Annotated in this window: 51 protein-coding genes and 1 tRNA gene (2 of these 52 only partly in view); 24 read left to right on the top strand and 28 right to left on the bottom strand. The window is 68.2% G+C overall.

Annotated elements, in window-relative coordinates:
- From ubiB to JI739_RS11520, 7 genes are all read right to left on the bottom strand, one after another.
- Nucleotides 1–1,387: the 5' portion of a ubiquinone biosynthesis regulatory protein kinase UbiB gene (ubiB, locus tag JI739_RS11550; protein WP_201684044.1), read on the bottom strand. Its footprint begins 179 nt before the window's first position; the window shows 1,387 of its 1,566 coding nt (coding positions 1–1,387); the start codon lies at nt 1,385–1,387; its stop codon lies beyond the left edge, outside the window.
- Complete coding sequence (locus JI739_RS11545; RefSeq protein ID WP_201684043.1) at nt 1,384–1,938, bottom strand: ubiquinone biosynthesis accessory factor UbiJ; 555 nt, start codon at nt 1,936–1,938, stop codon at nt 1,384–1,386. The genes ubiB and JI739_RS11545 overlap by 4 nt, the downstream gene beginning before the upstream one ends.
- Nucleotides 1,939–1,993: 55 nt before the next feature.
- The gene (locus JI739_RS11540; protein ID WP_201684042.1) at nt 1,994–2,992 is read right to left on the bottom strand and encodes a Tim44 domain-containing protein; all 999 of its coding nucleotides are present in this window, start codon (nt 2,990–2,992) and stop codon (nt 1,994–1,996) included.
- Between the two features lie 174 nt (nt 2,993–3,166).
- The gene (ubiE, locus tag JI739_RS11535) at nt 3,167–3,898 is read right to left on the bottom strand and encodes a bifunctional demethylmenaquinone methyltransferase/2-methoxy-6-polyprenyl-1,4-benzoquinol methylase UbiE (protein ID WP_201684041.1); all 732 of its coding nucleotides are present in this window, start codon (nt 3,896–3,898) and stop codon (nt 3,167–3,169) included.
- A 103-nt stretch (nt 3,899–4,001) separates the two neighbouring features.
- Complete coding sequence (locus JI739_RS11530; protein WP_201684040.1) at nt 4,002–4,412, bottom strand: gamma-butyrobetaine hydroxylase family protein; 411 nt, start codon at nt 4,410–4,412, stop codon at nt 4,002–4,004.
- 22 nt (nt 4,413–4,434) lie between these two features.
- Nucleotides 4,435–4,863 carry an HIT family protein gene (locus tag JI739_RS11525; protein WP_201684039.1) on the bottom strand — a complete coding sequence of 143 codons (429 nt, stop codon included), beginning with the start codon at nt 4,861–4,863 and terminating at the stop codon, nt 4,435–4,437.
- A 97-nt stretch (nt 4,864–4,960) separates the two neighbouring features.
- Nucleotides 4,961–8,857 carry a DUF3683 domain-containing protein gene (locus tag JI739_RS11520; RefSeq protein WP_201684038.1) on the bottom strand — a complete coding sequence of 1,299 codons (3,897 nt, stop codon included), beginning with the start codon at nt 8,855–8,857 and terminating at the stop codon, nt 4,961–4,963.
- Nucleotides 8,858–9,051: 194 nt separating this feature from the next.
- Between JI739_RS11520 and ugpB the strand changes: the two genes are divergently transcribed.
- From ugpB to JI739_RS11475, 9 genes are all read left to right on the top strand, one after another.
- Entirely contained in the window at nt 9,052–10,362 is a 1,311-nt protein-coding gene (gene ugpB, locus JI739_RS11515; protein ID WP_201684037.1) for a sn-glycerol-3-phosphate ABC transporter substrate-binding protein UgpB, read from the top strand.
- A 7-nt stretch (nt 10,363–10,369) separates the two neighbouring features.
- On the top strand, nt 10,370–11,257 hold the full coding sequence (gene ugpA / locus JI739_RS11510; protein WP_201684036.1) for a sn-glycerol-3-phosphate ABC transporter permease UgpA: 888 nt from the start codon (nt 10,370–10,372) through the stop codon (nt 11,255–11,257).
- Nucleotides 11,258–11,371: 114 nt separating this feature from the next.
- Entirely contained in the window at nt 11,372–12,223 is an 852-nt protein-coding gene (ugpE, locus tag JI739_RS11505) for a sn-glycerol-3-phosphate ABC transporter permease UgpE (protein WP_201684035.1), read from the top strand.
- 13 nt (nt 12,224–12,236) lie between these two features.
- Nucleotides 12,237–13,271, top strand: a complete 1,035-nt coding sequence (ugpC, locus tag JI739_RS11500) for a sn-glycerol-3-phosphate ABC transporter ATP-binding protein UgpC (RefSeq protein ID WP_201684034.1) — start codon at nt 12,237–12,239, stop codon at nt 13,269–13,271.
- Between the two features lies 1 nt (nt 13,272).
- A complete protein-coding gene (gene ugpQ, locus JI739_RS11495; protein ID WP_201684033.1) occupies nt 13,273–14,007 on the top strand; it encodes a glycerophosphodiester phosphodiesterase in 735 nt (244 codons plus the stop codon).
- 89 nt (nt 14,008–14,096) lie between these two features.
- The gene (locus tag JI739_RS11490; RefSeq protein ID WP_201684032.1) at nt 14,097–14,729 is read left to right on the top strand and encodes a VOC family protein; all 633 of its coding nucleotides are present in this window, start codon (nt 14,097–14,099) and stop codon (nt 14,727–14,729) included.
- A 23-nt stretch (nt 14,730–14,752) separates the two neighbouring features.
- The gene (locus tag JI739_RS11485) at nt 14,753–16,468 is read left to right on the top strand and encodes an FAD-dependent oxidoreductase (protein ID WP_201684031.1); all 1,716 of its coding nucleotides are present in this window, start codon (nt 14,753–14,755) and stop codon (nt 16,466–16,468) included.
- On the top strand, nt 16,465–16,653 hold the full coding sequence (locus JI739_RS11480; protein ID WP_201684030.1) for a DUF2783 domain-containing protein: 189 nt from the start codon (nt 16,465–16,467) through the stop codon (nt 16,651–16,653). Before JI739_RS11485 ends, JI739_RS11480 begins: the two co-directional genes overlap by 4 nt.
- A gap of 58 nt (nt 16,654–16,711) precedes the next feature.
- Nucleotides 16,712–19,534, top strand: coding sequence for a valine--tRNA ligase (locus JI739_RS11475; RefSeq protein ID WP_201684029.1), 2,823 nt, complete (start codon nt 16,712–16,714; stop codon nt 19,532–19,534).
- Between the two features lie 2 nt (nt 19,535–19,536).
- On the opposite strand, the gene JI739_RS11470 is transcribed toward JI739_RS11475, so the two are convergent.
- The gene (locus tag JI739_RS11470) at nt 19,537–20,505 is read right to left on the bottom strand and encodes an NAD(P)-dependent oxidoreductase (protein ID WP_201684028.1); all 969 of its coding nucleotides are present in this window, start codon (nt 20,503–20,505) and stop codon (nt 19,537–19,539) included.
- Between the two features lie 107 nt (nt 20,506–20,612).
- Here JI739_RS11470 and galU point away from each other — a divergent pair, with 107 nt between their 5' ends.
- Entirely contained in the window at nt 20,613–21,500 is an 888-nt protein-coding gene (gene galU / locus JI739_RS11465) for a UTP--glucose-1-phosphate uridylyltransferase GalU (RefSeq protein WP_201684027.1), read from the top strand.
- A 43-nt stretch (nt 21,501–21,543) separates the two neighbouring features.
- Here galU and JI739_RS11460 read toward each other — a convergent pair whose 3' ends face one another.
- Both JI739_RS11460 and cysM read right to left on the bottom strand, forming a co-directional pair.
- Entirely contained in the window at nt 21,544–21,771 is a 228-nt protein-coding gene (locus tag JI739_RS11460) for a sulfurtransferase TusA family protein (RefSeq protein ID WP_201684026.1), read from the bottom strand.
- A 93-nt stretch (nt 21,772–21,864) separates the two neighbouring features.
- Nucleotides 21,865–22,767, bottom strand: coding sequence for a cysteine synthase CysM (cysM, locus tag JI739_RS11455; RefSeq protein ID WP_201684025.1), 903 nt, complete (start codon nt 22,765–22,767; stop codon nt 21,865–21,867).
- A 40-nt stretch (nt 22,768–22,807) separates the two neighbouring features.
- Here cysM and JI739_RS11450 point away from each other — a divergent pair.
- Nucleotides 22,808–22,892, top strand: a tRNA-Leu gene (locus JI739_RS11450).
- Between the two features lie 145 nt (nt 22,893–23,037).
- Here JI739_RS11450 and JI739_RS11445 read toward each other — a convergent pair.
- The 5 genes from JI739_RS11445 to JI739_RS11425 form a co-directional block, all read right to left on the bottom strand.
- On the bottom strand, nt 23,038–24,618 hold the full coding sequence (locus JI739_RS11445; protein WP_201684024.1) for a sensor histidine kinase: 1,581 nt from the start codon (nt 24,616–24,618) through the stop codon (nt 23,038–23,040).
- An 11-nt stretch (nt 24,619–24,629) separates the two neighbouring features.
- Nucleotides 24,630–25,166, bottom strand: a complete 537-nt coding sequence (locus tag JI739_RS11440) for a methanogen output domain 1-containing protein (protein ID WP_201684023.1) — start codon at nt 25,164–25,166, stop codon at nt 24,630–24,632.
- 140 nt (nt 25,167–25,306) lie between these two features.
- A complete protein-coding gene (locus JI739_RS11435) occupies nt 25,307–26,332 on the bottom strand; it encodes a substrate-binding domain-containing protein (protein WP_201684022.1) in 1,026 nt (341 codons plus the stop codon).
- Between the two features lie 31 nt (nt 26,333–26,363).
- A complete protein-coding gene (locus JI739_RS11430) occupies nt 26,364–27,641 on the bottom strand; it encodes a M20/M25/M40 family metallo-hydrolase (protein WP_201684021.1) in 1,278 nt (425 codons plus the stop codon).
- Between the two features lie 31 nt (nt 27,642–27,672).
- Entirely contained in the window at nt 27,673–28,653 is a 981-nt protein-coding gene (locus JI739_RS11425; RefSeq protein ID WP_201684020.1) for a Bug family tripartite tricarboxylate transporter substrate binding protein, read from the bottom strand.
- Nucleotides 28,654–28,801: 148 nt separating this feature from the next.
- Between JI739_RS11425 and JI739_RS11420 the strand changes: the two genes are divergently transcribed.
- The 3 genes from JI739_RS11420 to JI739_RS11410 all read left to right on the top strand — a co-directional run bounded on the left by JI739_RS11420 (nt 28,802) and on the right by JI739_RS11410 (nt 34,169).
- Nucleotides 28,802–30,565 carry a thiamine pyrophosphate-binding protein gene (locus JI739_RS11420; RefSeq protein WP_201684019.1) on the top strand — a complete coding sequence of 588 codons (1,764 nt, stop codon included), beginning with the start codon at nt 28,802–28,804 and terminating at the stop codon, nt 30,563–30,565.
- Nucleotides 30,566–30,726: 161 nt separating this feature from the next.
- Nucleotides 30,727–31,188, top strand: a complete 462-nt coding sequence (locus tag JI739_RS11415) for a RidA family protein (protein WP_201684018.1) — start codon at nt 30,727–30,729, stop codon at nt 31,186–31,188.
- Nucleotides 31,189–31,280: 92 nt separating this feature from the next.
- Nucleotides 31,281–34,169: a xanthine dehydrogenase family protein molybdopterin-binding subunit gene (locus JI739_RS11410; RefSeq protein ID WP_201684017.1), complete on the top strand. Its 2,889-nt coding sequence runs from the start codon at nt 31,281–31,283 to the stop codon at nt 34,167–34,169.
- Nucleotides 34,170–34,173: 4 nt separating this feature from the next.
- Here JI739_RS11410 and JI739_RS11405 read toward each other — a convergent pair whose 3' ends face one another.
- Nucleotides 34,174–35,100 carry a LysR family transcriptional regulator gene (locus JI739_RS11405; RefSeq protein ID WP_201684016.1) on the bottom strand — a complete coding sequence of 309 codons (927 nt, stop codon included), beginning with the start codon at nt 35,098–35,100 and terminating at the stop codon, nt 34,174–34,176.
- Nucleotides 35,101–35,375: 275 nt separating this feature from the next.
- Between JI739_RS11405 and JI739_RS11400 the strand changes: the two genes are divergently transcribed.
- Nucleotides 35,376–35,933, top strand: coding sequence for a hypothetical protein (locus tag JI739_RS11400; RefSeq protein WP_201684015.1), 558 nt, complete (start codon nt 35,376–35,378; stop codon nt 35,931–35,933).
- 158 nt (nt 35,934–36,091) lie between these two features.
- Nucleotides 36,092–36,532 (top strand): ATP-binding protein, encoded by a 441-nt coding sequence (locus tag JI739_RS11395; RefSeq protein WP_354003714.1) that lies wholly within the window; start codon nt 36,092–36,094, stop codon nt 36,530–36,532.
- Here the strand turns inward: JI739_RS11395 and JI739_RS11390 are convergent.
- A complete protein-coding gene (locus tag JI739_RS11390; RefSeq protein WP_201684014.1) occupies nt 36,522–36,971 on the bottom strand; it encodes a type III secretion system chaperone in 450 nt (149 codons plus the stop codon). The two genes, JI739_RS11395 and JI739_RS11390, sit on opposite strands and share 11 nt — an antisense overlap.
- Nucleotides 36,972–37,159: 188 nt before the next feature.
- Here JI739_RS11390 and JI739_RS11385 point away from each other — a divergent pair, with 188 nt between their 5' ends.
- Together JI739_RS11385 and JI739_RS11380 are read left to right on the top strand one after the other, a co-directional pair.
- Nucleotides 37,160–37,318, top strand: a complete 159-nt coding sequence (locus tag JI739_RS11385) for a hypothetical protein (RefSeq protein WP_201684013.1) — start codon at nt 37,160–37,162, stop codon at nt 37,316–37,318.
- The gene (locus JI739_RS11380; protein WP_201684012.1) at nt 37,315–38,982 is read left to right on the top strand and encodes a hypothetical protein; all 1,668 of its coding nucleotides are present in this window, start codon (nt 37,315–37,317) and stop codon (nt 38,980–38,982) included. Before JI739_RS11385 ends, JI739_RS11380 begins: the two co-directional genes overlap by 4 nt.
- 1 nt (nt 38,983) lies before the next feature.
- Here JI739_RS11380 and JI739_RS11375 read toward each other — a convergent pair whose 3' ends face one another.
- Entirely contained in the window at nt 38,984–39,910 is a 927-nt protein-coding gene (locus tag JI739_RS11375; RefSeq protein WP_201684011.1) for an NAD-dependent epimerase/dehydratase family protein, read from the bottom strand.
- A 44-nt stretch (nt 39,911–39,954) separates the two neighbouring features.
- On the opposite strand from JI739_RS11375, the gene JI739_RS11370 reads away from it, so the two are divergent.
- The gene (locus tag JI739_RS11370) at nt 39,955–41,037 is read left to right on the top strand and encodes a CDP-6-deoxy-delta-3,4-glucoseen reductase (protein WP_201684010.1); all 1,083 of its coding nucleotides are present in this window, start codon (nt 39,955–39,957) and stop codon (nt 41,035–41,037) included.
- Here the strand turns inward: JI739_RS11370 and JI739_RS11365 are convergent.
- Together JI739_RS11365 and JI739_RS11360 are read right to left on the bottom strand one after the other, a co-directional pair.
- A complete protein-coding gene (locus tag JI739_RS11365; protein ID WP_201684009.1) occupies nt 41,006–42,604 on the bottom strand; it encodes a tetratricopeptide repeat protein in 1,599 nt (532 codons plus the stop codon). The genes JI739_RS11370 and JI739_RS11365 overlap by 32 nt on opposite strands.
- Nucleotides 42,601–44,181, bottom strand: a complete 1,581-nt coding sequence (locus JI739_RS11360) for a tetratricopeptide repeat protein (protein ID WP_354003713.1) — start codon at nt 44,179–44,181, stop codon at nt 42,601–42,603. Before JI739_RS11360 ends, JI739_RS11365 begins: the two co-directional genes overlap by 4 nt.
- A gap of 94 nt (nt 44,182–44,275) precedes the next feature.
- Here JI739_RS11360 and JI739_RS11355 point away from each other — a divergent pair, with 94 nt between their 5' ends.
- Together JI739_RS11355 and JI739_RS11350 are read left to right on the top strand one after the other, a co-directional pair.
- The gene (locus JI739_RS11355) at nt 44,276–45,247 is read left to right on the top strand and encodes a Bug family tripartite tricarboxylate transporter substrate binding protein (protein ID WP_201684007.1); all 972 of its coding nucleotides are present in this window, start codon (nt 44,276–44,278) and stop codon (nt 45,245–45,247) included.
- A gap of 109 nt (nt 45,248–45,356) precedes the next feature.
- Nucleotides 45,357–45,932 carry an outer membrane beta-barrel protein gene (locus tag JI739_RS11350; RefSeq protein WP_201684006.1) on the top strand — a complete coding sequence of 192 codons (576 nt, stop codon included), beginning with the start codon at nt 45,357–45,359 and terminating at the stop codon, nt 45,930–45,932.
- Between the two features lie 84 nt (nt 45,933–46,016).
- Here JI739_RS11350 and JI739_RS11345 read toward each other — a convergent pair whose 3' ends face one another.
- The 8 genes from JI739_RS11345 to JI739_RS11310 all read right to left on the bottom strand — a co-directional run bounded on the left by JI739_RS11345 (nt 46,017) and on the right by JI739_RS11310 (nt 54,810).
- Nucleotides 46,017–46,733 (bottom strand): ABC transporter ATP-binding protein, encoded by a 717-nt coding sequence (locus JI739_RS11345; RefSeq protein ID WP_201684005.1) that lies wholly within the window; start codon nt 46,731–46,733, stop codon nt 46,017–46,019.
- 1 nt (nt 46,734) lies between these two features.
- Nucleotides 46,735–47,529, bottom strand: coding sequence for an ABC transporter ATP-binding protein (locus tag JI739_RS11340; protein WP_201684004.1), 795 nt, complete (start codon nt 47,527–47,529; stop codon nt 46,735–46,737).
- Entirely contained in the window at nt 47,526–48,617 is a 1,092-nt protein-coding gene (locus tag JI739_RS11335) for a branched-chain amino acid ABC transporter permease (protein WP_201684003.1), read from the bottom strand. The genes JI739_RS11340 and JI739_RS11335 overlap by 4 nt, the downstream gene beginning before the upstream one ends.
- A gap of 13 nt (nt 48,618–48,630) precedes the next feature.
- A complete protein-coding gene (locus JI739_RS11330) occupies nt 48,631–49,560 on the bottom strand; it encodes a branched-chain amino acid ABC transporter permease (protein WP_201684002.1) in 930 nt (309 codons plus the stop codon).
- A 144-nt stretch (nt 49,561–49,704) separates the two neighbouring features.
- Complete coding sequence (locus tag JI739_RS11325) at nt 49,705–51,024, bottom strand: replication-associated recombination protein A (protein WP_201684001.1); 1,320 nt, start codon at nt 51,022–51,024, stop codon at nt 49,705–49,707.
- A gap of 16 nt (nt 51,025–51,040) precedes the next feature.
- Nucleotides 51,041–51,694 carry an outer membrane lipoprotein periplasmic chaperone LolA gene (gene lolA, locus JI739_RS11320; protein WP_201684000.1) on the bottom strand — a complete coding sequence of 218 codons (654 nt, stop codon included), beginning with the start codon at nt 51,692–51,694 and terminating at the stop codon, nt 51,041–51,043.
- Between the two features lie 56 nt (nt 51,695–51,750).
- Complete coding sequence (locus tag JI739_RS11315) at nt 51,751–54,093, bottom strand: DNA translocase FtsK (RefSeq protein WP_201683999.1); 2,343 nt, start codon at nt 54,091–54,093, stop codon at nt 51,751–51,753.
- Nucleotides 54,094–54,135: 42 nt separating this feature from the next.
- Nucleotides 54,136–54,810, bottom strand: a complete 675-nt coding sequence (locus JI739_RS11310) for a Crp/Fnr family transcriptional regulator (protein WP_201683998.1) — start codon at nt 54,808–54,810, stop codon at nt 54,136–54,138.
- A 171-nt stretch (nt 54,811–54,981) separates the two neighbouring features.
- Between JI739_RS11310 and trxB the strand changes: the two genes are divergently transcribed.
- From trxB to rpmG, 3 genes are all read left to right on the top strand, one after another.
- The gene (gene trxB, locus JI739_RS11305; protein WP_201683997.1) at nt 54,982–55,932 is read left to right on the top strand and encodes a thioredoxin-disulfide reductase; all 951 of its coding nucleotides are present in this window, start codon (nt 54,982–54,984) and stop codon (nt 55,930–55,932) included.
- Nucleotides 55,933–56,077: 145 nt separating this feature from the next.
- Complete coding sequence (gene rpmB, locus JI739_RS11300) at nt 56,078–56,311, top strand: 50S ribosomal protein L28 (RefSeq protein WP_201683996.1); 234 nt, start codon at nt 56,078–56,080, stop codon at nt 56,309–56,311.
- An 18-nt stretch (nt 56,312–56,329) separates the two neighbouring features.
- Nucleotides 56,330–56,383: the 5' portion of a 50S ribosomal protein L33 gene (gene rpmG / locus JI739_RS11295; RefSeq protein ID WP_201683995.1), read on the top strand. Its footprint extends 117 nt past the window's final position; only the first 54 of its 171 coding nucleotides appear in the window; it begins with the start codon at nt 56,330–56,332; its stop codon lies beyond the right edge, outside the window.

Below are 56,383 nucleotides of genomic sequence, written 5' to 3'. Positions count from 1 at the left end.
GCAGCTCGGGCAACATCTTGGCGTAGCGCGGCGCCTGGTCCTTGAGCTCGGCCCACAGCTTCTGCGGGCCGATCTGCTCCAGCATCCAGCGCTCCAGGAAAGGGCGGGCGGTACTCCAGAGGTCGAGGTCGGGATCGAGCTCGCGGCCCAGCGCCTCGATGTTCAACAGCGTTTTTTGCAGCAGCACCAGCTGCGGCTGGATCTCGACGTGGAAGCGGCGCGACGTCTGGAACAGCCGCATCAGCACGATGCCGAGCGAGATCTCGCGCAGGGGCCGGTCGAAGTAGGGCTCGCAGACCGAGCGCACCGCGGCTTCCAGCTCGTCGACGCGGGTGCCGGGCGGCACCCAGCCGGACTCGATGTGCAGCTCGGCCACGCGTTTGTAGTCGCGCCGGAAGAAGGCGGTGAAGTTCTGCGCCAGGTATTCCTTGTCGTACTCGGTCAGGGTTCCGACGATGCCGAAGTCCAGCGAGATGTAGCGACCGAAGGTGCGCGGCTCCAGGCTGATCATGATGTTGCCCGGGTGCATGTCGGCATGGAAGAAGCCGTCGCGGAACACCTGCGTGAAAAAGATGGTGACCCCGTCGCGAGCGAGCTGCCGGCGATCGACCCCGGCGTCCACCAGCCGCTGCACCTGGCTGATGGGCACGCCCTTCATGCGCTCCATGACGATGACCCTGGAGTGGCACAGATCCCAGTACATCTCCGGGATCAGCACCAGGCCCAGGCTGGCCATGTTGCGGCGCAGCTGCGCCGCGTTGGCCGCTTCGCGCAGCAGGTCGAGTTCGTCGTGCAGGTACTTGTCGAATTCGGCGACCACCTCGCGCGGCTTGAGCCGGCGGGCATCGGCCGATACACGCTCGGCCCAGCCGGCCATCATGCGCATCAGGGACAGGTCCTGCTCGATCACCTCGAGCATGCCGGGCCGCAGCACCTTCACGGCCACCTCGCGCAGGCTGCCGTCGCGTGCCAGCAGCGTCGCGAAATGCACCTGCGCGATGGACGCGCTGGCCACCGGCTCACGCTCGAAGCTGGCGAACAGCGTGTCGATGGGGCGGCCGAAGGCACGCTCGATCGTGGCCATCGCCAGCCGCGGGTCGAAGGGCGGGACGCGGTCCTGCAGCAGGGCCAGCTCGTCGGCCACATCGGGCGGCAACAGGTCGCGCCGGGTGGACAGCAGCTGCCCGAACTTCACGAAGATCGGGCCCAGCCGCTCCAGCGCCTCGCGCAGGCGCCGGCCACGCGGGGCCCGCAGGTCACGCCCGACGCTCACGACGGCGGCCAGCAGCCGCAGCGTGGGGTGCCGGAAGCTGCGCAGGAACAGATCGTCCAGGCCGTACCGAAGCACGATCCAGGCGATGAACGCAGCCCGGAGATACCGCCTCATCGGGGGCTGCCGGGAGGCTGGGCCGGCGGCTTGCCGCCGCTCCCCACGAACCGCCGCAGGGCGTCGACCATGCCCCGGCCGGCCTGCGCCAGCGTGTACGCCGGGCCGTCGCCGAGCACGCGGGCCAGGTCTTCCTCCAGGTCCCAGCGGACGTGGTCGACCAGCCAGTTGATCTCGGCGGCGAACTGCACGTCGCCCGCGATGCGCACCGGCGGCTTTTCGCCCCGAAGCGCGGCCTGGGCCAGGCCGAGCGGGGATGGTTCGGTGACGGTCAGGGTGAGATCGGGCGCGATGCCGGGTTCGGCCAGGTCGAGCAGGCCGGCCGGCGTGGCCACCAGGCGCATGTGGAAGTGGCGCCAGTGCGCCTCGAGCACCCGCCCCTTGTGCCGCTCGAGCCGGGCCTGGGCCTCGGGCTCCTGCATCAGCACATGGTTGAGGAGCAGCACCACCCGGCGCTGCGCTTCATGAACGGCCCAGCCGGGCGGCTGGATCAGACCGCCGAGCTGCTCGGCCATGCGGTCCAGGAAGTTGTGGGGGGCGTCAGTGGCCATAGCCTCCCATTATTCCCGCGAAGTCATGCGGCCCGGCAGTGGCGGGCCGGCGCCGCTATTGCAGGGGCTGCAGGCCGGCGACCAGCCAGCCGGAGGGGCCGCGCTTGGACTTGATCATGTTCCAGACCTCCCGGAACGGCGTGGGGCCGGCCGAGGGGGCCTCGCGGATGAGTCCCGAGAACTCGACGCTGGCGAGATAGTCGTCGCCCAGGTCCTCGATACCGAGGAACTGGGCATCGAGCATGACGACCTCGGTCTTGCCCGGCGTGCCGCCCTGCTGCTCGCGCTCGCGCAGCTGGTTGCGGATCTCGCCCAGCATCTCGTCGGTCATCATGGAGCGCAGCGTGGTGAGGTCGGCGCCGTCCCAGCAGTCCTGCAGCAGGACGAAATTGCGCTTGGCGGCCTCGACGAACCCGGCCACGTCGAAGCCAGCCGGAACGCCCCAGTCGCGGTCGCCTGCCAATGTCGAACCGATCTGCACGCCACCGCCGTGGCGCGCGGCGTCATACGCCATGCTGCTGCGCTCGAAGGGCCGCGCCGAGGCGTCGTTGCCGACGTTGTGGGGGCTGTACTGCCGCGGAGCCGCAGCCTGCTCGGCCGGGGCACCCGCGCCCTGGAAGGCATAGGGGCGGCCGCCGGCCGCCGGGGCGCCGCCGCGGCGGGCCCGCATGACCATGCCGACCACGACCATGATCACCAGCGCCAGCAAGGCGAACAGCAGGAACTGCGCGAACTGCGGCCCGAAGCCCAGCGCACTGGCCAGCCAGGCCAGGCCCAGCCCGGCGGCGAGCCCACCGAGCAGGCCGCGCATGGGAGAACGTGCCGGCGTGGCCGGGGTCGCGCCGGGCGCCGCCTGCCGCTGCGCTGGCGCCGCGGCCGTGCCCTGCTGCGGGGCCGTGGCCGGCGTGCCGGCCGGCGGCTGCGGGGTCGCCTGGCGCTGGGTGACGTTGCCGGACTGCTTGCCGATCGAGCGGCCGCCACCCATGCGGCGCGCATCCGCATCCACGGAGGCCAGCAACAGCGTGCAGGCCAGAAGGGTCGACCAGATCTTCATGTCATGTCTCCTGTCAGTTCAAAGCCCCACCCCGAAGCGCCTGCGGCGGGCCCCCTCGGGCTGCGCCCTGTCCCCCTCGAGGGGCGCCACCAGCGGCCGGCAAAGCCGGTTCCGCGGCGGCCCGCGGTGGCGTGGTCTGCTTGCAGATATTGCGGGCGCCGCAAAGCGGCCACCTCAACATTTGATGCCCACGTGCAGCGCGACGACGCCGCCCGTGAGGTTGTGATAGTCCACGTGACCGAAGCCGCCGGCCTTCATCAGGGCCTTGAGGCTTTCCTGGTCAGGGTGCATGCGGATCGATTCGGCCAGGTAGCGGTAGCTCTCGGCGTCGCCGGCGACCCACCGGCCCAGGCGCGGCAGCACCTGGAAGGAATAGAAGTCGTAGGCCTTGCGCAGCGGCTGGGCCACTTTCGAAAACTCCAGCACCAGCAGGCGGCCGCGCGGCCGCAGCACGCGGGCCATCTCGCCGATGGCCGCCTGCTTGTGGGTCATGTTGCGCAGGCCGAAGCCGACGCTGACCAGGTCGAAGGCGTTGTCGGGGAAGGGCAGGCGTTCGGCGTCGCACACCACCGTGGGCAGCAGGACCCCCTGGTCCACCAGCCGGTCGCGGCCGGTGCGCAGCATGGTTTCGTTGATGTCGGTGTGCACCACGAGCCCGCTGGGGCCGACCTGCCGGGCAAAGGCCTGCGACAGGTCCCCGGTGCCGCCGGCGATATCGAGCACGTGCTGGCCCGGCCGCACGTGCGAGGCCATGACGGCGAAGGCCTTCCAGGCGCGATGCAGCCCCATCGACATCAGGTCGTTCATCAGGTCGTAGCGGGGGGCGACGGAGTCGAAGACGCCGCGTACACGGCGCGCCTTGTCGCGCTCGTCGACGGTCTGGTAGCCGAAATCGGTGCTGCTCATGATCTGGATGCTAGGTCATGCCGCCATGCGCCGGGCGCACGCGGCAGCGGCACGGGGAAAACCCCGTGGACCGACTGTAAGGTGGGCGCCACAGCGCCCCGCGTCAGTGGGCGCAGGATTTGCCGGTAGGACCGGGCATGGGCGCATCGCGCGACACCCCTGCCTGCGCCAGGCGCGCCTCGTAGTCCGCCCACAACTGCTGCTGGCTCGCCCCCAGGAAGTACAGGTACTCCCACGAGAAGATGCCGCTGTCGTGCCCGTCGGAGAACACCGGCTTGACGGCGTAGTTGCCCACCGGCTCCAGCGAATCGATGGTGACTTCGCGCTTGCCCGTCTGCAGCACCTCCTGGCCGGGGCCGTGGCCCTGCACCTCGGCCGAAGGCGAGTAGATGCGCATCAGCTCGAAGGGGATGCGAAAGCTGGCGCCATCGGAGAACGACACCTCCAGCTGGCGAGAACGGGCGTGCACGGTGAGGGCCACGGGGGTGGGGGTGTCGGGCGTCAAGCCGGCCATGGGAGTCGTCCTGGAAAAGGAGTCAGGCGAACGCGCGGGAGCGCAGGTCGTCTTCTAGCGCAGGCAGGCGGGCCTGCAAGTCGGCCAATCGCGCCATCGCCGGCTGCCGCACCGGGGCGGCCCACAGGGGCGCGGGGAAATGGGTGTCCCAGTCGAAGCGGGCGACGAGGTGCCAGTGCAGGTGCGGCACCTGGTTGCCCAGGCTGGCGAGGTTCATCTTGGTGGGCGACAGGTGGCGCCGCATCGCCGACTCGATGGCGCAGACCGCGTCCAGGCAGGCTGCGCGGTCGACGGCCCTCAAGTCGGACAGCTCGGCCACGTGCGTGTTCCAGACCAGGCGGTAGAAGCCGGGCCAGGCGGCCTCGCCGGCATGGATCAGGCGCCAGGAGGCCGTGCGGAGCACGACGCGCCCACCGTCACCGATGCACAGGGGACAGTCGGCCGTGGTCACTGGTTGGCCTCCCCCAGCATTGCCCGCTGCGCGGGCTGCTCCTCCGACCTCGCAAGCGGAGGGGGCGAGCGCCTTCGGGCGGCCGGCCGGGCGGCGCTCACACCAGCACCCGCTCGATGCCGCCCTGGTTGGCGGCCTTCACGTACTGGGGCATCCAGTCGGCGCCGAGCAGCCGGTTGGCCATCTCGACCACGATGTAGTCGGCCTCGAGCAGGCCGTTCTGCAGGTCCGCGCCATAGCGCGACAGGCCCTGCAGGCAGCTCGGGCAGCTGGTGAGGATCTTCACCTTGCCCTCGGCGCCGACGGCGCTGGCCTCGCGCAGCGCCGCCTCGTCCTTGCGCAGCTGTTCTTCCTTGCGAAAGCGCACCTGGGTCGAGATGTCCGGCCGGGTGACCCCCAGCGTGCCGGACTCGCCGCAGCAGCGCTCGGACTTGCGCACCTGCGGGCCCACCAGTTCCTTGACGGTCTGCATGGGGTCGCGCAGCTTCATGGGCGAGTGGCAGGGGTCGTGGTACAGGTAGGCACCCTCGCCTTCGAGCTTGACGCCCTTTTCGAGCAGGTACTCGTGGATGTCGACGATCCGGCAGCCCGGGAAGATCTTGTCGAATTCATAGCCCTGGAGCTGGTCGAAGCAGGTGCCGCAGGAGACCACCACGGTCTTGATGTCCAGGTAGTTCAGGGTGTTGGCGACGCGGTGGAACAGCACCCGGTTGTCGGTGATGATCTTTTCGGCCTTGTCGAAGTCGCCGCTGCCGCGTTGCGGGTAACCGCAGCACAGGTAGCCCGGCGGCAGCACCGTCTGCACGCCCGCATGCCAGAGCATGGCCTGCGTGGCCAGGCCCACCTGCGAGAACAGGCGCTCGGAGCCGCAGCCCGGGAAATAGAACACCGCCTCGGACTCGGTGGTGGTGGTGCGGGGGTTGCGGATGATGGGGACGTAGTCCTTGTCCTCGATGTCCAGCAAGGCCCGGGCCGTCTTCTTGGGCAGCCCGCCCGGCAACTTCTTGTTCACGAAGTGGATCACCTGCTCCTTGAGCGGTGCCGTGCCGTGGGTGGACGGGGGCTGCGTCACCTGCTTGCGGGCCAGGCCGCGCAGCAGGTCGTTGGCCAGGCGCTGCGCCTTGAAGCCCACGTCGACCATGGCGGTGCGCGCCAGCTTGATGGTCTCGGGGTTGGTGGCGTTGAGCATGAACATGGCCGCGGCCTGCCCGGGACGGAAGCTCTTCTGCCCCATCTTGCGCAGCAGGTTGCGCATGTTCATGGAGACGTCGCCGAAGTCGATCTTGACCGGGCAGGGATTGAAGCACTTGTGGCACACCGTGCAGTGGTCGGCCACATCCTCGAACTCTTCCCAGTGCTTGATCGACACGCCGCGGCGCGTCTGTTCCTCGTACAGGAAGGCCTCGACCAGCAGGGAGGTGGCGAGGATCTTGTTGCGCGGGCTGTACAGCAGGTTGGCGCGCGGCACGTGCGTGGCGCACACCGGCTTGCACTTGCCGCAGCGCAGGCAGTCCTTGACGCTATCGGCGATGGCGCCGATGTCCGACTGCTGCATGATCAGCGACTCGTGCCCCATCAGGCCGAAGCTGGGGGTGTAGGCGTTGGTCAGGTCCGAGTGCAGCGCCACCCCGATCGCCGGTTGCGGATCGGTGCTGCGCAGCAGCTTGCCCAGGTTGAAGCGGCCTTCGGGGTCGACGCGGCGCTTGTACTCGGCAAAGGGCGCGAGCTCCTCGTCGCTGAGGAATTCGAGCTTGGTGATGCCGATGCCGTGCTCGCCCGAGATCACCCCGCCCAGCGACCGGGCCAGCCCCATGATCCGCTTCACGGCGCCGTGCGCGGCCTGCAGCATCTCGTAGTCGTCGCTGTTGACCGGGATGTTGGTGTGCACGTTGCCGTCGCCGGCGTGCATGTGCAGCGCCACCCATACGCGGCCCTTGAGCACGCGCTGGTGGATGGCGTCGAGTTCGTCGCGGATGGGCGCGAAGGCCTGGCCGCCGAACACCTGCTGCAGCGGCGCGCGGATCTGCGTCTTCCAGCTCGCGCGCAGGGTGTGGTCCTGCAGTTGCGGGAACAGCGCATCGACCTGCTGCAGCCAGCCGCTCCAGAGCGTGCGCACCTCCCCCAGCAGGGCCAGCGCCTGGGCCACGCGATCGCCCAGCAGCTCGGCCGGCGGGATCTCGCCGGCGTCGTCCTGCCGGCCCAGCGGCAGGTTGCCGCGCGCGAGGAAGGCTTCGAGCTCATCGACCAGGCGCAGCTTGTTGGCCAGGCTCAGCTCGATGTTGATGCGCTCGATGCCGTCGGTGTACTCGGCCATGCGCGGCAGCGGGATCACCACGTCTTCGTTGATCTTGAAGGCGTTGGTGTGGCGGCTGATGGCGGCCGTGCGCTTGCGGTCGAGCCAGAACTTCTTGCGGGCCTCGGCGCTGATGGCAACGAAGCCTTCGCCGCTGCGCGAATTGGCCAGGCGCACCACCTCGGAGGTGGCGCGGGCCACGGCGTCGGGATCGTCGCCGGCGATGTCGCCGATCAACACCATCTTGGGCAGGCCGCCGCGCTTGCTCTTGGTGGCATAGCCCACGGCCTTCAGGTAACGGTCGTCCAGGTGCTCCAGCCCGGCCAGCAGCGTGCCGCTGCGGCGCTGCTCGGCGAACATGAAGTCCTTGATCTCGACGATGCTGGGCACCGCGTCCTTGGCGTTGCCGAAGAACTCCAGGCACACGGTGCGGGTGTGCGCCGGCATGCGGTGCACCACCCAGCGCGCGCTGGTGATGAGGCCGTCGCAGCCTTCCTTCTGCACCCCGGGCAGGCCGGCCAGGAACTTGTCGGTGACGTCCTTGCCCAGGCCCTCCTTGCGGAAGGCGCGGCCGGGGATCACCAGGCGTTCGGTGCGCGCCGGCTTGCTCCAGTCGACGCGGCGGCTGTCGGCCGGGAAGTAGCGCAGCTCGAAGCTGGCCTGCTCGGCGTCGTGGATCTTGCCCAGGTTGTGGTCCAGCCGCACCACCTCCAGCCACTCGGCCTGCGGGGTGACCATGCGCCAGGACACCAGGTTGTCCAGCGCCGTGCCCCAGAGCACGGCCTTCTTGCCACCGGCGTTCATGGCAACGTTGCCGCCCACGCACGAGGCCTCGGCCGAGGTGGGGTCGACCGCGAAGACGAAGCCGGCGCGCTCGGCGGCGTCGGCCACGCGCTGGGTCACCACGCCGGCCTCGGTCCAGACGGTGGCCACCGGCTGCTCGTGGCCGGGGATGGCCACCTTCTCGACCTCGCTCATGGCCTCGAGCTTCTCGGTGTTGATGACCGCGCTCTTCCAGGTCAGGGGGATCGCGCCGCCGGTGTAGCCGGTGCCGCCGCCGCGCGGAATGATGGTCAGGCCCAGCTCGATGCAGCCGCGCACGACGGCCGCCATCTCGGCTTCGGTGTCTGGCGTGAGGACCACGAACGGGTATTCGACCCGCCAGTCGGTCGCGTCGGTGACGTGCGCCACCCGTGACAGGCCGTCGAACTTGATGTTGTCGCGCGCGGTGAGCCGCCCCAGCACGCGCTGGGTGCGGCGCCGCAACTCGGCCATGCGGGTGAAGCTCTCGTCGAAGCCCTGCACGGCGAGGCGGGCCGCGGCCAGCAGTTCGCCGACCAGCACGTCGCGGCCGTTGTCCTCGCCGGGCGTACGCCGCCGCTCGACCTCGCCCAGGCGGTGGTGCAGCGCCTCGACGAGCAGGCGGCGCCGCTTGGGGTTGTCGAGCAGGTCGTCCTGCAGGTAGGGGTTGCGCTGCACGACCCAGATGTCACCCAGCACCTCGTAGAGCATGCGGGCGGACCGGCCGGTGTGGCGCTCTTCGCGCAACCGGCTCAGCACCTCCCAGGCCCGGGCCCCCAGCAGCCGGATGACGATCTCGCGGTCGGAAAACGAGGTGTAGTTGTAGGGGATCTCGCGCAGGCGCGCAGCCTGGGCGCCGGTGTCGGCAAGAAGGTGATCGAGTGCGGTGGGAGCGTTCATCGCGAGCGGGCTGCAGCCGTAACGATGAGGGGGAGGCGCGGCTGACGGGCGATGTTACCGCAGGGCACCGCTGCAGCCCGGACGGCTGGAAAACCCGGTGCCCGGCGGCTCGCGACAAGCTCCAGAATGGGTTGTTTCGCAGAAGAGTCATGAACCGGCCTTAAGGTCGCGTTCGCAACAAGGAGACGCAGTCCATGAAATTCGGCAAGACCTTCGCCCTGGCCACGCTGGCCGCCGCCCTGCACGCGCCTGTCCTGGCGCAAACCGAGATCCACTGGTGGCATTCCATGACCGCCGGCCTGAATGACTGGGTGGTCGACCTGGCCAATGGCTTCAATGCCAGCCAAAAGGACTACAAGGTCATCCCCACCTACAAGGGCAGCTACGACGAGTCCATGACCGCGTCCATCGCCGCCTTCCGTGCCGGCAATGCGCCCCACATCCTGCAGGTGTACGAAGTGGGCACCGCCACCATGATGGCGGCCAAGGGCGCGGTGGTGCCGGTGGGCAAGGTCATGGCCGATGCCGGCCACAAGTTCGACCCGACCGCCTACATCTCCGCCGTCGTCGGTTACTACACCGCGCCGAATGGCCAGATGCTCAGCTTTCCCCTGAACAGCTCCACCACCGTCCTCAACTACAACAAGGACCTGTTCAAGAAGGCCGGGCTCGACCCCGAGAAGCCGCCACGCACCTGGCCCGAGCTGGCCCTGGCGGCGGCCAAGCTCAAGACCGCGGGCGTGGCCTGCCCCTTCACCACCAGCTGGCAGGGCTGGACGCAGCTGGAGAGCTTCTCGACCTGGCACAACACGCTGTTCGCCACCCAGAACAACGGCTTCGGCGGCACCAAGGCGCGGCTGGCTTTCAACAGTCCGCTGCACGTGCGCCACATCGAGAACCTGGGCAACATGGCCAAGCAGGGCCTGTTCCAGTACCGCGGCCGCGGCAACAAGGCCGACGCCGCCTTCTATTCGGGCGAGTGCGCCATGGCCACCGCCAGCTCGTCGACCTACGCCTCGATCAAGAAGAACGCGCAGTTCGCCTTCGGCATCGCGCCGCTGCCCTACTACCCCGACGTGCCCGGCGCGCCGCAGAACACCATCATCGGCGGCGCCTCGCTGTGGGTGATGTCGGGCAAGCCGGCGGCCGACTACAAGGGCGTGGCCGCCTTCTTCAACTACCTGACCAACCCCGAGGTGCAGGCCAAGAGCCACCAGCGCACCGGCTACCTGCCGGTCACGCTGGCCTCCTTCGAGCTGACGGAGAAATCGGGCTTCTACAAGCAGAACCCCGGTACCGACACCGCGGTCAACCAGATGATCCGCAAGACCACCGACAAGTCGCGCGGCGTGCGCCTGGGCAACTTCAACCAGATCCGCGCCATCATGGACGAGGAGCTGGAGCAGGTCTGGGCGGGCAAGAAGACCGCCCAGGAGGCGCTCGATGGCGCCGTGAAGCGCGGCAACGAGCAGCTCGAACGATTCGAGCGCGCCAACCGCGGCTGAAGGGAACGTGGCCGCCGAGAAACGGGTCCGCTTCAAGAGCTGGTGGCTGCCGGGCGCGCTGCTCGCCCCGCAGCTGCTGGTCATCGCCGTCTTCTTCTTCTGGCCGGCGGCGCAGGCACTGGTGCAGTCGCTGCAGCAGCAGGACGCCTTCGGCAGCTCGGTCGAGTGGGTCGGGCTGGAGAACTTCGAGCGGCTGCTGCACGACGAGAGCTACCTGGCGTCGTTCCGCACCACCGCCATCTTTTCGGTGCTGGTCGCCGGCCTGGGGCTGTCCCTGTCGCTGGTGCTGGCGGTCTTCGCCGACCGCGTGCTGCGCGGCGCGACCTTCTACAAGACCCTGCTGATCTGGCCCTACGCGGTGGCGCCGGCAGTGGCTGGCGTGCTGTGGCTGTTCATGTTCGCGCCATCCATCGGCCTGGTGAGCTACGCCCTGCGGCAGGCGGGATACGAGTGGAACCACTTGCTCAATAGTGGGCAGGCGATGGCGCTGATCGTGTTCGCCGCCGTGTGGAAGCACATCTCCTACAACTTCCTGTTCTTCCTGGCCGGCCTGCAGGCGATCCCCCGCAGCCTGATCGAGGCCGCGGCCATCGACGGCGCCGGACCCTGGCGGCGCTTCTGGAGCATCGTCTTTCCGCTGCTGTCTCCCACCACCTTCTTCCTGCTGGTGATCAACGTCGTCTACGCCTTCTTCGACACCTTCGCGATCGTCGATGCCGCCACCGAAGGCGGGCCGGGCAAGGACACGGCCATCCTGGTCTACAAGGTGTACTACGACGGTTTCAAGGCACTGGACCTGGGCGGCTCGGCGGCGCAGTCGGTGGTGCTGATGGCGATCGTCGTCGTGCTCACGGTCATCCAGTTCCGCTACATCGAGAGAAAAGTGAACTATTGACCCCCCCGCAGCGACTTCGTCGCCTCCCCCCGAGGGGGCGCCACCAGCGGCCCGGCGAAGCCGGTTCCGCGGTGGCCCCCGTATTTGGCAGCTTCTCTCGTGGCACGAAGCATCATGGTTGAACGTCGTCCGCTGGCTACCTTCATCTCGCACCTGGTGCTGGTGCTGGGCGTGATCGTGGTCGCCTTTCCGCTGTACATCACCTTCGTGGCCAGCACCCACACGGCGCGCGACATCGTGCAGGCGCCGATGCCGCTGCTGCCGGGGCCGCACCTGCTGGAGAACTACACGCACGCGATCAACGGCACGGGCGGGGGTTCGGCCTCCACGGCCCCGGTCGGGCGCATGATGTTCGTGAGTGCGGTGTCGGCGCTGGTGATCGCGATCGGCAAGATCGCCATTTCGCTGCTGTCGGCCTTCGCCATCGTGTACTTCCGCTTCCCCGGGCGCATGTTTTTCTTCTGGGCCATTTTCGTGACGCTGATGCTGCCGGTGGAGGTGCGCATCGGCCCCACCTACCAGGTGGTCTCGGACCTGGGCATGCTCAACACGTATGCAGGGCTCACCGTGCCGCTGATCGCCAGCGCGACGGCCACCTTCCTGTTCCGGCAGTTCTTCCTGACCGTACCCGACGAGCTGGTGGAGGCGGCGCGGGTGGACGGCGCCGGCCCGATGCGGTTCTTCCGGGACGTGCTGCTGCCGCTGTCGACCACCAGCATCGCGGCGCTCTTCGTGATCCAGTTCATCTACGGCTGGAACCAGTACCTGTGGCCGCTGCTGGTGACCACCGACGAATCGATGTACCCGGTGGTCATGGGCATCAAGCGGATGATCTCCGGCGGCGACGCCGCCAACGACTGGAACATCGTCATGGCCACCGCCATCCTGGCCATGATCCCGCCGGCCTTGGTGGTGCTGCTGATGCAGCACTGGTTCGTCAAGGGCCTGGTCGACACCGAGAAATAGAACGACGCACCGTATGGCAGCCCTCTCGCTCAGAAACATCGTCAAGCGCTACGGCCACGGCAGATCCGAAAACCAGGTGATCCACGGCGTCAACGCCGAGATCGAGCGCGGCGAGTTCGTGGTGATCGTCGGGCCCTCGGGCTGCGGCAAGTCCACGCTGCTGCGCATGGTGGCCGGGTTGGAGGAGATCACCGCCGGCGAGATCGCCATCGGCAGCCGCGTGGTCAACACGCTCGAGCCTGCCGAGCGCGACATCGCCATGGTGTTCCAGAACTACGCGCTCTATCCGCACATGAGCGTGTTCGACAACATGGCCTACGGCCTGAAGATCCGCCGCATGCCGGCGCCCGAGATCCGCCAGCGGGTGGACAAGGCGGCCGCCATCCTGGAGCTGTCGCACCTGCTGCAGCGCAAGCCGCGCGAGCTGTCGGGCGGGCAGCGCCAGCGGGTCGCGATGGGCCGGGCCATCGTGCGCCAGCCGCAGGTCTTCCTGTTCGACGAGCCGCTGTCCAACCTCGATGCCAAGCTGCGCGCGCAAACGCGGCTGGAGATCCAGAAGCTGCACCGCGAGCTGGGCATCACCTCGCTCTTCGTCACCCACGACCAGGTCGAGGCCATGACGCTGGCCCAGCGCATGATCGTGATGAACGCGGGCCACATGGAGCAGTTCGGAACGCCCGAGGAGGTGTACCACCGGCCGGCGTCCACCTTCGTCGCCGGCTTCATCGGTTCGCCGCCGATGAACCTGCTGCGCCAGGCGGCCGGCGCGCGGCCGGGCCAGCTGCTCGGCATCCGGCCCGAGCACCTGGACATCCTGGCACCGGATGAGCCCGGCGGCGACCGGCTGGCCTGGGACGTGCAGGTGGACACCGTGGAACTGCTGGGCGCCGAGCGCCTGGTCTACGGCCGCATCGGCGACGAAGCCCTGGTGGTGCGGGTCGACGAATCGCGCCCCGCGCCGGTGGCTGGAGCGCGCATGCGGGTGGCGCCTCGGCCCGAGCGGCTGCACCACTTCGCAGCCGACACCGGCAAGCGGGTGGACGCATGACATGAAGCCCTGGCCCTATCCCCGCTGGATCGCCCACCGCGGCGCCGGGCAGCTGGCCCCGGAGAACACGTTGGCGGCCTTTCGCCTGGGCGCCGGCTACGGCTATCGCATGGCCGAGTGCGACGTGAAGCTCTCGGCCGATGGCGTGCCGTTCCTGCTGCACGACGCCACCCTGGAGCGCACCACCAACGGCCGCGGCATCGCGGGCCAGTTGCCCTGGGCCGAGCTGTCCCGGCTGGACGCGGGCAGCTGGCACTCGCCCGCCCATGCCGGCGAGCCGCTGCCCACGCTGCAGAACATCGCGCGCTGGTGCCGGGCCAACGACCGGCTGCTCAACATCGAGATCAAGCCCACCCCCGGCGCCGAGGCGATCACCGGCGAGGTGGTGGCCCGGCACGCGGCCGCGTCCTGGCAGGCGGCTGCCGTGCCGCCCTTGCTGTCGTCCTTCCAGCCGGACAGCCTGCACGCCGCCCGCAAGGTCGTGCCCGAGTTGCCCCGCGCGCTGCTGCTCGACGCGCTGCGGCCCGGATGGCTGGAACAGGCCGAAGCGCTGCAGTGCGTGGCGGTGGTCTGCCGGCACACGCTCTGGGATGCGGCCCTGGTGACGCAGGCCCGCGGCGCCGGGCTGCGCTGCCTGGGCTACACGGTGAACGACCCGGCGGCCGCGCAGCGCTTGAACGAGCTGGGTTGCGACGGGATCATCACGGACAAGGTGGACCTGTTCGCCCCCGAATGACAGCGCCGGGGACCCGGGTACCACCGGCCCAACCGGGCGATTACGCTATAGTGAACGCGTTACGCAATGGTAAACCCAGGAGACGCTCCATGGCCGCAGTCCTTCATCCGAATCCCGCCAGTCCCACGCTGCCCGCCCCGCCCGCCATCCAGCAGTTGCACCACTACGCCTACAAGGCGCGTGATGCCGAGGAGACCCGGCACTTCTACGAAGACATCCTGGGCCTGCCGCTGTACCACATCATCCAGAGCGACCACGTGCCGAGCACGGGCGAGTACTGCCCCTACACCCACTTCTTCTTCCGCCTGCAGGACGGCTCGTTCATCGCCTTCTTCGACCTGGGCGACGACCAGGTGGCCGAGCCCTCGCCCAACACGCCCAAGTGGGTCAACCACATCTCCTTCCGCGTCGATTCGCAGCAGGACCTGCGCGACATGAAGGCGCGGCTGGAGGCCCATGGGGTCGAGGTGCTGGGCATCACCGACCACCACATCTTCCACAGCATCTACTTCTTCGACCCCAACGGGATCCGGCTCGAACTGACCGCCCAGCTGGCCGACGAGTTCCAGATGCTCGAGGAGAGCAAGACCTGCCACGCGCGCCTGGACGAATGGACGGCGCGCAAGGAGCAATGGCGCCGGGAGCGGGCCGAGGGCAAGGCCTCCCAGCCGCTCAAGCCGCAGCGCAACGACCGGCCGGAGGTCGGCGCCAAGTCCGCCTGACGAGTCGGCTCACCGGAGGATCCATGGTCGATCGCTATGCCGAGACGGCATTCACCAACGGCTACGAGTTCACGCAGGGCAGCGGCTACGTGCTGCCCGAGTACCCGTTCGTCGAGCCGCCCGAGATCAAGGCCGGCACGCCCGGTCACCAGCCCATCGTCATCGTCGGCGGCGGCATCACCGGGCTGACGGCCGCCTGCTGCCTGGCCCGCCTGGGCGTGCCGGCGGTGCTGCTGGACGAGGACAACACGGTCGGGGTCAAGGGCGCGTCCTCGCGCGGCATCGTCTACACCCAGAAATCGCTGGAGATCTTCGAGCGCCTGGGGGTGTACGACCGCATCGCCGCCAAGGGCACGCGCTGGTGCGTGGGCCGCACCTTCGCCGGCCATGACGAGGTGTATTCCTTCGACATGAGCCAGCAGGCCGGCTTCAACCTGTCGAGCCAGCCGGCCTTCATCAACATCCAGCAGTTCTACATCGAGGCCTTCCTGGTCGACCGCATCCGCGAACTCGGCCACGTGGACCTGCGCTGGAACAACCGGGTGACCGCGTACAGCCAGGACGAGAACGGTGCGCTGCTGTCCATCACGACGCCGGCGGGCGACTACCAGCTGCGGGCCGACCACGTGATCGACGCCTCCGGCTCGCGCAGCCCGTTCCGGCAATGGGTGGGCGCCAGCGTCACCGCCAAGAAGGGCGACGACCGCTGGTGCATCGCCGACGTGCGCTTCGCCGAACATCCGCCACAGGAGCGCCACACCTGGATCGAGGCTCCGTTCAACGAGGACCGGGCCGTGTGGCAGCACCTGATGGGAGACGATGTCTGGCGCATCGACTACCAGATGGCGCCCGACGCCGACCCGGCCTACGTCAGCCGCGAGGACGTGGTGCGCGAGCGCCTGGCCCGGCAGTTCGGCCCCGACACCCGCTACGAGATCGTTTGGGTGGGCCCCTACGCCTACCGCAGCGAGTGCGTGGACCAGATGCGGCACGGCCGGCTGTTCTTCATCGGCGATTCCGCCAAGGTGGTCAGCCCCTTCGGCGCCCGGGGCGGCAATACCGGCGTGGCCGACGCCGACAACCTCGCCTGGAAACTGGCCGCGGTGCTGCGCGGGCGCGCCAGCCCGGCGCTGCTGGACAGCTACCACCACGAGCGGCACGAGGCCGCCACGCAGAACGTGCAGGTCACCAACCGCACGGCGCGTTTCCTGCGGCCGGCCGATGGCATCGAACGCGTGTTCCGCAAGGCCGTGATCAGCCTGGCCAAGCAGCACCTGTTCGCCCGCTCGCTGGTCAACACCGGGCGCATGGCCGTCGCCAACCCGTACAGCCGCTCACCGGTTTGCGGCCCGGGCGGCGGCAAGTCGGTGCAGAACGTGTCCTTCCAGTGGGCCGACGGCTCGGCCGGCTCGGTCAACCAGCTCCTGGACTGGGCCGCCGGCGATCTGCTGCTGCTGGTGTTCGGCACCCTCACCGCCAGCGCCCGCGAGCGCCTGCGTGCGCTGGTCGAGACCGCGCCGGTGCGGGTGGTGCAGGTCGTGGCCGACGGGCCCGCGCAGGCGCGTGAGCATGTGCGCGACCCGCAAGGCCACCTGCAGGGCGCCTGCCATGTGTTCGGCCACGCCTGGGCGCTGGTGCGGCCCGACGCGTACGTGGCCGCCACCGGCGAGGCCGTCGACGCCGGCCTGGTCCAGGCGGTCGCCGCCGGGCTGGCCCTGACCGAAGGAGCTTGCGCATGAAGACCACGCTGAACTTCGAGGACGCCGACGGCTTCTACGAGCAGCTGCTCGACGCCCACCAGGGCCTCACGCCCGAGCAATCCGAGCTGCTGAACGCCCGGCTCATCCTGCTGCTGGCCAACCAGGTCGGGAATGCGCGGGTGCTCAAGGAATGCCTCACCGCGGCCGCCACCCTGCCCGAATAAAATTCGCGCTCCTGACCCTGAACGGCATCTTCGGGTGCCGTTTTCTTTTTCTCCAGCCATGAGCGACACCCCCCAGCAACCCGGGCTGAACAGCCTGTCCAAATCCTTCGAGCCGGCCGCCATCGAGGCCCAGTGGGGCCCGGTGTGGGAACAACGCGGCTACGGCCGGGCGGGCTGGCGCGGCACCGGCGCCGCCCGGGCCGGCGAGCCGTCCTTCGCCATCCAGCTGCCGCCGCCCAACGTCACCGGCACCCTGCACATGGGGCACGCCTTCAACCAGACCATCATGGACAGCCTCACGCGGTACCACCGCATGCGCGGCTTCAACACCGTCTGGGTGCCGGGCACCGACCACGCCGGCATCGCCACCCAGATCGTGGTGGAGCGCCAACTGCAGCAGCAGGGGCAGGGCCGGCACGAGCTGGGCCGCAAGAATTTCGTCTCCCGCGTGTGGGACTGGAAGGAGCAGTCGGGCAACACCATCACCATGCAGATGCGCCGCATGGGCGACAGCGTGGACTGGTCGCGCGAATACTTCACGATGGACGACAAGCTCTCGCGCGTGGTCACCGACACCTTCGTGCGGCTGTACGAACAGGGCCTGATCTACCGCGGCAAGCGGCTGGTCAACTGGGACCCGGAGCTCAAGACCGCCGTGAGCGACCTGGAAGTCGAGAGCGAAGAGGAAGACGGCTTCCTCTGGCACATCCGCTACCCGCTGGCCGAGGGCGAAGGCTCGCTCACCGTGGCCACCACCCGGCCCGAGACCATGCTGGGCGACGTGGCCGTGATGGTGCACCCCGAGGACGAGCGCTACGCCCATCTGGTGGGCCAGCGCGTGAAGCTGCCACTGTGCGAGCGCGAGATCCCGGTCATTGCCGACGCCTACGTCGACCGCGAATTCGGCACCGGCGTGGTCAAGGTCACGCCGGCACATGATCCCAACGACTACGCCGTGGGCCAGCGCCACGGCCTGCCGATCATCGGCGTGCTCACGCTGGAAGCGCGCATCAACGACAATGCGCCCGCCGCCTACCGCGGGCTGGACCGGTTCGAGGCACGCAAGCGCGTGGTGGCCGACCTGGAGCAGCTCGGGCTGCTGGCCGAGACCCGCAAGCACAAGCTGATGGTGCCGCGCTGCGCCCGCACCGGCCAGGTGATCGAGCCCATGCTCACCGACCAGTGGTTCGTGGCCATGGACAAGGTGGGCGCCGGCGACCCCACCGGCCAGTCCATTGCGCAGAAGGCCATCGAGGCCGTGTCCTCGGGCCAGGTGCGCTTCGTGCCCGAGAACTGGGTCAACACCTACAACCAGTGGATGAACAACATCCAGGACTGGTGCATCTCGCGCCAGCTCTGGTGGGGCCACCAGATCCCCGCCTGGTACGACGAGGATGGCCAGGTGATCGTGGCGCGCAGCGAGCAAGAGGCCCAGGCCAAGGCGCCCGGCAAGGCACTGCGGCGCGACGAAGACGTGCTGGACACCTGGTACTCCTCGGCGCTGGTGCCGTTCTCCACCCTGGGCTGGCCCGAGCCCACCGAGGACCTGGAGCTGTACCTGCCCTCCAGCGTGCTGGTGACCGGCTACGACATCATCTTCTTCTGGGTCGCCCGGATGATCATGATGACCACGCACTTCACCGGACGGGTGCCCTTCCGCCACGTGTACATCCACGGCCTGGTGCGCGACGCGCAGGGCCGCAAGATGTCGAAGTCCGAGGGCAACGTGCTCGACCCGGTGGACCTGATCGACGGCATCGCCCTGCCGCCGCTGCTGGACAAGCGCACCACCGGATTGCGCAAGCCCGAGACCGCACCGGCCGTGCGCAAGGCCACCGAAAAGGAGTTCCCCGAAGGCATCCCGGCCTACGGGGCCGATGCGCTGCGCTTCACCTTCGCCTCGCTGGCGTCGCTGGGTCGCAGCATCAACTTCGACGCCAAGCGCTGCGAGGGCTATCGCAACTTCTGCAACAAGCTCTGGAACGCCACCCGCTTCGTGCTGATGAACTGCGAAGGGCACGACCTGGCCGAGACGGACGCGCACCGCACGCCGGCCGACCGCTGGATCGTTTCGCTGCTGCAGCAGGCCGAGGCCGAGGTCGCGCGCGGCTTCGCCGAATACCGGTTCGACACCGTGGCCACCGCCATCTACCAGTTCGTTTGGGACGAATACTGCGACTGGTACCTGGAGATCGCCAAGGTGCAGATCCAGACCGGCTCGTCCGCGCAGCAGCGTGGCACCCGCCTGACCCTGATCCGCGTGCTCGAAGCCATCCTGCGCCTGGCCCACCCCGTCATCCCGTTCATCACCGAAGCCCTGTGGCAGAAGGTGGCGCCGGTGGCCGGCAAGGCGGGCGAATCCGTGAGCGTGGCGCCCTACCCGGCATCCGACGCATCGCGCATCGATCCCGAGGCGCTGGCCTGGATGGACCGTCTGAAGGCGGTGGTGGACGCCTGCCGCAACCTGCGAGGCGAGATGAACGTATCGCCGTCGAACCGGCTGCCGCTGTATGCGGTGGGCGACGCCGCCTTCCTGCGGGACGCCGCACCCGTGCTGCAGGCCTTGGCCAAATTGAGCGAGGTGCGGGTGTTCGACGACGAATCCGCCTGGGCCGCTGCCGCACAGGCGGCGCCGGTGGCGGTGGTGGGCGACGCGCGCCTGTGCCTGTTCATGGAGATCGACATCGCCGCCGAGCGGGCCCGGCTGTCCAAGGAAGCGGCGCGGCTCGAAGGTGAACTCGCCAAGGCGCGGGGCAAGCTCGACAACGCGGCCTTCGTCGCCAAGGCGCCTGCGGCCGTGATCGACCAGGAGCGCCAGCGCATCAGCCAGTTCTCGGCCACGCTGGAGCGGCTGCAGGAGCAGTTGCGCCGGCTGGTCTGAGCTCAGACGATAGGCGCCGTGGCCGGATCGTGCGGCGCCGTATCGGGAACCGGATCGGCCCGCGTCAGGCAGTCGTGAAGGCGTCCGGCCAGAAACCAGCTGGCCCGCACCCGCGCCTCGCGGGTGTGCGATCCCAGGCGCGGGGTGAGGTATAGGTTGTTCGACTCGTGCAGCGGCGAACCGCGCGAGGCGAACCCGGCTTCGGCGCCGTCGACCACGCACGAATCGATGCGGCCGTCGGCCAGGGCACGGGCCAGCGCATGCGGCTCGAAGACCGCGGACCGGCTGATGCTGACCCAGTACTGGCCGGGCTTGCAGTAGGCCAGCAGGCGATCGTTCACCAGGTGCTGGTAGCGCGAGCCGTAGATGATCTGCACCGAAATCGCATCGGCGAACGACACCAGCTCGTACAGGCCCACCGGCTCCACGTTCAAGCGGCTCCACAGCGGGGACGACCGGTGCACGGCCGGGTCGTAACCGATCAGGCGGGCACCGAGCCCACGCAGCAGCAGGGCCAGCGTATGCGCAGCCGGTGCGATGCCCAGGAGGCCCACGGTGCTGCCGCCCAGCTCGCGACCGACACGGAAGTCCGCGTGTCGTTGCCCAGCCAGGGGCAGTCCGATTCCGCGGCGGTAAAGCATCAGGAGCGACGCCAGGAGGAACTCGGCGTTCGAGCGCACATGGGCCGATCGCGCCTGCACCACCTCGACCCGGCGTTCGCGGCAGGCTTCGAGATCGGTGTTGTCGGTATCCGCGTGCATGCGCCCCACGATGCGAAGCATGGGCGCTGCCGCCAGGAACTCGCGCGTGACCACGGCCTTGCGTGGCAGCACCACGGCACGCGCCGACCCGACGGCGGCCCGGAGTGCGCCAGGCTCGTAGGCGACGTCCGGCCGGTGTTCGACCGTGTGCCGCGCTTCCAGCCACGCGACGCATTCAGGCACCAGCCGCTCGATCAGTAGGATGTCCATCAAACGCCCTTGTCCGACATGGAGTCGTGTCAGAGTTCCTCCAAAATGGCCGGGAACTGCTCGCAAACAAAAGCGAACTTTAGCTTCAAAAAAATCATTAGTTATCGATGAACAACCAGCGCACCGTCTCCAAGGCCGTTTTTCCCGTCGCAGGCCTCGGCACCCGTTTCCTCCCCGCCACCAAGGCGGCGCCGAAGGAAATGCTCCCGGTGGTGGACAAACCCCTGATCCAGTACGCGGTGGAAGAAGCCTACGAGGCCGGCATCCGGCACATGGTCTTCGTCACGGGGCGCAACAAGCGGGCCATCGAAGACCACTTCGACACCGCGTACGAACTGGAGACCGAGCTCGAAGCCGCTCAGAAGAACGACCTGCTGGCGATGGTCCGATCGATCAAGCCGGACGACATGGACTGCTCCTACGTGCGCCAGCCCCGCTCGCTGGGCCTGGGACACGCGGTGCTGTGCGCGCAGGCGCTGGTGGGCAACGAGCCCTTCGCCGTGCTGCTGGCCGACGACCTGATGACCGGCCCCGACGGCGGCCCCTCGGTGCTGGCGCAGATGGTGGATGTCTTCGAGCGCGTGGGCACCTCGGTGCTGGCGGTGCAGGAAGTTCCGGCCGACCATGTGAAGCGCTATGGCATCGTCGCTGGCGAGGCGGCCGGCGAGCGCCTGACGCGGGTGCGCACGATGGTGGAAAAACCCAGACCCGAAGATGCCCCCTCCCGCATGGGCGTGGCCGGTCGCTACATCCTCACGCCAGCGGTCTTCGAGCAGATTCGCCAGCAGCCGCGTGGCGCCGGGGGTGAGATCCAGCTCACCGACGGCATCGCCCGGCTGATGGACACCGAAGGCGTCCATGCCTACGAATACCTGGGCAAGCGCTACGACTGCGGCAGCAAGCAGGGCTTCCTGGAAGCGACCGTGGAGCTGGCGCTCAAGCACGCCGAAGTCGGGCTGGAGTTCCGCCGCTACCTCCGGCAAACGGTCTGCTGATCGGGTTGCCGCGGCAGCGGGTGCGCGGCACCCGCCGCGCCGCTCAGCGGCGGCGCAGGATGTGAACGAACTCCTCGCCGACGGTCTGCTGCTCGACCAGCTCGTTGCCCGTCTGCCGGGCGAACGCCTGGAAGTCGCGCACCGAGCCGGAGTCGGTGGCCACCACTTTCAGCAGCTGCCCCGCCTGCATGTCGGCCAACGCCTTCTTGGCCTTGAGGATGGGGAGCGGGCAATTGAGCCCGCGGGTGTCGATTTCCTTGGCGATGTCCATGACTGCTGTTTCCTGGCTGTGAGGTGCGGGCGAACGGCGCCGGTTCGTCCACAGCCTCCGGTCGATTCTAGGTGGGGCACTGCCCTCGGGCGCTCACGCCGGGAACACGCCGGTGGACAGGTAGCGGTCACCCCGGTCACACACGACGAACACGATGGTGGCATTGCTCGCCTGCGCCGCGACCTGCTGCGCGACCCAGCAGGCACCGGCGGCGGAGATGCCCGCGAAGATGCCCTCTTCGCGCGCCAGCCGCCGGCACATCTCCTCGGCGTCGTCCTGGCTGACGTAGACCAGTTCGTCCACCGTGCTGGGATCGTAGATGCGCGGCAGGTATTCCTGCGGCCACTTGCGGATGCCGGGAATGCGCGAGCCTTCACTGGGCTGGGCACCGACGATGCGCACCTGCGGGTTCTTTTCCTTGAGGTAGCGCGACACGCCGGTGATGGTGCCCGTGGTGCCCATGGCGCTGACGAAATGCGTGATGCGGCCGCCGGTCTGTTCCCATAACTCGGGCCCGGTGGTTTCGTAATGCACGCGGGGGTTGTCGGCGTTGGCGAACTGGTCGAGCACGCGGCCCTTGCCCTCGCGCTGCATGTTCTCGGCCAGGTCGCGCGCATATTCCATGCCGCCGCTCTTGGGAGTGAGCACGAGTTCGGCGCCGAAGGCCTTCATGGTCTGGGCGCGTTCGACGGACAGGTCCTCCGGCATGATCAGCACCATCCGATAGCCGCGGATGGCCGCGGCCATGGCCAGGGCGATGCCGGTGTTGCCCGACGTGGCTTCGATCAGCGTGTCGCCGGGCTTGATCTCGCCACGCTCCTCGGCGCGACGGATCATCGATAGCGCGGGCCGATCCTTGACCGAACCCGCCGGGTTGTTGCCTTCGAGCTTGCCCAGCACGACGTTGCCGCGATCGCGGTTGAGAGCCGCGCCGATGCGCTGCAGCGCCACCAGCGGCGTCTTGCCAATCGCGTCTTCGATCGTCGGGTAATGCATGCGAGCACTGTGCCATAATTTTTGCTGCTCTTTCCGCACTGCCCGAGTGGTGAAATCGGTAGACGCAGGGGACTCAAAATCCCCCGCCGCAAGGCGTGCCGGTTCGAGTCCGGCCTCGGGCACCAGCTGAGGCGCAAGCCATCGGCTCGCAGTCGACTGGCGAAGTCGGGGCAGCTACGCCGATGCAGGCTCCGGCAGCCTTCTTGCCACTGCCGCCGCGCCGGGGGCGCGAGTACCCGGAGCGATGACGTTTGCATCGCCCCCCGCGCTTCATGCCGGGTTCGACAACCCAGCTTCACCCAGCAGCGGCAACCGCACCACGAATTCGCTGCCCTGACCGGGGCCGCGGCTGCTGGCGTCGATCGTGCCGCCATGCATGTGCACGATGGTCCGCGCGACGCTCAGGCCGATGCCCAGGCCCCCATGCGATCGCCCCAAGGACGCATCGCCCTGCTTGAAAAGCTCGAAGATGTGCGGCAACAGTTCCGGTTCGATCCCCATGCCCGTGTCGATGACCGAGACCACGACCTCGTCCCGGGTCGCATAGGCGCCCACGTCGACCTGCCCTCCCGGCGGGGTGAACTTGGCGGCGTTGGCGAGCAGGTTGCCCAGGACCTGCACCAGGCGGTGTGCGTCGGCATCGACGACGGCTTCCGTCGGCGGGAGGGCGAACTGGAAGTGGATGCCGCGCTCATCCATCGTGGCGCGCACCATCTCCGCCGCCCGCTCCACCACGTCGCTCAAGCGCGTGGGCTGCTTCTGCAGGTTGAGGGAGCCGCGGGTGAGACGCGCCACGTCCAGCAGGTCGTCCACCAGCCGCACCATGTGGTTGACCTGCCGCCCCATGATGCCGGCCAGGCGGGCGATGTCGGGCAAGTCGCCGTGGCGAATGGACAGCAAGCGCACGCCGCTGCGCAAAGGGGCCAGCGGGTTGCGCAGTTCGTGGGCCAGCATGGACAGGAACTCGTCCTTGCGCCGATCGGCATCCGCCAGGTCCCGCGCCTTGATCGAAAGCTCGCGTTCCAGCCGGTAGCGCTCGGTGAGGTCCCGGAAGACCAGGACGACGCCGAGCAGTTGGCCGTCCGCCGCCCGCAGCGGAGCACCCGAATCATCGATGGGCAGCTCATGGCCGTCTTTGCGCAGCAGCAGCGTGTGGTTGGCCAGGCCGACGATGCCGCCCATGCGCAAGACCTTGGTGACCGGGCTTTCGACGGGTTCGCGTGTTTCGTCGTTGACGATCACGAACACCTCGTCCAGGTGCCGCCCGCCTGCATCGGCCCGGGTCCACCCGGTCAGTTCCTCGGCCACGGCGTTGAGGAAGGTCACCCGCCCTTGTGGATCGGTCACGATGACCGCATCGCCAATGCTCTCCAGCGTGACCCGATACCACTCCTTGGTCTCCATCAGGGAAACCTCGGCGGCTCGGCGGCGCGAGATTTCGTGCGAGAGCTGGTCGATGCGCTGCTTGAGCAGCAGGAACTGGTCGTACTTGACTTCGCGTGGGCGCAGGCGCAGCAGGACCAGGGCGGGCCCGGCTTCCGAGCGCGGGCTCATCAGTGAGCCTTCGCAACGCAGGGTCACCGGGTCCTGGCCGGGCACGATGAAGCGAAGGCTCTCCGGCGACGCCGAGCGGGTGCGGGCGCAGCGGGCCAGGAAAGCCTGGACTCGCTCCGGATCCTCGCTCACCAACTCCCGCAGGTGCCGACCCATCAGTTGATCCGGATCGCGTGACAGCACGCGCGAGGCGGCGCGGTTGACCATGCACAGCGCGCCGGTGGCGTCCAGCACCACGACCGCTTCCTGCAGCGCGTCGGCCAGCTCGGCGGCCTCTGGGCGGCGGGGTCCGGTCACGAAGCCCACGGCTAGCCAGCCTTGAAGTACTCGCGCCCCGATGAATGGCCAGACCCGCCCGGCCGCTCCTGCAGGAACACCACCACGCGGCACTCGCCGTGGCCTTGCGCGATGGTCTTCTCCAGGTCCACGCGCGCATAACCGAGGTTCTCAGCCGCGATGAGCCCGAAGACGTTGGACGTCATCATGCACAGCGCCGGCCGGTCCAGGACCTTGTCGCCGAACGGGCAGTGCTGGTTGCCGAAGACGATCTTGTGGTCGTCCTCCTCGATCACGAAGAAGCTGCCCTGGATGCGACGCTTGAGGTCGACCAGCACCTGCGCCACCTGCTCGCGCGAGAGTGTCGAGACGTTCAGGGCCGCCTTGTAATCTTCATTGATTCGTTCACCGACCCGTTGGCCGACCACGCTGATGAACCCGGAGGCGTCCTCCAGGCCGACCACGTCCTGCAGGGTACCCGCTAGCTCGCGAAGCAGCGTGCGCAGGAAGAGGTCCCTTTCCAGCGGCACGTCGGCCTGGGCGATGGGGATGATGCGGTTTGAAGTCATGCCGATCGCAAGAGAAAGAGTGGCGGCATTGTGCCTGCGCACGGCCGCCCGTGGGGCCGCCGGGCCACCGCCCTTACCCTGATGCCGGCATGAACCAGGGCGCAGCCCTGGCGCGGCCGCGCCGCCAGGACCGGGGCGACTCAGTCGACGTTCACGAACAGCTTTTCCAGCGGCACGGGCGCGTCGATGATGCCCTGCTGCGCAAGGAACAGGTTCGCCGTTTCCAGCGTCTTGCGATTGGCCTCCAGACCATAGGTCCAGGGGTCGTCGCCGAACACCTCGTACAACTCGTCGATTTCTTCGGTCATCCAGGGCAGCATGTAGCGCAGCGCCGAGTAGTTGCGCATGCGCTCCAGCGCGACCGCCTTGGATTCGCAAAACGCCTTGTAGAGGCTCCTGGCGATGAACGGATGGGCCTGGTACGCCTCTTTCTTGACGGCCACGAGGTGCATGATGGGGAAGATCCCGGTGCGCTTGTAGTAGTCCTTCTCGACCTGCTTGTAGTCAGGGAAAAGGCGAACCACGTCCGGACTGGTGCGCATCGAATGGGGGATGTGCGTGCCGATGATGGCGTCGATCTCGCCGCGCGCGAGCAACTCGCTCAGGGGCACCCCGCTGGTGTTCACCGTCACGTCGAAGCCCGGGGGAATGACCGTGGGGACGCCATGGCTGCCCGGACTGTTGACCGACCCTTCGAGCCATTTGATGCTCTTGATGTCCACGCCGAAATCGTTCTGCAGGTGGCCCCGCTGCCAGATGGCCGCGGACATGGTGAAGCGCATGACCCCCACGCGCCGGCCTTCCAGGTCCTTGGGGCCGCGGATGCCGGAACGCCGGTTGATGGTCATCATTCCGTGCCGGAAGCACTTGGACGGGAACACCGGCAGGGCCACGAAGGGCGAGGTGCCCTTGCTCACGCTGGTGATGTAGTCGCAGCTGGACATCTCGCAGACGTCGAAGGGCTGGGCTGCCATGGCGCTGTCGAAGAGCCGGCGCGGGAAGTCCTCGACGACGAAGCGCAGGTCGATGCCCTCGGGCTTCACCGCCCCGGTGTAGAGGGCCTGCATGCGGTCATAGAGCGCGCAGGCGAGCGTGATGGAGACCTTCCCGTCGGCCCCGGCGGCGTTCGAGGCGGCCTTGTCCAGCGTTGCTTCAGGCGTGTGCATGTGTTTTGCTCGGTCGTGGTCAGGGCGCGGTTCAAGGCCGTTCGCGGCTGCAGATGTCCAGGGCCATCAGCGCGTAGATCTGCGCCGCCTTGACCATCTCGTCGATCGCGATCTCCTCGTTGCGGGGGCCGATGCGGCGGCCGCGCGGGCCGATCTTGATGGCCGGGATGCCCATCTCGTTGTAGATGTTGGTGTCCGTCCAGATGCTCGCGCGGCCGGGCGCCTCGGGCTTGGGCGGGTGCCCGAACAGGTGCTCGTACACCGTGTGGGCCGACGCCACCAGCGGCTCGACGCCCCGGCCCTCGTAACCCATCAGCGACTTGTAGGGCTCGATGTCGTACTCGATGCCCAGGCCCGCCAGCGTCTGGCGGATTTCGTGGATCACCTGCACCGGGCGGATCTGCGGCGGGATGCGGATGTCGACGTAGACGTTGCACACGCCCGGGAAGTAGTTGGGCCGGTACGGCGCGCCGCCTTCGATGGCGCCCACGTTCACCTTGGGGAACAGCGGGCCGGTGGGCGAGTGGTAGACGTACTTCTCCTCGAAGCCGGCCGCCCACTCCTCCAGCGCACCGATGACCTTGGTCATCTTCACGATGGCATTCATCTGGTCCATGGGGAAGTCGCGCCGGTTGGTGCCCCAGGCCGCCTCGGCCTTGCCGAAGACCGAGATCTTGGTCAGCACCACACCCATCTGGGTCCAGATGATGTTGAGGTCGGAGCCGTCGGCCACCACGGCGTAGTCGGTCTGCATGCCGTGGGTCAACAGGTGGCGCGTGCCCACGCCTTCGCCGCGGTACTCCTTGGATTGCCAGGGGCCCACCGGCGTGCGCGAAATCTCGCCCACCACCGCCGCCAGCACCACGTCGCCCTTGAGGCGCACCCCACTCTTCTTCAAGGCCTTGCCGGCCATCATGAACGCGGCCACCCCGCCCTTCATGTTGGACACCCCCAGGCCGCGCACCACGTCGCCGGCAATCACGCCCTTGAGCTCCGACTCGGGCTCGACCTTGGCGACCATCCGCAAGTCGGCGTCGGTGCCGGTGAAACTGGTGTCGGTGTGGCCATTGAAGCCCAGGCTCAGGCCATTGCCCTCGCCACGCAGGATGCCCACGGCATTGGGCCGGTCGATCTCCACCTCCTGGCGCACCGACTTGAGCCCGTTGGATTCGTACCAGCCGAGGATGTAGTCCGCGACGCCTTTTTCCTGGCCGGTCGGACTCGGAATGCTGGTCAGGTCGCAAGCCAGTTGAGCCAGCTCATTCCGGTCGATTTGAGCCAGGACCTGGCTCGCGATTTCCTTGTTCATCGGGACTCTTTCAATTCGGGGTCGGACGCAATTACTTGGCGTCGGATCCGACTGCCTTGACGATCTCACCCCAGATCCGGACTTCGTCGGTGTTGTACTTCTGCAATTCGGCCAATGAACGCCCGTCGACCGGCTCCATTCCGGCGGCGACGAATTTCTCCTTGTAGGTGGGCTGGGCCATGAACTTGTTGATGGTCTCGTTGAGCTTTTGCCGGATGGCCGGCGGAGTGGCAGAGGACACGTAGACCGCGGTGGATGAAGGAGTCAATTGCGGATACCCGGACTGCGCCAGCGTCGGCACGTCGGGCAGCGAGGGGATGCGGGTGTCGCTGACCACGCCGAGCACACGCACCTTGCCCTGCTGCACCAGGGGCAGCACGGCCGTTGCGGTGGTGAAGCTCACCGGGGGGTCGCCCGCCGCCACGGCGACGGCGGCCGGGCCGGCGCCACGGTAGGGGATGGCCACGGCATCGGTTTTCCAGATGGCCCTGAACAGGTGCGCGGCACTCAGGTGGGACGAGGTGCCGACGCCCGAGGTGGCGAAGTTCACGCTCTTGCTCTTCATGACCGACTGCAATTCGGCGATGGACTTGGCCGGAAAATTGGCGTTGACGGTGATGGCATTGGCCTGCGTCGCCACCAGGGCCACCGGCACGAAGTCCTTGACGGCGTCGTAGCCGGCCTTCGCGGGATCCTGCACGGCATTGAGCGTGAAAGATGCCGTGGCCACCAGGATGGTGTAGCCGTCCGCCGGCGCTTTCGCCACCGCCTGGGTGGCGATGTTGCCGCCTGCACCCGTGCGGTTCTCGACCACGACCGACTGCTTCAGGGACTCGGTCAATCCTTGTGCCACGATGCGGGCCGCAATGTCGGCGGGTCCGCCAGATGGAAAGCCCACGAGCAGGGTAATTGGCCTGGACGGGTAGGCGTCTTGCGCCAATGCGGCCCCGGACATGGAAATGGCGGCCAGCAGCAGCGCGCCACGGCGGAGGTTATGAGTGAGCACGTTCATCACCTATCTCTCCAATGTTTGGAGCCGCGAATATAGATGGGGGTGTTTCAAACCAGCCGTGCATTTCCGTCACAGCAGAAGTGCGTACCGGACAAGCCCGTGCCCGGCCGGGCTTTCCATAATCGGACGTCACACAGCCCCGTCGACCATGAACATTCTTGACAAGCGCGAACTGGCGTCCCTATCGGCCAACGCTCCTGCCGCCGAGCCAGGCCGCAGCCGCACCGGCGGCGAGGTCCTGGTGGACGCCCTGCGCCTGCACGGCGCCGACCGCGTCTTCTGCGTCCCCGGCGAAAGCTACCTGGACGTGCTGGACGCGCTGCACGACGTGCCCGAGATCGAGGTGGTGGTCGCCAAGCACGAAGGCGCCGCGGCCTGCATGGCCGAGGCCGACGGCAAGCTCACCGGCCGCCCCGGCATCTGCATGGTCACGCGCGGCCCCGGCGCGGCGCACGCCACCGTCGGCGTGCACGTGGCGTCGCAGGACTCGACGCCCCTGATCCTGTTCATCGGGCAGGTGGCGCGCCGCCATCGCGGACGCGAGGCGTTCCAGGAGGTCGATTTCCCGGCGATGTTCGCCCCGCTGGCCAAGTGGGCCACCGAAATCGACGACCCGCTGCGCATCCCCGAGATCCTGGCGCGGGCGTTCCAGTGCGCCACCTCCGGGCGCCCCGGACCGGTGGTCATCTCACTGCCCGAGGACGTGCTGGCGCAGGCCTGCACCGCCGCCGACACCCTGCCCTACCGGCCAGTCAGTTCGGCACCGTCGGCCGCCGACGCCGCGGCCATCGGCGAAGAACTCTCCCGTGCCGAACGGCCGATGGTCATCGTGGGCGGGGGCAACTGGAGCGCGCAGGCCTGTGCGGATCTCTCGGCCTTCGCCCACGCCTGGAACCTGCCCGTGGCCTGCGCCTTCCGGCGCCAGGACCTGTTCGATAACCGCGATCCGCTCTACGCCGGCCACCTGAGCCTGGGCGTCAATCCCAAACTCGCGCAGCGGCTGGCCGGGTCCGACCTCATCATCGCGGTGGGCACCCGGCTGGGCGACATCACGACCAACGGCTACAGCACGCTGGTGCCGCCGCGGCTCGAGCAGCGGCTGGTGCATTTCCATCCCGACTCGTCCGAACTCGGGCGGGTCTACCAACCCGACCTGGCGGTGCAGTGCGGCCCGGCGGCCGCGGCTGCCATGCTGAAGGCGCTGCCCCTTCCAGCGGGCGCCGTGCCCTGGGCGCAGTGGACGCAGGACGCGGGCCGCGACCACCACGGGTTCGCCGCAGCGCCGGAACGCGACCCGGAGTACCTGGGCGTCTACATGCCCGATGTCATGGCCCACCTGAATCGGGTGCTGCCCGAGGACGCCATCGTCACGAACGGGGCCGGCAACTACTCCGTGTGGGTGCACCGCTTCTATCAATACCGCCAGCCGCGAACCGAGCTGGCGCCCATCTGCGGCTCCATGGGTTACGGGCTTCCCGCGGCCATCGCGGCCAAGCTTCGCCACCCGGAGCGCACGGTGGTCTGCTTCGCGGGCGACGGCTGCTTCCTCATGTACCCGCAGGAGCTGGCGACGGCCATGCAGTTCGGGGCGCCGGTCATCGTCATCGTGGTCAACAACGGCATGTACGGCACCATCCGCATGCACCAGGAGAAGCGATTCCCCGGCCGTGTGATGGCCACGCGCCTGAACACCCAGGGTTTCGTCCAGCTCGCGCAGGCCTTCGGCGCCCATGCGGAACTGGTCGAGGCGGCCGAAGCCTTCCCGGCCGCCTTCGAACGTGCCCGGGCAGCCGGCCGCGCGGCCCTGATCGAACTGCGCACCGACCCGCTGCAGATCACGCCCCAGGCCCGCCTCACCGGCGACGAGAACCAGGTGATCCTGCTGCGCAACGAGAAGGGCTCGCGCGCCTAGATTCACCACACCGCCAGGCGCTGTTCCAGATCAGGACCGGCGAGCACCGTCAGGGACCCGTCTGCGACTCGCTCAAGACTTACCCGATCCGGATTGATGGCGACCAGGTGTTCGTCCATATCGAGTCATCGGGCCGGGGGCCACATGCACAAGGAGAAACCATGAAAATCGAACAGCGCCTGCAGGAACTGGGCATCGAGCTGCCGCCCATCGGCCAGACCATCGGCACCTTCGTCCATGCGAAGCGAAGCGGCAACCTGCTGTTCCTCTCGGGCAAGGGTCCGCTCTATCCCAACGGCGAACGTGCCAAGGGCAAGTTGGGCGCCGACATGGACCTCGACCAGGGCTACCAGCACGCGCGCCAGGTGGGGCTGCTGCTGATCGCCGCGATGAAGCACGCCCTGGGAGACCTGGACCGCGTGGTCGACATCATCAAGGTGTTCGGCCTGGTGAACGCAACGGCCGACTATGTGGATCACTTCAAGGTGATCAACGGCTGTTCCGATCTGTTCATGGAAGTGTTCGGCGACAAAGGCACCCATGCCCGAACGGCCGCCGGCGCCAACTCCTTGCCCAACGGCATCCCGGTCGAGATCGAAGCCATCGTGGAGATCCGCGACTGACCGCTTCCGGTCCCGCGCGGCCAGCCGCAGCCATCCATGCAACGCAGACAAGCATGCGCCGTCAAGCACGCGGTGCCGGCGCGGGAGCTTCGATGAGCGCCACTGCCGCCGCCAAGTACGTCGGGCAGTACACCCAACGGCGCGAGGACCCCAGGCTGCTGTCGGGCGGCGCCCGGTTCGTCGACGACATCCACCTCGAGGGCATGTTGCATGCCTCCATCCTGCGCAGCCCGGTGGCCCACGGCCGCATCCGGGGCATCGACCGGGAACGCGCCCTGGTCCTGCCCGGAGTCCGGGCGATCTACACCGCGCAAGACATCGCCGCTGGAACGGCCGAGGGCATGGTGCCGCGGGTGCCGGTGCGGCTGGCGGGCATCCCGGAACTGCAGCCTTTCCGGCAGCCCGTCATCGCCGAGGGCATCGTGCGCTACGTGGGCGAACCCGTGGCCATCGTCATCGCCGACACCCCTGCCCGGGCCGAGGATGCGGCGGCTGCCATCGTTCTGGATATCGAAGCGCTTCCGGCCGTGGCCTCATGGGAAGCTTCGGCCCGGGGCGACACGCTGCTTTTTGCAGGCGCCGACAGCAACCGTGCGGTCACCTACACCGCCACCAAGGGCGACGCGCAGGCCGTGCAAGGCGCCTACCGGCGCCGCGAAACCCTGGGCGTGCAGCGCCACAGCGCACAGCCCATGGAGACCCGCGGCCTGGTGGCCGAGTGGGACGACGGTGCCGGCCGGATGGTCGTCTACGGCTCGACCAAGGTGCCGTTCTTCAACCGAGCGACGCTGGCGGACGCCCTGTCGCTGCCCAAGGACCGCGTCGACATGATCGAGGTGGATGTCGGCGGCGGCTTCGGTGTGCGCGGGGAGTTCTATCCCGAGGACTTCCTGGTGCCGTTCGCCGCTCGGGCCCTCGGGCGCCCGGTGAAGTGGATCGAGGACCGCCTGGAAAGCCTGCTCGGGACCAACCATTCACGCGAGATGGTGGCCGAGGTCGAGATCGTCTGCCAGCCCGATGGCCGCATCCTCGCGCTGCGCGGCCAGGTCAAGGTGGATGCCGGCGCCTACATGCGCACCAGCGGCCCGGTACCGTCGCGCAACGTCACGCAGTTCCTCTGCGGGCCGTACGACATCGCCCATGTCGATGTGCGCACCGAGGTCTACCTGACCAACAAGGGGCCGATCGGCTCGTATCGCGGACCGGGGCGTTTCGAGGCCGACTTCTTCCGCGAGCGCCTGTTCGACATGGCTGCCAGCGACCTGGGCATCGACCCGGTGGAATTCCGCCGCATCAACCTGGTCAAGCCCGGCCAGATGCCCTACCCCATCGCGGTGCTCGACCAGCCGCGCCGCGCCGAGGAACTGGACAGCGGCGACTACCTGGAAACGCTCGATCGCTGCCTGCTCGAATTCGGCTGGGACGACAAGCGCCAGCTGCAGGGGCGGCTGGTCGATGGCAAGTACCACGGCATGGCCGTGGGCTGCTTCATCGAAGGGGGTGGCGCCGGCACCAAGGAGACGGCCCGCATCTCGATCGGCCCCGACGGCACCATCGAGCTCACCGTCGGATCGGTGGATCTCGGGCAGGGCATGGTGACCGTGATGTCGCAGATCGCCGCCGACGCGCTCCAGGTGCCGATCGAGTGCATTCGCGTGCGCCACGGCTCGACCAACCTGCTGCAGGAAGGCTTCGGCTCGCACCACTCGCGCTCGACCATCATGGGCGGCTCGGCCGTGCTCACCGTGGCGAACGAGCTGAAAGAGAAGGTCCGCGCCACGCTGGCCGAGCAGTGGCAGTGCGCGGCGGAGCAGATCGAGCTTTCGCGCGGCCTCCGCGCGTCGTTTGGCGATCGCAGCGCCAGCCGGGCCGAGCTCGGCCAGCTGGGACTGGGCGTGGACGGTGAATTCCGCAGCAACACCAACACCTATGCCTACGGCGCGGCGGCCGCCCACGTGACCGTGGATCCCGAGACCGGGCGGGTGGAGCTGCTCGATTACTTCACCGTCGAAGACATCGGCCGGATCATCAACCCCCTGACCGCCAAAGGACAAGCCGTGGGTGCCGTGGTGCAGGGGCTTGGCGGCGTGTTCCTGGAGCACCTGGCGTATGACGCCGACGGCCAGTTCCTGGCCGGCAGCCTGGCCGACTACCTGATGCCCAGCGCAAGCGACTTCCCACGCATCCGCGCCATGGAGCTCGAGAATCACCCGTCACCCTTGAACCCGCTGGGCGCCAAGGGCGCGGGCGAGGGAGGAATCATCCCGGTGGGTGGCTTGCTGGCCAACGCCATTGCGGCAGCCCTGGCCAGCTTGAAGGTCCAACCCAAGGCACTTCCGCTGACGCCCTGCACCGTGTGGAGCCTCATCCACGCGCCCTCCGAGCCGACGCCAGTATCGAAGGAGGACGAGCCCACGCTGCTGCAAAGCCAGGAGCTGGTTCCCGCATCCGTCGACAGGGTGTGGCAGGGGCTGAACGATCCAGCCGTGCTGCAACAGTGCATCCCAGGCTGCGAACAGATCGAGCAGGAGTCGGACACCGACTTCGCCATCACCCTGCTCGCCGCGGTCGGGCCGGTGAAGATGCGATTCAAGGGCAAGCTGCGGCTGTTCGATCTGAACCCCCCGCGTTCTTACTCGCTGGCCTTCGAAGGCAAGGGCGGCTTCGCCGGATCTGCCAAGGGCACGGCGACGGTGAAACTCACGCCCGAGGGCGACCACACCCGCCTGTCCTACCGCGTCGCCAGCCAGATCGAAGGCAAGCTGGCCCAGGTCGGCTCGCGCCTGATCGACGGCGTCGCGCGGCAGACCGCGAAGGAGTTCTTCGATCGCTTCAACCGGGTGCTGTCGGCTGGTCCGGCGAGCCCGGCGGCCCGAGCGCCCAGCAAGCCCCTGCCCTGGCGGACCCGGCTGGTCGCGTACGGCGCCGCGTCGCTGGCGCTGGCGGTGGTGGCGGCCGCCTACTTCATCCTGGGCCGCTGAACCTTCATGCGATCACCGCGCCCGGCCATCCGCCGCTCTTGACGATGTGGGTGATCTCTTCGTGGAAGATCCGCATCATCGCCCAGTGCCCGACGATGGGCGCGCGGTTCTTGGAAGTGGCGATGCCGATCTGGCGGACCACTTCAGGCTCGACCAGGCGCGCCGCGCGCAGCTTGCCCTGGGCCAATTCGTCGGCGACGGCCGCCACGGGCAGGATGGTGGAACCCAGGCCTGCCTGAACCATGTGTTTGGTGAGGCTGGTGGAGCCGTCGCATTCGGCAACGATGTTCAGGCTGACCCCCGCCTGCTGCGCCAGCCCCTCGGCCAGGACTCGCAGGCCATAGGACGTGCTGGGAAGGATCAGCGGCACGCCGCCAAGGCCGGAAACGGGGAAGGTGTCGCCGATGTGGGTGTGCGCCGGCGGCGCGATCAGGCTCACATGTTCATGCAGGAGGACATCGACCTTCAATTCGGCGGTGTTCTTCGGCAGGTAGAAAAGCGCGATGTCCACTTCGCCGCTCGCGAGCAGGTTGAGGATTCGCGCGCCCAGCCCTTCGATGATCTTGAGCTGCGTATTTGGAAACTGCTCCTTGAGTCTCAGGCTCAAGGGAATCAGGGAGATGCGAGCGATGGTGGGCTGGGCGGCGATGACGAGTTTGCGAGGGCCACCGCATTGGTAGATGCGGATCGCATTGCGCGCGTTCTCCATCCGAGTGACCACGTCCATCGACAGTTCGTACAACGCCTTTCCGGCCTCGGTCGGGACGACGCCACGCCCGCTGCGGTGGAGCAGCCGCACCTGAGTGTCCCCCTCGAGCCGGGCAATCACGCGGCTCAGGGTCGAATGATCGGCGCCCAGTTCCAATGCAGCCTTGCTCAGGCTGCCCGAACTGACGATACGCACAAAGCACTCGAGATCATCCGAATTCATGATGCATCGGCCGTCTTCTGGTGGTCCATTCCGACAAGTGCCATGAGTGGGGTTGCAATCCTCATCGGCAATCCGGGGCATGGTAGCAGCCGCACCTTGAAAGCCGCCCTTGTCACCCGACCTGTCTGCCGGGGCGCAACGCGTTTTCCGGCACCGATACAGATTCGCCAAGCGCCTGTTACATCTAACAAGCTAGCGGCGGAACTGCCTCCAGCCCTCGGCCACATACGGGCGTTGCCGCAGACTACAAGTCATGGGCATTTAATCACCACCTCATGAGCAATATCCATTCAAGAGGCAACGGCCACCTCCCACTCGAAGCCGCGCATGCCATGGCGCGGCATCGAGCAGACGGGCTGAAGGGCAGGCCATCTCACAAGGATGAAAACGTGTCGAACTCGGGACAGTTGATGGCGGACAGCGACGTGCAGGAAATCAATCGCTCGGGTAATCCCGAATCTCCCGACTCAATGGCCTGGCTGACCCGCCCATCCATGTCAGCCACCGAACTCGGCCTGCCCGCCATCCGCTCGGAGCCCCTTCACCTGCGCACCGTCCAGGACGAGCGTGTACTCGACCGGACCGGTGTTTTCGAGGGGGTCAATTTCGCCACCCTCATCAGATTCTCTGCCGTGCTCTCCGGACCGGGCTTCAAGGAAGCGCTGCAAGCCGTCCACCGGGAACCCGGCTCCGTGTCGGCCGCGGAACGGGAGGCACTCGATGCCCATCTGCGCCAGTGTGTGGAGCATGAGACCTCGCGCGACGGCGCACCCGTTTCGCATCAGCGGGCGATCGAACTGCTTATAAAAGGACTAACCGCCTTGACTAACTAGTAGTTCTGAGGCAATTTACGGCTGAACCGTAGTCCTTGGAGCTGCCCGTGATTGCCCACCCCGCCCCAGCTGAGTCTCCTGTCCAGGCGCCCCTGAGTCAGCCTGAAGGACTTCCGCGCACACCTGCCCCCGCAGACGAAGCGCTCTTCCGACAGCTGGTGCAAACCCATCAGCACCGGCTCTATCGGTTCATCGTCAAGCACATCGGCTGGGGAACCGACGCCGAGGAAATCACCCAGCAGGCCTTTGTCGAAGCGGCCCAGAGCTACGCCAGCTTCCGAGGAGCGTCCGAGCTGTCCACCTGGCTGTACCACGAGGACCCCAGCGGCACGGTGCTGGTCGAGGCCCGCATCGTGCGCGGCGCCATCTGCGTGAGCCTCACCGACAGCGCACCGCCGTTCAACCCCCTGCTGGTGCCCGAACCCGACACCACGCTGGCCCTCGAGGAACGACAGATCGGCGGGCTGGGTCTGCTCTTCGTGCGTCGCACGGCAGATCGGGTGAAGTACCGACTGCTCGATGGCGACGGCCGGCCGCCGCGCAACCAGGTCTGTTTCAGCAAGCGCCTGCACGGCGCCGTGCAGCACCCTAGGCCATGAGCCTCGGCTGGGGCCTCTTGCGCACCGATGCGGCATCTCCCGGTGGCTGCGACAGCCGTGTCGACCACGCTTGAGCGACTTCCAGCAACTGCTCCAGGCGGCGCATCAGGGTTCGCAAGCCGGTGTCGCGCACAGGTATGTCGGCCTGCGCACAGGGAAAGCCGTCCGGCGCCACGGACAGCGTGGCCGGCACGCCGCCGATGGCCGTGCAATTGCCCTTGAGCATCAGCAGCAGCCAGGCGGGGTCCAGCGTGTCGGCCTGCGGGGTGTGCAGAGGGCACGTGAGCACCAGGTGATCCCGGCCGGCATCGAACAAGATGCCAACATGCCATTGCCGATCGACCACCAGCCGGCATAACCCCGCCTCGTCGAACGCCAGCTCCAGGCCCAGCGCGTGGCCCAAGTCGTGCAACAGGTGGTCAGCGGCGGCAGCGGCCATGGTTTCCTTCGACGAGTGTGTTCGGATGCCGCCTAGGGTGGCCAAAGGGCGGGCGCAAGTCAACCATTGACCCGCGCCGAACATGAGGTGTCTTCCCACAAGACGTGCAGCACCGAACCGACGCTACCGGGTCGACCGCTGGTTAGCCTCAGGCGCGTAGCCCACCACCGCCCCATGCGCCTGCCCTCATGAAACGCACTGCCCGACGACTGCGGCTGCGCGCGCGCCGATGGATACCTCACCTGGTGGTGGCCGTGAGCCTGCTCGTCGCCTCGGAGATCCTGTGGCTGTGGCAGACCTGGCCCTTGCGCAACCTGCTCTCGGCCACGGGCGGGGCGGGAATGTGACCGCCCGTCGTCGTCGCTCGGCGCTGCGCCTGCTGGTCATGGGGGTCCTGGCTGCCTGGGCCGTGGGACTGGCTTTCGCCACGCTGCGCCTGCAGCCGTGGCAGCAAGAGCTCACGCAGGTGCTGAACCAGCTGCGCGCGGACGAGTTGCTGCGCAGCAGCTTCACTCAACGCGACCAGGTTCACCCGGACTGGTATCGCCAACGTGCGATGGCCCTGCTGTCGGCGGTGGAGCGGCTGCGCGACGACACCAGCTGGTCGCTCGTGATGCCCGGGTCCTGGCATGCGTTCGACGACCTCGAGGAACGGGCTGCCGCGCGCATCGACAGGGCCTTCAGCCAGATCGTGGTCGAGACCATTCGGCGCGAGCTCGACGCGCGCGTGGCGAGCCTCAGCGGCGTGGGTCGTCATCCGGTGTCGGGCGAGGCGCTGGTCGGCACCGATTGCACCTCGCCCGTGCAACTGGCGGGCCCCGGCGCGGCATCCTCGGGCGCGGGGCTGGAGGAGCTGCCTGCCCATGCCAGCATGGCGCGCCATCTCGCCGCCGTGCAGGAACTCGACCGGGCCATCGCGGCGCTGCGCTCGCTGCAGGACCCCGACACGGCAGACCCCGAGGCCATGCGCATGCTGGTGCGCTACAGCCTGCATGCCGAGCTGTCGGGAGGCGCCCTGCGCAGCCTGGAGCTGTTCCACGCGTCGACGGCCCTGCCCCCGTCGCAGCTCCAGGCACTGGTCGAGCGGGTGCGGTGGGGCATGTGGTGCACCGTCTCCAGGGGCATGTCCACCCTGCACGCGCAGTGGCTGGATCGTCACGAACTGCTGGCGGCCGAAGACCAGCTCGCGCGTTTGCGCCCGTCCAGCCTGTTCGAGCCCGCCACCTCGCCGGTCGCCTTCGCGGCCAGCGTGGCGCGGCTGAAGTCGGCTCACGCGCTCATCGAACGCCAGGCCCGGTTGCTGTCGCGCGGGCCGCACGAATGGATGCGCCCAGGCGCGCAGGAACTCGGCCCAGCCCACGAGCGACTGCTGCAGCAGGTCGCCGCGACACCCCTGCTGGGCGCCGAGGCGGCCGAGCGATTGAAGGTGCAGGCGCAGGTCAAGCATGCCGCGTTCCAGCGCCGGTTCGAAGCCCACTTCGCACGGGCAGGTTCGGGGCTGGTGTGGCTGCCGGGGCAGCAGCGCTATGCCCTGGCGCCGGAGCGCGCGGCCCTGGGCGATGGACTGGGGCGCCTGCTCGAACAACCCTTCATGGAGGACCGTGCGATCGAAGCGGTTCGCCCCGCGGCGCTGGGCGCTCCCACGCAACTGCAGGAGCTGCTCGAACTGGTGCAGCAGCGCCGGCAATTCCTGCGAGAGTCGTTGCCGGTGTTTCCTGTCACGCTGCGGCCACAGGTGTCGCGCTATGTCGAAGACCGGATCGGCCAGCGGGCGTTCGAGCTGGGCACCCGTTTCCTGGAAGGCGCTGCCGACACCGGCATGATGGGTGTCAGCGCTGCCGACGTGGCGTACCAGCGACTCGGTCAGGTGGAAAGCACCTTGCGGGAGACCGGCTCGCCTTTGCTGGCACGGCGCACGCGTGAGCGACTCGAGCGGGACGTCCTGGCGCCACTCGCCGCGAGCTACGGCCGCCCGGCGCCGCTGCTGCTGCCGCCGCTGCGCGCCGATTGACTCAGGGCGGCCCGACGAGACCTTCGCGCGCGGTGGGGTAACGCAGGCGCACTCGCAGCTCGTCGGCCAGCCGGCGATTGCGCAAGCGGCGCGATTCGCCCATGAAACTCAGCACGCCCACCGGCAACACGGCTGATGCGGCATCCCGGGCGATGCGCGGGGGCCTGGGGAGGCCGTACAAGTCGGCCGCGAGGTCGAAGTAGTCCCCCATCTTCAGCTCGCTGTCGTCGCTCGCGTGGTAGATGCGCTGCGGCCTGCCGCGCCAGAGGCTGGCGAGCACCACCTGGGCCAGGTCGTCGGCATGGATGTGGTTGGTGTAGACATCGTCTTCGGCACGAAGCACCGGCATGCCGCGCTGCAGGCGCTCGCGCGCGCCGCCCGCGCGATCGGCCGCATAGATGCCGGGTATGCGAAGGATGCTGCTGCGCGTGCCGCTGCCGCGTCCGAACCAGCGCACCATCGACTCGGCATGGACGCGTCGGTGGGCGCGCGGCGTGGCTGGCGCCACGGCGGCAGTCTCATCGATCCACGCGCCGCCACGGTCACCATACACACCGGTGGTGGACCCGTACACCAGGGACCGGGGCGGCGTGCGCCTGCGCAGGGATCGCAGGAGCGCCGCCGAGCGCGGGTCTTGCCACCAGGGCTGTGCGGCGGCCGGTGGCGGCGCCAGGTACACCACGCGGGTGGCCAGGCCGGCAAGCCGGGCCAGGGACTGGGGCAGGTCGAGGTCACCCCGCAAGGGCGTGATGCCCCGCTCGCGCAGTTGCGGCACCCGCGCGGGCGACGAGGTGAGGGCCAGCAGGCGAACCCTGGCATGGCCCGCCCGGGCCACGCGCAGCCCGACGTCGCCGCAACCGATGATCAGGACGCGTTCCCGGCGGAAGCGCGCCGGCAGCGCTCCGAGGGGGGTCTGGTTTGAAGGCAAAATCGCTGAACCATCGCAGTACGAAACACCCGAGGATATAGAAGATGACGAGTGCCACGGCCCAGGCGGGCCCGTTCCAGGTCACCGTGCAGCCCAGCGGCCGCAGCTTCAGCGTGGAACCTGGCGAGACCGTCCTGGCCGGCGCCATCCGCCAGGGCGTCGGGCTGCCCTACGGATGCAAGGACGGCGCCTGCGGCTCCTGCAAATGCAAGAAGCTCGAGGGCGAGGTCTCGCACCGGGCCCACCAGAGCAAGGCCATGAATGCCGCCGAGGAAGCCGCCGGTTACGTGCTGACCTGCAGCGCCTTTCCGGGCAGCGACCTGGTGCTCGAATCGCGCCAGGTCACCGACGAAAGCGCCTTCCCGATCCGCAAGATGCCGTCGCGCGTGCAGGCACTGGATAAGCGTTCGCACGACGTGATGATCGTGCGCATGCAGCTGCCGGCCAACGACACGATGCGCTACCACGCGGGGCAGTACGTCGAGTTCATCCTGCGCGACGGCGATCGTCGCAGCTATTCGATGGCCAACGCGCCGCACACCCTGATGCGCGCGGAAGGCGGTGCGCCGCCGGTGCCGGTGATCGAACTGCACATCCGCCACATGCCCGGGGGCAAGTTCACCGACCACGTGTTCACCGCCATGAAGGAGAAAGAGATCCTGAGGCTGGAAGGACCGTACGGCAGCTTCTTCCTGCGAGAGGACTCGGACAAGCCCCTCATCCTGCTCGCGTCGGGCACCGGCTTCGCGCCCATCAAGGCGGTGATCGAGCACATGCAGTTCAAGGGCATAGCCCGACCGGCCACCCTGTATTGGGGCGGGCGCCGGCCGCAAGACCTGTACCTCGATGACTGGATCCGCGCGCGCTGCCAGGAGATGCCGCATCTTCGTTACGTGCCGGTCATCTCGAACGCACTGCCCGAAGACAACTGGACCGGCCGCACGGGCTTCGTGCACCGGGCCGTGCTGGAAGACCACCCCGACCTGTCGGGTCACCAGGTGTATGCCTGCGGAGCGCCCATCGTGGTGGAGTCGGCGCGTGAAGACTATTGCGCCCGCGCAGGCCTGTCGCCCGACGAGTTCTTTGCCGACGCGTTCACCAGCGAGGCGGACAAGCACCGCGACTGAGTCGCTGCTCCAGGCCCTGGCGCACGCGCTGCAGCACCGGCTCCCAGTCGCGGTCCGGCCCCTGGCGCCACAGCCTTGCCGAGGCGTACCAGGGGCAGTCCTCGCCCTCGCGCAACCACCGGTAGTCGGGTGCGACGGGCAGAAGGATCCAGGTGGGCCGCCCCAGTGCGCCCGCCAGGTGCGCCACGCAGCTGTCGACGGTCAACACCAGGTCCATGTGCGCGCACAAGGCCGCGGTGTCCGCCAGGTCGCCCAGCTGCGACCCGAAGTGACGCAGCCGCGGATGCGCGCCCAGGAACGGCGCGTCGGCCTCACGCACTTCCTTGTGCAGGCTCACCGGCTCGCAGTCGTCGGGCAGCGCCCGCAGGATGCGCTGCAACGGGATGCTGCGGCGATGGTCGTTGCGGTGCCTGGGATTGCCCGACCACACCAGGCCCACTCGCAAGCCTTCGCGGGGCCCCAGCCGCTGGTCCCATTGCCGCACGAGTTCGGGTTCGGGCTCGAGGTAGCCGCCGCGGCCCGGCACGGTTTGAAGATTCACGCCCAGCGCGTGCGGCAGCGTGAACAAGGGGCAGAACCAGTCGTGGGGCGGCGAAGCGGCGGACGTTGCGAACAGCTCGTCGACGCCCTCGAGCCGGGAGAGCACGCGCCGCAGCGGGGGCTGGACCTGCAGGAGCACGCGCCCCCCAAGAGCCGTCACCTCGCGGGCGAAGCGCGCCAGCATCAAGGTGTCGCCCAGCCCTTGCTCGGATTGCAGCAGCACCGTTCGACCTTCGATCGGCTGCCCCGTCCAGACCGGCCGGTCGAAAACCCGATGGCGATTGGCCTCCAGCTTCCAGCGCGCATCGAGCATGGCCCAGCCCTGCGCCCACTGGCCCTGGATCAGGTGGGTGCATGCCTTGTTGTAGAGCGTCTCCGGATGCCCGGGCTCGATCTCGAGCGCACGATCGAAATCGGCCTGCGCCCGCGCCAGGTGACCCAGCTCGTGCCACAGCGTTCCCCGGTTCATGAAGGCGAGGTGGGAGCGCGGTTCGAGGGCGATCGCACGGTCGTAGTCGGCGCGAGCGAGGTCTTGCTGGTCGAGGTCCTGGCGAGCCGCGCCTCGGTTGACGTGGTAGTCGGCGCAGTCCGGCGCCAGCTCGATGCCTCGGTCGTACCCGGCCACCGCTTCGCCCACACGCCCGATGCGATGAAGCGTCGTGGCCCGGCTGGCATGGGCGGCGGCCAGGTCGGGCTTCAGTTCGATGGCCAGGTCGAACTGCTCCAGCGCTGCGTCGGTCTGCTTCAAACGGACAAGGGCGGCTCCCAGCATGCGGCGAATGGCGGCATCGTGCGGCCGCAGCGCCACGGCGCGGTCGAGGCACTGGCGCGAGGCCTCGTAATCCGCCTGGTCATGAAGCATGGCGCCCAGCAGCCAGAGCGCATCCGCATGCACGGGATCGAGGCTCAGCACGTCTTCGAAGGCGCGGCGCGCCTGGTCCCAGTCGCCGGCCTGCTGCAAGCCCACGGCCTTGAAGAACCGGGCGACCACCTGTCGCCGCGTGTCCTGCGCCCCCGGCGTGATCACGTGGCCAGCACCAGGTCGCCGGCCATGACCCAGCGCTCCAGGTCGCGACGCACCCGCTGCAGGACGGGCGGCCAGCTCTGGTCGGGCCCCTGCCGCAGCAGCTTCGATCGGGCGTACCAGGGGCACCACTCGCCGGTGGCCAGCCAGCGGTAATCGGGCGGGTGGTGAAGCAGGATCCAGTTGGGAACACCCAGGGCTCCCGCCAGGTGCGCCACGCTGGTGTCCACCGTCACCACCAGGTCGAGCTGGCTCACCAGGGCCGCGGTCTCGGCGAAATCGGTCAGCTCGGACTCGAACCGCCGCATCGGCGCGAACGACTCGACCGCCTGGCACTCATGGGGGCGCGCATGGGCCTGCAGGCTCACATAGTCCCACCCGGCGGGCAATGCCGATGCGAACTGCGCGAACGGAATGCTTCGCCGGTGGTCCTGTGAATGCCCGCCATAACCGGACCAGGCCAGTCCGACCCGGGGCTGCGTGCGCGGCCCGAGGCGCCGGGCCCACTGCGCCTTTCGAGCCGGGTCGGCGCGCAGGTAGCCAGCCCGCGCGGGCACGGTATCGAGCCGCAGGCGCAGGGCCGCCGGTAGCGAGAACAGCGGGCAGTTGAAGTCGTGCGGCGGCGGCTGTCCCCCCAGGGGCCGGACCTGCGCGATGCCGCACTGGCCCTGCAGCAGCGGCACCAGGCTCGGCTGCACCTCCATGACCACTTGCGCACCGGCCTGCGCCAGGTCGGCCGCGAAACGCGCGTTCATCAGCGTGTCCCCCAGCCCCTGGTCCGCGTAGAGCAGGAGGGTGCGGCCCTCCAGGCTCTCTTGGCCGGTCCAGCGCGCACTGGGAAGCTTGCGCCTGGGGAGAGTGTCCCAACGGTGTTCATACAGCGGCCAGCCCTGCGCGTAGTCGCCCAGCGCCAGCAGCGTGCAAGCCTTGCCGTACCGGGCCGCGGCGCGGTCTTTTCCGCTTCCCCGCTCGATCACCTGGTCGTAGAGGCGCAGGGCCTGACCGAACTCGCCCATGAGCTGGTGCAGCCGGGCGCGGCCCGCGAGCGGCGCCACGCCGTCGGGGTCCAGCTCGATGGCGCGTTCATGGCTGGCAACCGCCTCGTCCAGACGATTCAAACGCTCGTACGCGAGTCCGCGGCCCACGAGCGAGTCGATGTGGCCTGGTTCGGTGTGCAGCGCCTGCTCGAAGCTGGCCATTGCCTCCTGCAGCCGCCCCGCGTGGACCAGCAGCGTGCCCCGCTGGCAGTGGGCGCTCGCCACGCCCGCATCGAGCTCGATCGAGCGCTCGATATGTGCCAGCGCTTCGGCCCGACGCCTGGCCGCGGTCAAGAGCGAACTCATGAACTCATGATCCTTGGCGTGATCGTGCAGGCGCAGCACCTCCTGCGTGGCTGCGATGGCTTCATCGACGTCGCCCTGGTCGGCCTGCACGCCGGCCAGCAGGCGCAGGGCATCGAGGTGTTCGGGGTCGACCTCGAGGACCCGCCCGTAACCGCTTCTCGCCTCCTGCAGGTCACCGGCCGCGTGCGCCGCCACGGCCTGGGCCAGCAGCTGCATGACGGCGATGGGATCCTTCACCATATGCACTCCATCCATTCATCGAAACGAATGCAATCTACCTACTCGCTGCTGAGCTCGCAAGGGGGGCATCGCTGCCGGCAAAATACCGGCCATGCAACGTAGATCCACCCTCGTCCTCGCTGCGGCCGCCCTGGCCGCGCCGCTGATCGGCCGGGCGCAGCCGGCCTCGCGTCCGATTCGCCTGATCGTGCCTTACGCACCCGGGGGACCCATCGATGTGACGGCGCGGCTGCTGGCCGAACGGGTGCGCGACACGCTGGGCACCGTGATCATCGAAAACCGTCCCGGCGGCGGCGGCAACATCGGCGCCGATGCCGTGGCGAAGGCCGCGCCGGACGGCCAGACCATCGGCATCTCCGCGGTGGCCACGCACGCGATCAACCCCTGGCTCTTCAGCAAGATGCCGTACGACGCGGCCAAGGACTTCGCCGGCATCACGCAGATGGTGCGGGTGCCCAACGTGCTGGTGGTGAACGCCGACACCGCCGCGCGCCTGAAGATCAACACCCTCGCCGACCTGATCGCCTATGCCCGGGCCAATCCGGCACGCCTGAACTACGGCAGTGGCGGCAACGGCAGCGCCGGCCACCTGGCCGGCGAGATGTTCAAGCGCGACGCCCGCATCTTCGCGGTGCACATTCCCTACAACGGGGGCAACCCGGCGCAGCTGGCGCTGCTGTCCGGCCAGGTCGACTTCAACTTCGACAACCTCGCCACCGCCGCCCCCAACATTCGCTCGGGCCGGCTCAAGGCACTGGCGGTGACCACGCTGCAGCGCTCGCCCTACCTGCCCGACATCCCGCCGGTGGCGGACATGCTGCAAGGCTTTTCCATCGACACCTGGTGGGGGCTGGTGGCCCCGGCGGGCACGCCGCGCGAGACGCTGCAAACCCTCAGCCGCGCCTTCACCGCCGCCTTGCAGGCTCCCGAGACCAAGACCCGTTTCGCCCAGTTGATGGCCGAGCCCGTACCCAGCACGCCGGAGCAGTTCGACACCTTCATGCGCTTCGAGCTGGCCAAGTACGAAAAGATCGTGAAGGCCTCGGGCGCCAAGGTCGACTGACATCCCTTGTCCTACAAGGCTGTAGGGAAGGTCCCACTTGGCCTAGGTCGGCAGTTGGCTAGATTGGAGCTTCGGCACCACCCTTCGAAAGCCCGCCATGAGACCTGCCATGCGCCTGTTGCCAGCCTGCATCTTGTGCATCCTCACGGGCGGGGCGTGGGCGCAGTCGGGCCCTGAGGTGCGCACCGCGCAGCTCTTGCTCAAGCCGGGGGTGGAGAGCGAGTCCATCGGCCTCCAGATCGGCCGATCGAGCTATGGCATGCGCTGCACGGCGCCCGGATGCGAGCCGGGCGATCCGGCCATGCGTCTGTGGAGCCGTGGCATGTGGAGTCCGCGCTGGGGCGCCGAGCTCGGCCTGGTCGACACGGGCCGGCTGGAATTCGATGGCGGCCTCTCGCGGGCACAGGGGGTGAACTTCAGCCTGGTGCGGCGCTTTTCGATCATGGACAGCCTCAGTGCCTACGGGAAGCTGGGCACCACCTACGGGCAATCGGCCACCACCGCGGGACTGGCGCAGCGCCAGGGCGCGGGCTCGGGCTTCGGCCTGTCTTATGGGGCCGCGCTCAATTGGGACTTCTCACCGACGCTGTCGGCCAGCCTCGAATGGGAGAACCACGACTTCAGGTTCAGCACCGGCGACCGCGGGGTGCGCTCCACCAGCCTGGGCCTTCAGTGGCGCTATTGACCGAATTCAAGAAGCTCAGGGAAAGCGAAAGCGACAGCGCCCACCGGCTTCGGCTGGTGGGCGCTTTTTTCTCCGAATGGCCGCTTATTCGCCGAGGTAGGCGGCGCGCACCTTGGGATCGACCAGCAGGTCGCGTCCGGGCCCGCTCATGGTGACCAAGCCCGACTCCATCACGTAGCCCCGGTCGGCGATCTGCAGGGCGCGGCTGGCGTTCTGCTCGACCAGCAGCAGGGTCACGCCCTGGGCGTGCACCTCGCGCACGACCTCGAAGATCTTGTCCACCATGAGGGGCGACAAGCCCATCGAGGGCTCGTCCAGGAGCAGCAGGCGCGGACGGCTCATGAGGGCGCGGCCCATCGCGAGCATCTGCTGCTCGCCCCCCGAGAGCGTGCCGGCGAGCTGCGCACGCCGCTCCTTCAGGCGCGGGAAGATCGCGAACACCTTGTCCAGGTCCGCGGCGATGCCGCCTGAATCGCGACGGATATGCGCGCCCATCTGCAGGTTTTCGGCAATGGTCATGCGGGCGAAGACGCCGCGGCCTTCCGGCACCATGGCCAGGCCCTCGCGGACCAGGTCCCAGGCGCCCCGGCCGCGGATGCTCTGGCCCCGGTAGCGGATATCGCCGCCGGCCAGCGGCAGGAGGCCGGTCACGGCCTTCATCGTGGTGGTCTTGCCCGCGCCGTTCGAGCCGATCAGCGACACGAGCTCACCCTCGCGAACTTCGAGGTCGACGCCCTTGACGGCCTCGATGCCGCCGTAGGCGACCTGCAGGCCGTCGACCTGCAGCAGGGGCTGGTCCATGTCAGTGCCCTCCGGTCCCGAGATAGGCTTCGATCACCCGCTCATCGCGCTGCACTTCGGCCGGCGTGCCCTGCGCGATCAGCTTGCCGTAGTCCAGCACGGTGACGCGGTCACACAGGCCCATGACGAGTTTCACGTCATGCTCGATCAGCAAGATGGTGCGGCCGTCGCGGCGGATGCGGTCGATCAGCTCGCGCAGCTGCAGTTTCTCGGTGGCATTCATGCCGGCGGCCGGTTCGTCCAGGGCGATCAGCTTCGGGTCGGTGGCCAGCGCGCGCGCGATCTCCAGGCGGCGCTGGTCGCCGTAGGACAAGGTGCGCGCCCTGAAATCGGCGTAGCGGGCGATGCCCACGTACTCGAGCAGCTCGCGCGCCCGCCCGGCGATGGCGGCTTCTTCCTGCCGGAACACCTGGGTGCGCAGGATGGCCCCCAACACCCCGGAGCCGGTGCGCACGTGGCGACCGACCATGACGTTTTCCAAAGCCGTCATGTCGGCAAAGAGGCGGATGTTCTGGAAGGTGCGGGCGATGCCGGCCCGTGCCACCTCGTGCACGGCGCTCGGCCGGTACGGCTGGCCGTCGAGCTCGAAGCTGCCGCTGTCGGGCGCGTAGAGGCCGGTGATGACGTTGAAGAAGGTGGTCTTGCCGGCGCCGTTGGGCCCGATGAGGCCGTAGACCTGGCCGCGCTCGATGGCCAGGCCCACGTCCGACAGCGCCTGCAGCCCGCCAAAGCGCTTGGAGACGCCCCGCACCCGCAGCACCGGGACCTGCGCGGACGATGCGACCGCGCTGCTCATGACTTGGCGGGCAATGACTTGCCGTGCTCGGGCGACGGCCACAGCCCGCGTGGCCGCAGCAGCATGATGACGATCATGGCCAGTGCGATCAGCAACTGGCGCAGGATGGCCGGATCGAGCCGGCCGCCGGTGACCTGCTGCAGGTCGAAGGCGCCAGCGACCCAGCGCAGCACCTCGGGCAGCGCCGCCAGCAGCACCGCCCCGAGAACGACGCCGGGCAGGTGACCGAGGCCACCGAGCACCACCATCGCGACGATCATCACCGACTCCATGAGGCTGAAGGATTCGGGCGAGACGAAGCCCTGGAACGCGGCGAACATGACGCCGGAGACGCCACCGAAGCTCGCGCCCATGCCGAAGGCCAGGAGCTTGAGGTTGCGCGTGTTGATGCCCATGGCCCGGGCGGCGATTTCGTCTTCGCGAATGGCCATCCAGGCGCGGCCCACCCGCGAGCGTTCGAGCCGGTGCGAGACGATGACGCTGAGCACGACCAGCCCCAGGAACAGGTAGTAGTAGAGCGTGACCGAGGACATGCTGAACTCGCCGATCTCCAGGCGTCGTCCCAGGTTGAGCCCGAGGACGGAGATGGAGTCGATCTGCCCCAGCCCCTTGGGGCCGTTGGTGATGTTCACCGGATGATCGAGGTTGTTCAGGAAGATGCGGATGATTTCGCCGAAGCCCAGGGTGACGATGGCCAGGTAGTCGCCGCGCAAGCGCAGCGTGGGCGCCCCCAGGAGCACCCCGAGGATTCCCGCCAGCAGCGCCCCCAACGGCACCACCAGCCAGATGGACGCATGCAGCCCCTGCGGGAACATCTGGGCGAACCACGCGAAAGTGTCGGCCAGGTGCGGCGAGGCCATGAGAGCGTAGAGGTAGGCGCCGATGGCGAAGAAGGCCACATAGCCCAGGTCCAGCAGCCCGGCGTAACCGACGACGATGTTCAGGCCCACGGCCAGCAGCACGTAGAGCAGCGCGGTGTCGGCGATGCGGACCCAGAAGTTGCCCGCGGCCTGCAGCAGCAGGGGCAGCAGCAGCAGCACGACGGCCGACACGGCCAGCGAGCGAGTGTCCTTGAGGAAGGGCGGCATGCGGACGTGGATTTCAGGCGCGGTCGGCCACCCGCTCGCCGAGCAGGCCCGAGGGTCGCAGGGTCAGGATGCCAATCAGGACGACGAAGGCGAGGATGTCGGTGTAGTGGCTGCCCAGCACACCGCCGGTGAGCGCGCCGAGGTAACCCGATCCGATGGCTTCGATCAGCCCGAGCAGCAGCCCGCCCACCACGGCACCCGCGAGGTTGCCGATGCCCCCGAACACCGCCGCGGTGAAGGCCTTGAGGCCCGGCAGGAAACCCATGGTGTGCTGCACGGTGCCGTAGTTGGAGGCGTACATCACGCCGGCGATCGTGGCCAGCACCGCGCCGATGATGAAGGTGGCCGAGATCACCGTGTCGGGCCGCACGCCCATCAGAGCGGCGACGCGCGGGTTCTCCGCGGTGGCCCGCATGGCCCGGCCCAGGCGCGTGAAGTGCACGATGTACATCAGCACCGCCAGGGAGATCGCGGTGAAACCCAGGATCATGATTTGCGTGGGCGTGATCACCGCGCCGCCGATGGGCAGGGGCGTGTTGGGCAGCAAGGTGGGGTACGGCTTGTAATTGGGCTTGAAGATGATCATCGCCAGCGTCTGCAGCAGGATCGACATGCCGATGGCGGTGATCAGGGGAGCCAGCTTGGGGCTGTTGCGAAGCGGCCGGTAGGCCACCTTCTCGATGGTGAAGTTCAGCGCCGCGGCCACCACGCAGGAGATGACCAAGGCCACTGCGAGGACCATCCAGCCGGGCAGGCCGGGCCAGGCATCGAGCATCAGGGAAATGATCGCCCAGCTGGTCATGGCGCCGATCATCAGCACCTCGCCATGCGCGAAGTTGATCAGGTTGATGATGCCGTAGACCATGGTGTAGCCCAGGGCCACCAGGGCATACATGCTGCCCAGGACCAGACCGTTGATGATCTGCTGCAGCAGGATGTCCATTCGCGTCGCCCCTCCGTGTTCCCTCGCCAGGCCTCAGCAAAAAACCCGCCAGGTGCGGGTTCGAGTGGCGCGGATTCTATCGGCGTGCCGGTCGGCGGCAGGCCGTCGATCCCGGGGGTTTTCCCGTCTTGGCGGAGAGGCCGCTCACTCGTCCTTGCCTTGCCCGGGCGAGCCGTCGCGCTCTCGCAGCTGGCGCAGCTTTTCAGCGATGCGCAGCTCGAGCCCGCGCTCGACCGGCTGGTAGAAGCGCGGGCTGCCCATGCCCTCGGGGAAGTAGTTTTCGCCCGCCGCAAAGCCGCCCGGCTCGTCGTGCGCATAGCGGTAGCCCTTGCCGTAGTCCAGGTCCTTCATCAGCTGCGTGGGCGCGTTGCGAAGGTGCATGGGCACCGGGCGGGTGCCCTCGCGCCCCACCAGGGCGCGGACCTGCTTGTAGGCCGTGTAGACGGCGTTGGACTTGGCCGCCACCGCCAGGTAGACCACGCATTCGGCGAGCGCCAGCTCGCCTTCGGGCGAGCCGAGTCGTTCGTAGACCTCGGCCGCATCGAGCGCGAGCCGCAAGGCGCGCGGGTCGGCCAGGCCGATGTCCTCGGCCGCCATGCGGATCAGGCGGCGCGCGATGTAGCGCGGGTCGGCCCCGCCATCGAGCATGCGCACCAGCCAGTACAGCGCGGCATCGGGATCGGAGCCGCGCACGCTCTTGTGCAGCGCGCTGATGGTGTCGTAGAACTGCTCGCCGCCCTTGTCGTAGCGGCGCATGCGCTCGCCCAGCACCTTGAGCAGCCAGGCATCGGTGATCCCCGCCAGCGACTGCGCACCGGCCGCCACGGCCAGGGTCTCCAGGGTGTTCAGCAGGCGTCGGGCATCGCCGTCCGCATAGGCCAGCAGGCGCTGCAAGGCCGCGTCCTCCAGCGCCGGCACGGCACCGATGGCCTGGGCCCGCTGCACCAGCTGGCGCAGATCGTCCTCGGCCAGGGGCTGCAGCACATAGACCGCCGCCCGCGACAGCAGCGCGGAATTCACCTCGAAGGACGGGTTCTCGGTGGTCGCGCCGATGAAGGTGAACAGGCCCGATTCGACGTGCGGCAGGAACGCGTCCTGCTGGCTCTTGTTGAAGCGGTGTACCTCGTCGACGAAGACGATGGTGCGCTGCGGCTGCAGGCCGCTGGCCGCTGCCTGGGCCTGCTCCACGGCGTCGCGGATGTCCTTCACGCCGCCCAGCACCGCGCTGATCGTGATGAACTGCGCATCGAAGGCATCGGCCATCAGGCGCGCGATGGTGGTCTTGCCCACCCCAGGTGGTCCCCACAGGATGCAGCTGTGCGGCTGCCCAGACTCGAACGCGATGCGAAGCGGCATGCCTTCGCCCAGCAGGTGCTGCTGGCCGATGACCTCGGACAGGGAGCGGGGGCGCAGCCGCTCGGCCAGCGGGACGGCCGCCGCAACGGGCTTGCTGGCGCGGCTCACGACCCGGGGCTCGTACTCACTGGCGAATCACCGCGGCGCCGGCCGGCGCCCGGAACCTGAAGGTTTCCGGCGGCAGCGCCGGGTTCAGCTCCATGTCGTGGAAGGTGATCACCGAGCGCTGGCCCAGCGCGTCCTGGATCTCCAGCCTCTCCAGACGGGTGCCGCGCAGGCCCAGCAGCACGCGGCTGACCTGCCCCTCCTTGTCGCGGGGCGTGGCCTGCACCCACTGCAGGCCGTCGCGCGCGGGCGCGGCCTGCAACTGGAAGTGCTGGCGCAGTGCCTGCAGGTCGGGTGCCGATGTGACGATGGCCGCCGGCGTCGAGCCCAGCGCCTGCGCCTGGCCGCGGGCGGTGACCTGGTTCAGGTCGGCGTCGTACAGCCACAGCGTCTCGCCGTCGGCGACCAGCGTCTGCTCGAACGGCTTCTTGTAGTCGAACCTGAACCGGTCAGGACGCTGGAAGGCGAAGCTGCCGCTGGAGGTCTTGCTGCGGGCGGTCTCGCCTTCTCGCGCGGGCGAGGTGACGACCTGGGTGAACTCGGCGCGGCCGCTGCGGGCCTCTCGCAGGAAGGCTTCCAGCGCCTGCAGGCCGTCGGCGCGGACCTGCGCGGCGGCCGTCAGTGCCAGCGCGAACAGGGGCGCGAGAAAGAGTCGAAGGAAGGATCGGGTCATGGAGCTTGGGGCACACCGCGCCGGCAAAGTTCGCCAGGCGCGGCCGGTGGGCTGGGTCATTCGGTGCGGCTGGGCACCAGGATGTCGCGCTGGCCCTGGCCGTTCATGGAGCTGACCAAGCCAGCTTTCTCCATGTCCTCGACCAGCCGCGCGGCGCGGTTGTAGCCGATCTTCAGGTGCCGCTGCACCAGGGAGATGCTGGCCTTGCGGTTCTTGAGGACCACCTCGACCGCCTGGTCGTACATCGGGTCCTTTTCGCCGCCATCGCCACCGCCGAGCAGGTCCCCGCCGCCCTCGTCGTCCACGGTGCCGCCTTCGAGCACGCCTTCGATGTAGTTGGGCTCGCCGCCCTGCTCCTTGAGGTAGGCGACGACGCGGTGCACCTCCTCGTCACTCACGAAGGCACCGTGTACCCGCACCGGCAGGCCGGTGCCGCTGGCCATGTAGAGCATGTCGCCCATGCCCAGCAGGCTCTCGGCCCCCATCTGGTCGAGGATGGTGCGGCTGTCGATCTTGCTGGAGACCTGGAACGCGATGCGGGTCGGGATGTTGGCCTTGATGAGGCCGGTGATCACGTCGACGCTGGGACGCTGCGTCGCCAGGATCAGGTGGATGCCGGCGGCACGCGCCTTCTGCGCCAGGCGGGCGATCAGCTCCTCGATCTTCTTGCCCACCACCATCATCAGGTCGGCGAGTTCGTCGATCACCACCACGATGTGCGGCAGGCGCTCGAGCGGCTCGGGACTGTCCGGCGTGAGGCTGAAGGGGTTGTAGATGAACTGTTCCTTGGCGGCCGCCTCGTCGATCTTGGTGTTGTAGCCGGCCAGGTTGCGCACGCCCAGCTTGGACATGAGCTTGTAGCGCCGCTCCATTTCGGCCACGCACCAGTTCAGGCCATAAGCCGCCTGCTTCATGTCGGTGACCACCGGGGCGAGCAGGTGCGGGATGCCTTCGTAGACCGACATCTCCAGCATCTTGGGATCGATCATGAGAATGCGCACGTCGCGGGCTTCAGCCTTGTACAGCAGCGACAGGATCATGGCGTTGATGCCCACCGACTTGCCCGAGCCGGTAGTGCCGGCGACCAGCACGTGCGGCATCTTGGCCAGATCGGCCACCACCGGGTTGCCGATGATGTCCTTGCCCAGGCCCATGGTGAGCATGGACTTGGCTTCGTTGTAGACCTGCGATCCCAGGATCTCGGACAGGCGGATCGACTGCCGCTTGGCGTTGGGCAATTCCAGGGCCATGAAGTTCTTGCCCGGGATGGTCTCGATCACGCGGATGGATACCAGCGACAGCGAACGCGCGAGGTCCTTGGCCAGGTTGACGATCTGCGACCCCTTGACGCCGGTGGCCGGCTCGATTTCGTAGCGCGTGATCACCGGCCCCGGCTGGGCCAATACCACCCGCACCTCGACGCCAAAGTCCTTGAGCTTTTTCTCGATCAGGCGGGAGGTCATCTCCAGGGTATCGGTGGACACGGTCTCCTGGCGGTTGGGCGCGCCGTCGAGCAGGTCGACCTGCGGCAGCTTGCTGTCGGGCAACTCCTTGAACAGCGGCTTCTGGCGCTCCTTGGCGACGCGCTCGCTCTTGGGCACCTCGACCACCACCGGTTCGATCAGCACCGGTGCGGGGTGGTGCTCCTCGATCTCGATGCGTTCTTCCAGCACGACCTCTTCGCGCTCGCGCGCGGCCCGCTGCCCCAAGGCCAGGTCTTCCCGCATCTCGCGCTGCTCGCGGCGCTGGACGAAGAAGCCATCGATGCGCGCACCGATGGACTCGGCCAGCCGACCCCAGGAGAAACGGAAGACCACCGCGGAGGCGATCACCAGCAGGGCGATGAAGACAAGGCCTGATCCGGTGAAGCCGAGCCACTGGACCCCGAGGGGACCGATCACATAACCCAATGCACCGCCGGCGTGGTCGGGCAACGAGCCCTCGAACCGATAGAGGCGCGACCATTCGAGACCCGCGCTGGCCAACAGCAGCAGCAGCAGGCCGGCCCAGAAGGCAGTCCGGGTGCGTGAAAACCGGCTGCGGTCCATGGACTCGACGGCGCCACCTTGTGTCCAGCGGCCCAGCGCGGAGAACCAGGCGCGCACGCCCGCGGCCACGCACCACCACGCTGAAAAGCCCAGCAGGAAGTAACTGCCGTCGGCGAGCCAGGCGCCGACGCGGCCACCCCAGTTCACCGCGGCCGTCGCGGAAGCCGTGCCGGAGGTTGAGAACGCCGCGTCCTGCGGTGAATAGCTCAGGAGCGAGATCAGCCAGAACACCAGCCCGGCAGCGCCCAGCAGCAGTCCGAACTCTTGGGTGAAGCGGCCCAGGCCGCTCTTGGCCGGTTCGCGCCGACCACCGGCTGAGCCACCTTGCAGGGTATGGAGGGAGTAGGTCATCAAGAAGTCGCACTGCCCGGGCGCTCCGGGCGTGGACCGATACTAGCCGAGCGTACTGAGCCGATCCTTGATGAGGAGCGATCCGTCCTCGCGTGTCTGAATGAAGCCACGGTCTTCCAGGTCCTTCATGACGCGGCTGACCATCTCGCGCGACGCCCCGACCATCTTGGCGATGTCCTGCCGGGAGATGCGATCACGGATGGCCATCTGGCCGTCGCGGTCGGGCGCGGCGAACTCGAGCAGCGCCCGGGCCACGCGGCCATAGACATCCATCAATGCCAGCGACTCGATCTTGCGATCCGCGCTGCGCAGGCGCTGCACCAGGCCTTTCATGATCGCGTAGGCCATGGAGCTGTTCTCCGGCAGGCAGCGCGCGAACTCGGCACGGCCCAGGCACAGCATGTCGGTCTGGACTTCGGCGCGCACGGTGGCCGAATGCGCCTCGTTGTCGATGAGGCTCATCTCGCCAATGTAGTCCCCGGGCTGCAGCGTGGCCAGGATGACCTCACGACCACGCTTGTCGGCGGTGATCACGCGGGCGCGGCCCGTGAGGATGATGAACAGCGTGTTGGACTTGTCGCCCTGCTCCACGATGATCTCTCCGCGCTTGAACCGGCGCTTGACCACGGCATCGGACACGGACTCGGCCTGGGCCGATGTCAGGAGCGCGAAGAGCGGAACCCGGCGTATCAGTTCCAGGTTGGAAAGCATCGACATCTCGTCCTTCCCCGGGGCCATCCGCCTCGTAGCCGGTCCAGCTGGCCATCGGTTCTTACAATCTTCCTGATCGAAACGGCGAGCACCCTCGTTGGCTGCGCAAGGCGATACTTGCCGACGTGGCTCGGAATGTACACCGCGCGGAAATAGTTCCGCACGACCCATTAGCAGATGAATACACAGCACGCTCACGTCCTCATCCTCGGCTCCGGCCCGGCCGGCTATACCGCCGCCGTTTATGCGGCCCGCGCCAACCTCAAGCCCGTCCTGGTGACCGGCATGGCCCAGGGCGGCCAGCTCATGACCACGACCGAAGTGGACAACTGGCCGGCCGACGTCAACGGGGTGCAGGGCCCCGAACTCATGCAGCGTTTCCTGGAGCACGCGCAGCGCTTCAACACGGAGATCGTGTTCGATCACATCCATACGGTAGACCTGAAGCAGCGCCCGTTCACCCTGGTGGGCGATAGCGGCACCTACACCTGTGACGCGCTCATCCTGGCCACCGGTGCCTCGGCGCGCTACCTCGGCCTGCCCTCCGAAGAAGCCTTCATGGGCAAGGGCGTGAGCGCCTGCGCCACGTGCGACGGCTTCTTCTACCGCGGCCAGGTCACCTGCGTGATCGGCGGCGGCAACACGGCGGTGGAAGAGGCGCTGTATCTCTCCAACATCGCGAGCAAGGTCTACCTCGTGCATCGCCGCGACAAGTTCCGCGCGGAGCCCATCCTGGTGGACAAGCTGATGCAGAAGGTCGCCGAAGGCAAGATCGAGCTCAAGCTGTTCCAGACGCTGGACGAGGTGCTGGGCGACGACACCGGGGTGACCGGCGTGCGCCTGCGCGACACCCGTAGCGGCGCCACCGAAGACCTGGCCCTGCAGGGCTGCTTCATCGCGATCGGCCACTCACCCAACACCGAGATCTTCAAGGGCCAGCTGGAGATGAAGGACGGCTACATCGTCACGCGCTCGGGCCTGAACGGCTTCGCCACCATGACCAGCGTGCCGGGCGTCTTTGCCGCCGGCGACGTGCAGGATCACGTGTACCGCCAGGCGATCACCAGCGCCGGCACCGGCTGCATGGCCGCGCTGGACGCACAGCGATTCCTCGAGCAGGAGACCTGATCCGACGGAGCCGGCAAGGCCCCCCCTATAATCGCGGGCTTTGCTGTTTCCCGTGAGGGGCCGGCAGATGGGTTACCGCCACCCTACCGGCGAGGTGAGGCGCTCACGACAGTGACCGCCGTTATTCATGACTGGAGTGCATCGCATGTCACGCGTTTGCGAAGTGACGGGCAAGGGCCCGATCGTCGGGAACAACGTTTCCCACGCCAACAACAAAACCAAGCGCCGGTTCCTTCCGAACCTGCAATACCGCCGTTTCTGGGTCGAAAGCGAAAACCGCTGGGTGCGACTGCGTGTCTCGAGCGCCGCGTTGCGCCTGATCGACAAGAACGGTATCGACAGCGTGCTGGCGGACCTTCGTGCCCGCGGCCAAGCCTAATCCCTGAGGAGCAGCACCATGGCAAGCAAAGGCGGACGCGAGAAGATCAAGCTGGAGTCCACCGCGGGCACC

Source organism: Ramlibacter aurantiacus (genome assembly GCF_016722895.1).
Lineage (GTDB): Bacteria > Pseudomonadota > Gammaproteobacteria > Burkholderiales > Burkholderiaceae_C > Ramlibacter > Ramlibacter aurantiacus.
The sequence above is the reverse complement of the archived record's forward strand: the minus strand, read 5'-3'. Positions and strand labels throughout refer to the sequence as shown.

Excerpts from the sequence above, each read along its gene's own strand:
- JI739_RS11420 (WP_201684019.1), top strand. The coding sequence starts at position 28,802 with ATGAACATTCTTGACAAGCGCGAACTGGCGTCCCTATCGGCCAACGCT.
- JI739_RS11440 (WP_201684023.1), bottom strand. The coding sequence starts at position 25,166 with ATGACTTCAAACCGCATCATCCCCATCGCCCAGGCCGACGTGCCGCTG.
- JI739_RS11460 (WP_201684026.1), bottom strand. The coding sequence starts at position 21,771 with ATGGACATCGCCAAGGAAATCGACACCCGCGGGCTCAATTGCCCGCTC.
- JI739_RS11435 (WP_201684022.1), bottom strand. The coding sequence starts at position 26,332 with ATGCACACGCCTGAAGCAACGCTGGACAAGGCCGCCTCGAACGCCGCC.
- ubiE (WP_201684041.1), bottom strand. The coding sequence starts at position 3,898 with ATGAGCAGCACCGATTTCGGCTACCAGACCGTCGACGAGCGCGACAAG.
- JI739_RS11475 (WP_201684029.1), top strand. The coding sequence starts at position 16,712 with ATGAGCGACACCCCCCAGCAACCCGGGCTGAACAGCCTGTCCAAATCC.
- ugpC (WP_201684034.1), top strand. The coding sequence starts at position 12,237 with ATGGCAGCCCTCTCGCTCAGAAACATCGTCAAGCGCTACGGCCACGGC.
- JI739_RS11520 (WP_201684038.1), bottom strand. The coding sequence starts at position 8,857 with ATGAACGCTCCCACCGCACTCGATCACCTTCTTGCCGACACCGGCGCC.
- JI739_RS11335 (WP_201684003.1), bottom strand. The coding sequence starts at position 48,617 with ATGCCGCCCTTCCTCAAGGACACTCGCTCGCTGGCCGTGTCGGCCGTC.
- JI739_RS11330 (WP_201684002.1), bottom strand. The coding sequence starts at position 49,560 with ATGGACATCCTGCTGCAGCAGATCATCAACGGTCTGGTCCTGGGCAGC.
- JI739_RS11480 (WP_201684030.1), top strand. The coding sequence starts at position 16,465 with ATGAAGACCACGCTGAACTTCGAGGACGCCGACGGCTTCTACGAGCAG.
- rpmB (WP_201683996.1), top strand. The coding sequence starts at position 56,078 with ATGTCACGCGTTTGCGAAGTGACGGGCAAGGGCCCGATCGTCGGGAAC.
- ugpE (WP_201684035.1), top strand. The coding sequence starts at position 11,372 with ATGGTTGAACGTCGTCCGCTGGCTACCTTCATCTCGCACCTGGTGCTG.
- JI739_RS11350 (WP_201684006.1), top strand. The coding sequence starts at position 45,357 with ATGCGCCTGTTGCCAGCCTGCATCTTGTGCATCCTCACGGGCGGGGCG.
- JI739_RS11425 (WP_201684020.1), bottom strand. The coding sequence starts at position 28,653 with ATGAACGTGCTCACTCATAACCTCCGCCGTGGCGCGCTGCTGCTGGCC.
- JI739_RS11310 (WP_201683998.1), bottom strand. The coding sequence starts at position 54,810 with ATGTCGATGCTTTCCAACCTGGAACTGATACGCCGGGTTCCGCTCTTC.
- JI739_RS11385 (WP_201684013.1), top strand. The coding sequence starts at position 37,160 with ATGAAACGCACTGCCCGACGACTGCGGCTGCGCGCGCGCCGATGGATA.
- ugpB (WP_201684037.1), top strand. The coding sequence starts at position 9,052 with ATGAAATTCGGCAAGACCTTCGCCCTGGCCACGCTGGCCGCCGCCCTG.
- JI739_RS11540 (WP_201684042.1), bottom strand. The coding sequence starts at position 2,992 with ATGAAGATCTGGTCGACCCTTCTGGCCTGCACGCTGTTGCTGGCCTCC.
- JI739_RS11545 (WP_201684043.1), bottom strand. The coding sequence starts at position 1,938 with ATGGCCACTGACGCCCCCCACAACTTCCTGGACCGCATGGCCGAGCAG.
- lolA (WP_201684000.1), bottom strand. The coding sequence starts at position 51,694 with ATGACCCGATCCTTCCTTCGACTCTTTCTCGCGCCCCTGTTCGCGCTG.
- ugpQ (WP_201684033.1), top strand. The coding sequence starts at position 13,273 with ATGAAGCCCTGGCCCTATCCCCGCTGGATCGCCCACCGCGGCGCCGGG.
- JI739_RS11315 (WP_201683999.1), bottom strand. The coding sequence starts at position 54,093 with ATGACCTACTCCCTCCATACCCTGCAAGGTGGCTCAGCCGGTGGTCGG.
- cysM (WP_201684025.1), bottom strand. The coding sequence starts at position 22,767 with ATGCATTACCCGACGATCGAAGACGCGATTGGCAAGACGCCGCTGGTG.
- JI739_RS11430 (WP_201684021.1), bottom strand. The coding sequence starts at position 27,641 with ATGAACAAGGAAATCGCGAGCCAGGTCCTGGCTCAAATCGACCGGAAT.
- JI739_RS11490 (WP_201684032.1), top strand. The coding sequence starts at position 14,097 with ATGGCCGCAGTCCTTCATCCGAATCCCGCCAGTCCCACGCTGCCCGCC.
- JI739_RS11470 (WP_201684028.1), bottom strand. The coding sequence starts at position 20,505 with ATGGACATCCTACTGATCGAGCGGCTGGTGCCTGAATGCGTCGCGTGG.
- trxB (WP_201683997.1), top strand. The coding sequence starts at position 54,982 with ATGAATACACAGCACGCTCACGTCCTCATCCTCGGCTCCGGCCCGGCC.
- JI739_RS11415 (WP_201684018.1), top strand. The coding sequence starts at position 30,727 with ATGAAAATCGAACAGCGCCTGCAGGAACTGGGCATCGAGCTGCCGCCC.
- JI739_RS11410 (WP_201684017.1), top strand. The coding sequence starts at position 31,281 with ATGAGCGCCACTGCCGCCGCCAAGTACGTCGGGCAGTACACCCAACGG.
- JI739_RS11345 (WP_201684005.1), bottom strand. The coding sequence starts at position 46,733 with ATGGACCAGCCCCTGCTGCAGGTCGACGGCCTGCAGGTCGCCTACGGC.
- JI739_RS11340 (WP_201684004.1), bottom strand. The coding sequence starts at position 47,529 with ATGAGCAGCGCGGTCGCATCGTCCGCGCAGGTCCCGGTGCTGCGGGTG.
- JI739_RS11390 (WP_201684014.1), bottom strand. The coding sequence starts at position 36,971 with ATGGCCGCTGCCGCCGCTGACCACCTGTTGCACGACTTGGGCCACGCG.
- JI739_RS11485 (WP_201684031.1), top strand. The coding sequence starts at position 14,753 with ATGGTCGATCGCTATGCCGAGACGGCATTCACCAACGGCTACGAGTTC.
- JI739_RS11370 (WP_201684010.1), top strand. The coding sequence starts at position 39,955 with ATGACGAGTGCCACGGCCCAGGCGGGCCCGTTCCAGGTCACCGTGCAG.
- JI739_RS11530 (WP_201684040.1), bottom strand. The coding sequence starts at position 4,412 with ATGGCCGGCTTGACGCCCGACACCCCCACCCCCGTGGCCCTCACCGTG.
- JI739_RS11355 (WP_201684007.1), top strand. The coding sequence starts at position 44,276 with ATGCAACGTAGATCCACCCTCGTCCTCGCTGCGGCCGCCCTGGCCGCG.
- JI739_RS11400 (WP_201684015.1), top strand. The coding sequence starts at position 35,376 with ATGAGCAATATCCATTCAAGAGGCAACGGCCACCTCCCACTCGAAGCC.
- galU (WP_201684027.1), top strand. The coding sequence starts at position 20,613 with ATGAACAACCAGCGCACCGTCTCCAAGGCCGTTTTTCCCGTCGCAGGC.
- JI739_RS11405 (WP_201684016.1), bottom strand. The coding sequence starts at position 35,100 with ATGAATTCGGATGATCTCGAGTGCTTTGTGCGTATCGTCAGTTCGGGC.